The following is a 56,346-nucleotide window of genomic DNA, read 5'->3' as shown; positions in this document are numbered from 1 at the left end:
ATCCGGTGCCGCCGGAATTCGTCACGGCGCAGATCGATGCCGTATTCGAGGACCTCGCCGTCAAGGCGGTCAAGATCGGGATGGTGGCCCAGGCGGGCATCGTCGAGGCCATCGCCGCCAGCCTCACGCGCTGGCGGCCGGCCCATGTCGTGCTCGATCCGGTCATGGTTGCGACCTCGGGCGACCGGCTGCTTCCCGAGGACGCCATCGCCGCGCTGCGCGGGCTACTGATCCCGCAAGCCACGTTGATCACGCCGAACCTGCCTGAAGCGGCCGCGCTGCTGGACGAGGCCGTCGCCGCCGACGCCGCCGCGATCGAGGCCCAGGGCCGGCGCCTGCTTGCGCTCGGCTGCCCGGCCGTCTTGATCAAGGGTGGCCACGGGCAGGGGCCTGAGAGCACCGATCATCTCGTCACGGCGCAAGGGAGCGTGGCGCTGACGGCGCCGCGCCTGGCGACCAGGAACACCCATGGCACCGGCTGCTCGCTGTCCTCGGCGATCGCAGCAGGGCTTGCGAAGGGCGAAGATCTCGTCACGGCCGTGCGCAACGCGAAGACCTTCATCAACGCCGCGATTGCCGCCGCGGATCGCTTTACCGTCGGGCACGGGCACGGACCGGTGCACCATTTCCATCGGTTCTATTGATGTCCCGCTCGTGACAGGCGGACAGATCCATGGCATGTCGCCCACCCAGACCAATCGGCCATCTCCCTCCAGCAGAGAAAGACGTCACGCGATGCGGTGCTCCCTGATCCCGATGGCAGGCGCGATCGTCGCGGCGTTGTCTGCCCCGGCGATGGCCCAGCGCGCCTACTCCCCGGAGGAGGAGCGCAACAAGGCTGTTGTGCTCGACTTCTACGAGCAGGGCCTCAACCGCAAGGATTTTGCCGCGGCCTCGAAATATCTCGGCACCTACATTCAGCACAATCCGAACGCCGAGGACGGCCCGGAGGGATTCTGCAAATTCATCGAGTTCCTGAAGGCGAAGTATCCGCAATCCCACAGCGAGATCACCAAGGTGCTGGTCGACGGCGATTTCGTCATCCTGCGTGTTCACGCCATTCGCGAGCCCGGGACCCGCGGCAATGCGATCGTCGACATCTTCCGTTTGAAGGACGGTAAGATCGAAGAGCACTGGGATTCGGTGCAGCCGATTCCGGAGCAGTCGGCCAATCAGAACGGCATGTTCTGACGCGGCGCGTTCCCCGCAAGGGGAATGCAACCGGCCGGCGCGAGGCCGGCTGGCGCGCAAGGCTTAGACGACCTGGTCGGGAAGGCACCGAAGCAGCCGGTCCTGAACGTAAACCGCCGACCATTGTTTGGGTGCCAGCCGCCGTGGAGAGGCGCGTCGCTCGGCGCGTATTCGCTCGCTCGCGGCCTGTCTTCATTGCCTCCCGCTTGATGACAAAAAGTTTAGGCCCTGCCTCTCCCAGATGCCATTGCGTCGCAAACGGCGCCTTCCTATGTTTGGAACGAAACAGTATCGTTCTATTTTTGAAGAGGTGCAGGCCATGGCCAATCAAGCATCCACGACTACAAAGGTGTCGGACGGCGACCCGTCGTTCCGGGGCGGGGCGGATCAAAACGTCTCGGCACGCGAGCGGGCGCTGCACCAATGGCGCGGCGATCGCACCGCCGACGAGGCGACGGCGGAGCAGGCGCGCGCACCGCATCCGGAACAGCCTGAAGCTCCGTCCGCCGATCAGCAAAACGCCGGGACGGAGAAGCCGCGCCGCGGCCTGTTCCGGCGGCATCCGCTCGGCTCCGCGCTCGGCCTCGTCCTGCTGCTGGCGGCCAGCACGGCAGGTTACCTCTATTATGACGCGGCGGGGCATTTCGAGACCACCGACGACGCCTTCATTGCGGCCCGGCAATTCTCGATCGCGCCGAAAGTCTCCGGCTACATCACCGCGGTTCCCGTCACTGACAACCAGCATGTCAACGCCGGCGACGTGATCGCGCGGATCGATGATCGCGACTACAAAATCGCGCTGGCGCAGGCCGAGGCCCAGGTGAAGGCAGGGCAGGCAGCGATCCGCAACATCGACGCCCAGATCGACGTGCAGCAGGCGCAGATCACGGCCGGACAGGCGCAGGTCGAGCAGGCGCAGGCCGGTCTCACTTTCGCCGAGCAGCAGGCGCAGCGCTACCAGGACCTGGCGCGCACCGGCTCGGGCACCGTCCAGAGCGAGCAGCAGTATAATTCGCAGCTGCGCCAGCAGCGCGCGGCGCTGGCCAGCGCCCAGGCCAATCTCCAGGTCGCGCAGCGCCAGCTCGAATCGCTCAAGGCCCAGCGCGAAAGCGCCGATGCCAATCTCGCGCAAGCCGAGGCGCAGCGCGACCAGGCCAAGCTCAATCTGTCCTACACGACGGTGACCGCGGCGCAGCCCGGCCGCATCGTCAACCTGAGCGGAGCGGAGGGCCAGTTCGCAGCCCAAGGCACCGCGCTGACCATGTTCGTCCCTGACGAGGTCTGGGTCGCCGCGAACTTCAAGGAAACCCAGCTCGATCACATGCGGCCCGGGCGGCCCGTGACCCTGCAGATCGACGCCTATCCTGAGCGCGAGATCCGCGGCCATGTCGCCAGCGTCCAGCCCGGCTCGGGCACCGCCTTCTCGCTGCTGCCGGCGCAGAATGCCACCGGCAACTACGTGAAGATCGTGCAGCGTGTGCCGGTCAAGATCGTGATGGACGATCCGCCTGCGGATGTCGCGCTCGGCCCGGGCATGTCGGTGGTGCCGACGGTGCGGATCGATCCGAACCCTTCCCTCTATGAGCGCCTGAGGGCTGCGCTATGAGCAACGCACCCGCCATCACAGCCGCACCGCAGCCAGCCACGAATCCGTGGCTGATTGCGGTGCTGGTCGCGCTTGCGACCTTCATGGAGGTGCTCGACACCACCATCGCCAATGTCGCGCTGCCCTATATCGCCGGCGGCATGGGCGTGAGCCAGGATGAATCCTCCTGGGTGGTGACGACCTATCTGGTCTCCAACGCGATCATCCTCACCGCCTCCAGCTTCCTGGCCAGGCGGTTCGGCCGCAAGACCTTCTTCCTGATGTGCCTCGGCCTGTTCACCTTGAGCTCGGTGCTGTGCGGCTTTGCCTGGAATCTGGAGTCGCTGCTGTTCTTCCGCATCCTGCAGGGGCTCGGCGGCGGCGGCATGGTGCCGGTCTCGCAATCGATCCTGGCCGACTCCTTTCCACCGGCCAAGCGCGGCCAGGCCTTTGCACTGTTCGGCGTCGCCGTCGTGGTCGCCCCGGTGGTCGGGCCGACGCTGGGCGGCTATCTCTCCGACAACTTCTCCTGGCACTGGTGCTTCCTGATCAATGGTCCGGTCGGCCTGATGGCGATGCTCCTGATCGGGCTGATTCTGCACGAGCCGGCCTCCACCGTGGCGGAGCGGCAGAAGCTGCTCGCGCAGGGACACCGCTTCGACCTGATAGGCTTCATTCTGGTGGCCACGTTCCTGGGCTCGCTCGAGCTGATGCTGGACCGCGGCCTGGAGGACGACTGGTTCGACTCCCGCTTCATCGTGATCACGGCCGCGATCTGCACTGTAGCCTTCGTGCTGATGATCCCATGGGAAATGAGCCGCAAGAACCCGATGATCTACGTGCGGATGGTGGGCACGCGCCAGTTCGGTGCGAGCTTCCTGGTGATGCTGGCGACCGGCGCGATCCTGCTCGGAACCACGCAGATGCTGCCGCAGATGGTGCAGCAGGATTTCGGTTACACCGCGACCTGGGCTGGCCTCGTGCTGTCGCCCGGCGGCCTCGTCACCATGCTGATGATGTTCGTGGTCGGCCGGCTGTCTGGACGCGTGCAGCCGAAATACATGATCATGGCGGGGGCGACGGTGGTGGCGCTCGCGATGTTCGATCTGACGCGGCTCTACGCCAATGTCGGCTTCTGGTTCTTCGCGGAGTCACGCATGCTGCTCGGCGTCGGCCTGCCGCTGATCTTCCTCTCGATCACCGCCGCCTCCTACAACGGCATTCCACCCGACAAGACCGACCAGGCCTCCGCCTTGATCAACGCGGCCCGCAACACCGGCGGCTCGATCGGCGTCTCGCTTGCCGCCAATGTGCTTGCCCATCGCGAGCAGTTCCACCAGAGCCGGCTGGTCGAGACGGCCATTCCCTCGAACCCCGCCTATCAGGACACGCTGCATCAGGTGACCAATTATTTCAGCGCCCATGGCAGCTCGCTGTTGCAGGCGCAACAGCAGGCGATCGCCTGGATCGGGCAGACGGTGCAGGCACAGGCCTCGCTGCTTGCCTATATCGATGTCTACTGGACGCTGATGCTGATCTCGCTTGCGGCGATCCCGCTGGCGCTCGCCTTGCGCAAGGTCAAGCTCGGCGGCGGACCGGCGATGGCGCATTGAGGCAGGCCTTAAGCGGCGCGAGCGGTTGCTTGCGCCGCTGAGGTCTCGTTGAAGGCAGCCGTTAGACCTGCTCGTCCGCGATGCCGTTGCACAATAGCCCGATCCGGTCGATGTCGACCTCGACGACGTCGCCGGGCTTCATCCAGAGCGGTGGCGTGCGGCGCGAACCCACGCCGCCCGGCGTGCCGGTCGCGATCACGTCGCCGGGTTCGAGCCGTGTGAAGGATGAGCAGTATTCGATCTGGCGCGGGATATCGAAGATCATCTGGCTGATCGTCGCTTCCTGCACGATCTCGCCGTTGAGCCGCGTCTGCAGCCTGAGTGGACCGAGATCATCGATTTCGTCTGATGTCACGAGCCACGGACCGAAAGCTCCGGTCGCTGGAAAATTCTTGCCCGGCGTGAATTGATGGGTGTGGCGCTGGAAGTCGCGCACGCTGCCTTCATTGTAACAGGCATAGCCCGCGATGTGCTGCCAGGCCTCGCTGCGCGGAATGTAGCGGCCGGGCTTGCCGATCACGATCGCGAGCTCGCCCTCGAAGTCGAGGTCCGTGGAGACGCGCGGACGGATGATGTTCGTGAGGTGTCCGGTCTGGCTGTTGGCAAACCGCCCGAACACCGTCGGGTTCTCGACCTCGGAGCGGCCTGTCTCCTTGCGGTGCGTCTCGTAGTTGAGCCCGATGCAGAGGATCTTGTCGGGATTGGGAATGACGGGCAGAAAGCTGATCTTGGCGAGCGGATGCCGCGGCGCTCCGGTCGCGGCAGCGGCCGCCTCGGTCAGTGCATCGGCCGCGATCGCCGATTTGAGGTCGGGGAAGCGGTCGCGCAGGACGGCGCCGAGATCGGCGATATCGTTGCCGTCGACCAGTCCCCAGGACGCGGTGTTGTCGATCGTGAAGCTTGCAAATTTCATCTGATGTCCTCGAGCGGGAAGCGCTGGTCAGGTCGATATCGCCGGCACCGCGGAGGCGGAGGCCGGTTCTTGCGCGGACTTCGCGAAGCGCGCGATAGTGCGCTCCGGGAAGATCATGGCGAAGGCTGCGATGGCGCCGGCGATCAGCACGCCGGCCGTAAACGTCATCGCGTGGGCATAGCCCAGCGGGGCATTGGCGCCGGCTTCTCCGACGATCCATCCGGTCAGTGCGTTGGAGATCAGCGCGGACGCTGCGTTACCGGAATAGATCACGACGATCAGACGGCCGCGCTGGGCCGCTGGAGCGACGGCTCCGAGCGCGACAGGCCCGAAGATCGTGGTGAGGCTCGGTGCCGCGAAGGCGATTGCAACGCAGGCGAGCTGCAGCGGGCCTGAGGTCACGATGCTGAGCAGCAGCGCGCCGCCGGCGGCGAGCAGAGCAAGACCCGAGGCGTGGCCGAGGCAGGCGCGCAGGCTGAAACCTCGGCGCTGCAGAAATTGCGTCAGCCAGGAGCCGCCGAGCAGCAGTGGCGACTGGAACAGGTAGATGCCGGAGATGATCCAACCGACATCGACCTGCTTGTAGCCGAGCCCGAGCTGAAGATAGGGCGGCAGCCAGGTCGCGGACATGCCGACGATCCAATAGGATGCGGTCGACATGATGATGACGCCGATCACAGTGGGATCGCCCCACAGCACCCGCGCCGGAAGCGTGTTCTCCTTCGCTGCCGCGCCGTCGGACGCATGCGCCGCAGAATAGGGGCCTTCGCCGCCGATCATGAACCAGCCGAACATCCAGGCGATGCCGAGTAGACCGCAGAACAGAAAGCCGCTGCGCCAGCCATAGTTGAGGATGATGTAAGTCAGGATCGGGCCGCCGGCGAGAAGTCCGACACTGATGCCCTGCAGCACGACTGCGCTCGGCACGCTGCGCTTGTCGGCCGGAAACCAGTTGTAGCAGGCGTGAAGCGCGGTCGGCAGGCCGGGTCCTTCGCCGGCGCCAAGGATGATGCGACAGATGACGAGCACCGCGACCGAGCTGGAGAAGAAGATCGGGATCTGCGTCGCCGACCAGATGCCCGCCATGATGAGCAGCAGCCATTTCACCGGAAAGCGGCCGACCACGAACATGCCGACCGCCATGCCTGACAGCGAGAACAACAGGAAGAAGCTGCTGCCGATCAGTCCGAAATCCTTCGGGCTGAGCGCCAGCTCCTTCATCATCGGCACGGCCGACAGGCCGAACACCAGCTTGTCGAAGAAGTTGAGCGTCTGGAACAGGAACAGCATGATCAGGACCGCGATGGCGCGGGCTCCGATCGTCCTGCTCGTCTCGGCCGATGAAGTTGCCGATGAAGTTGGCATGGCGTTTTCCCCGTGAATGTTGTTGTTGTCGTTATTGCAGTCGTTCATTCAGTTCCGACAGCAGCGCCGCGAGCTCTGTCTCGTCGCGGGCGACGCCGTAGACGTAGTGGTCGGGCCGCACCAGCGCGGCGCGGCAGCCGTGCCGTGCGAACCAAGCCGCGACCACCCCGCTTTCCTCGTGCCAGCCGTCGCCGCCGATACGGATCACGCTGAGTCCGGCGCCGATCACGCCCGACGTGCGCGGGCTATTTCCGTCGAGGATGAGCCGCCATCCCGTGCCGGCGATTGTGTCGAGCAGCACGCGTTCGCCGCCGCGCAGAATCCACGGCTGCGGAAACAGCGTGCCGTTGGCGTCGCTCGGCCTGGTGGTGAGCAGGCCCTGTGTGAGCGGCGGCACGATCTCCTGGCGGGTGATGGTCCGCGGTGCGCCGCCGCCTTCAGCGAGGATGCGCGCATCGCGGGCTGCGGCCGCTTCCGGGTCCTGCTCGCAGATCACGCGGCCGATCGCCTTGATGCGGGTGGTGAGCTCCCGGACGTGTGTGCTGCGCTCGACTTCATAGCTATCGAGCAGTGGCGCGCTGGATTGCCCCCGCAACACCCGCGCGAGTTTCCAGGTGAGATTGCCGGCATCGCGCAGCCCCTGGCACATGCCCTGGCCGATGAAAGGCGGCTGCTGATGGGCGGCGTCACCGGCGAGGAAAACGCGCCCGCACCGCCAGCGGCTCGCCACGAGCGCGTGGAAGCGGTAGCTCGCCGCGCGCCACAGCCTGCCATCGTCCGGCGTGAGCCAGGGGGCAAGCAGCCGCCACACCTGCTGCGGCTCTTCCATCGCGCGCGGATCTTCCGACGGCCGCAGCATGATCTCGAAGCGGCGATGGTTGCCCGGGCCGATGATGTAGGTGGTCGGACGCGCGGGACTGCAGAACTGCGCTGCGGTGGCGGGCAGTTCGGTCGCGCTGGTCTCATTGACGAGGAGGTCGACTACGAGCCAGGGCTCGTCGAAGTCGAGATCGTCGAAGGCGATGCCGAGCCGTTGACGGACGGTGCTCGAAGCGCCGTCGCAGGCGATGACATAGTCGGCGCTGACTTCCCGCGTGCTGCCGTCCTCGCCCGCGACGACGAGGGTCACCGTCATGGCATCCTGCCGGAGGTCGAGCAGCGTCGTGCCGAGCTCGACCGTGACGGACGGATAGGTGCGGACATGGTCGCGCAGCACCTGTTCCACCGGCGGCTGCGTGAACACCATGCTCGGCGTGTAGCCGAGCGGGTAGGGCTCGCTCACCATGTCGATCCGGCGGATCAGCTGTCCTTTGGCACCGAAATGCTCGGAGGCGGGAAATGGGGCGACGTAGCGGCTGACCTGGTCTGCGATCCCGAGATTGTCGAACAGCCGCATGATCTCGTGGTCGAGCGCGATCGCGCGCGGCTTGTCGTAGATCTCGCGCGCACGGTCGATGGCCAGCGTCGCGATGCCATGCGCCCCGAGCAGGCCGGCCGCGACCGCGCCGGTCGGACCGAAGCCGATGACCACGACCTCGAAATGATTTGTGTCGGATGTACCGGACATGGATCTCGTGACCTGCTTCTGAAAGATGCCCTGTGATCGGTCAGGCGTAACGGACCGCGAGCTGCGCGGCTTTCACGTGATCGGCCTTGGGCGGCGCGATACCCCATTGGTCGGTGCGTCCGGGCGGCCAGACCCAGTGATCGGGACCGCGCACGATATAGCTGTCGTCGACCTGCAGCACCTCGGCGGTGTATTCGATGACGGTGCCCACGGGATCGATGAAGTAGGCGAACACGTTGTCGCCGGGGCCGTGGCGTCCGACACCCCAGGCGATCGGGTAGCCGGCATCGATCATCCGCCCGGCGCCGCGCATCACCCCTTCCCAGGTCGGCATCAGGAAGGCGACGTGGTTCAGGCCGTTGACCTTGGCGCTGGCGATCACGACGGCATGGTGGTCGCTGTTGCAGCGGACGAAGGCCATCGCTGCGGAGCGGTCCGTCAGCCGGAAGCCGAGCGCCTTCTCGTAGAATGCCGCGGAACGGTCGACATCCGTGCTGTTGAGGTTGACGTGGGCGAGGCGCTCGGGGAGCTCCGGCCGCGGCGGTTTCGGCGCATGACGGACATCGCCATGAACGAAACGCAGCACGCCGCCTTCGGGGCCGCGGAGGCTCATGATCACGCCGCCGTCGGGCGCGGCGTTCGGTGTGGGCGCGGAGAGCGGCGTGGCACCCTCTCGGATGGCATCGCGTGAAATAGTGTCGAAATCGTCGTCGTCGGTCAGGCGGAAGGTCACCGCCTTCAATTCGGTGCGCTCGCTTCGGTGCAGCGCCACCACGTGATGATCGCTGCCGGTCGCGCGCAGATAGACTACGCCCTCGGCGTCATCGACGCGCTCCAGTCCCCAGGTGCTGCAATAGAACGCTTCCGAACGGGCGAGATCGGGTGTGCCGAGGTCGACACTGCGCAGGGCCGTGACCGGAAACCGGGGCATGAACGCATCCTCCAGCCGCTCGCGGTCCCGCGGACGGGACGAGACAGCACATCGTTTTGAGGCGGTTCAGACCGCCCGATAAGCTCCTCTTTATTACAAAAAAGATCGCAATCAAACAAAATTTATAAATTTATGGAATTTGGCAGGTGGTCTATATTTAGTCTCAGAGATTCACAGGGGAATTGAACGTGGACGCACTCACGGAGCTCGAGGGGCAGGGCCCATCGACCCAAGCCAGCCATGTCTATGATCGGCTCCGCGAGGACCTGCTGTCGGGCCGGCTTGCGCCGTCGCGCAAGCTGCAGATGCGCTTCCTGACGGAGACCTATCAGACCGGACAGACGCCGCTGCGCGAGGCGCTCAACCGCCTGACGGCCGACGGGCTCGTCGAGGTGCGCGAGCAGCGCGGCTTCTATGTCAAGGATATCAGTCGCGCCGAACTCGCCGAGCTGACCAAGACGCGGTGCTGGGTCGAGGCGCTGGCGTTGCGCGAGTCGATGGCGGCAGCGACGCCACAATGGGAGGAGCAGCTGGTGCTGGCGCAGCATCGGCTGAGCCGCGCGCCGCGTTCACTGAACGCCACCACCTTCGAAGACAATCCGGAGTGGGAGCGGCTCCACCGGATCTATCATCGGGTCCTGATTGCAAACTGCGGCTCGCAATCGTTGATCGGGTTCTGCGGACAGCTTGCCGACCAGCTCTATCGCTACCGCCGGCTCTCGATCCGCAAGGCATTTCCGTCGCGGGCGGTGGGTGACGAGCACGCGACGATCGTCGCTGCTGTGCTGAACGCCGATGTCGAGCTCGCGGTGAAGCTGTTGACCGCGCACTATCAGCGGACCGCCGACGTGATCCTGCAGGATGAGACGATCTTTCCCGAGTTGCGGCGCCCGCCCGCCGTGCAGGAGTAGCGCCTGTCGGCTCAGGTCGTCGCGTCCAGGAAGAAATCCACTCGCTTCTCGACGTGATCGGGCACTTCCTTCTTCAACGCGCGAAGTTCCTCGCCGAGCAGACAGCGGATGAACATCGGGAACAGGATCATATCGATGAATATCCGCGCGGTATCCTCGATCCGGTCGGGGCTGAACCGGCCCTCACCGGCGAGGTCCTCGGCCTGCGCGAGCTCGCCTATGATCTTGGTCAGGTTGCACGTCGCCCGCTTGCGCGCCTTGTCGCTGATCTCGCGCGTCAGCTCCGGAAAACGCGGGCTTTCGGCGATCGCAGTGCGCATCAGGCCGACTGTCTCCTCGGCGAAGGCGCGTTCGATCAGGGCAATTCCGACGCTGATCAGCTTGGCGCGGAAGCTGCGGCCCTCGGGGACGAGGTTGTCGTACTGCGTATTCCGCGCCGCCTGCCGGCCGATCACAGCCGCAAACAACGCCGCCTTGTTGGGAAACCGCGCGTAGATCGTCGGCTTGCCAGCCCGCGCCTGCTGGGCGATCTCGTCGACGCTGGCGCCTTCGAAGCCTTCCGCGAGAAAGATTTTCTTCGCCGCGTCCAGGATGCGCTCTTCGACTTCGCCGGCCCGCTCCAGGGGAGGCCTGCCGACCTTGCCGCGCGCGATCTTGGAAGCAACCATTCGAACTACCATGTCTTGTCAACGAGAACGCGAAGTCTGCACTTGCCTCTGTTTGGCACAGGGGCCGCGAGTCTTCAATCAGTACAACCGGTAGAAGTGTTTGTTGGTCGTTGCTTATTCCCCGGAATATCAGCTTGCATCCGGTGTTCACCGATTCCAGACTGCGGCGAACGATAAGGGGGAAACATGCGTCGGACGCTCGAATATCTGGCCTTGGTCGGTCTTGTCGCTGTGATGCTGTCGCAGCAAGCGCACGCCGAAACGATCGTGCTGCGATCTGAGCTCAAGGCCTCGAACGAAGTTCCTCCGAACGCCAGCACGGCGACCGGAACGGCCGAGGCGAAGTTCGACACGGTGAGCAAGACCCTCACCTGGGAGGTCAACTATTCCGGCCTGAGCGGCCCGGCGCTCGGGGCGCATTTCCACGGACCGAGCGAGGCCGGCAAGAATGCCGGTATCGCCCTGCCGTTCAAATCCGTCACGAGTCCGATCACCGGATCGGCCGTTCTCACCGATGGGCAGGCTGCCGATCTGCTCGCTGGCAAATGGTACGCCAACATTCACACCGCGGCCAATCCCGGCGGTGAGATCCGCGGTCAAATGATCAAGGAATGATCGCGCTCGCGGCTGCACGTCTTAGGCGGCCAGTTCCGGCGATGCCTTCGGGGCCTCGCCGGAGCATGCGCGGCGCAGTTCCAGGAAGTCCTTGAAGCGCCCCATCGGCAGCGGCGGCGAGACCAGGTAGCCCTGGCCCTCTTCGACGCCGCAAGCGATCAGTGCATCGACCTGCTCCTGGTGCTCGATGCCTTCGGCGACGACGCCCATGTCGAGCTCGCCGGCCAGTGCCACCAGCATCTGGACCACCACGACAGCTGATTGGTCGCGCGTGATCGCGTCGACGAAAAATTTGTCGATCTTGATGATGCGGGCGCCGAGCCGCTGGATCGCTGAGAGGCCGCTGTGGCCGATCCCAACGTCGTCCAGCGCGACGCGGAAGCCGAACTCGCTGAGTTCCTTGACGACCGCCGTCGCCTTGTTCAGGTCTGCGAGCTCTTCACGTTCGGTGACCTCGAGCACCACCTGCCGCGTCGAAACCGCGGCGGCCGCGACGACTTGGCGCAGCCGGTCGACGAAGCCGTCACTCAGCAACTGGCGCGGCGTGATGTTGACCGACAGCTTGAACCGTTTGTCCCGCTTCAACTCCGGCTGGAGCTCGCGCAACGCCAAAGCGAGAATCTGCCAGGTGAGCTTCTCGATTCGCCCGCTGCTTTCGGCCAGCGGAATGAAGCTCATCGGCGGCACGGTCCTGCCATCCGCTTTTTCCCATCGCGCGAGAATCTCGCTGCCGACGATGTCTCCGGTCTTCAAGTTGAAAGTCGGTTGTAGATACGGCTTGAACTCGTGCGCTGAAAGCCCGCGATCGAGCTCGGTGACCGGGTCGAGCGGCCGGCTGAGATAGCTCGCGAGCAGAAGGCCGAACAGGATGCCGAGCACGCCGGCCGCAACCATGGTCGGCAGATAGGCGCCGCCCTGCCGGGTGCTCAAGGCTGAAGGGTTCACGTGGATGATGGCGCGCAGCGGGTAACGGTCGGAGACGCTGGTGAATGAGATGGCGTCGGACAGTTCGCTCTGCCCGCCGTTCGGCCGGTAGCCCGCGATGGGCTGCCCGTCGAGCAAAGCGAGCGTCACGTCGCTCTGTGCGCGCAGCCGGATCGGCATGATGTCGAGCTGATTGGCGTCGATCCGGAGGATGCCCGCGAGCGACTGTTGCGCGTTGACGTCGCGCAGCACGCCGAGCGCCGCGCCGGTGAATTGTTCGACCCGAAACAGTCGCAGCACGCGGTCGGCGGACTCGAGCATATCATCGCGCTTGGCCCAGCCATTGTCGAACTCGAGCGTTTCGGAATAGGCCGAGCAGATCACCGAACCGTCGCGGTCAACCGCACGGATGTCCTTTACGGCGCTGCCTTGATACACCTGCAAACGCAGTTTCTGCAGCGCGCCGGCGCTGCAATCCATCACGCCTCTCTCGGCCATCTGGGTCAGCATCGCCCCCGCATAGTCGATGGCGGCTTCGCTGCGGCGGAGCGCCACCTTGCTGAGATCGCTCAGTTGCCGTGAGATCTGGTCGCGGGTCAGGGCGGTCAGCGCCAGATCTGTACAGATCAGAAAGGCGGCGAGCGAAGTCGCCACCGCCGCGATACGGATCACGTATTTTCGCTGCGAGCTCATGAACCCGGCAGTCCTCCCCGCAAAATTGCGGGCATCGTGCGGTGCAATCTTTCAAGATTCCGTATATCTGTTCTGCACAATCGGAACGGCTCGGTCTCCCGGACGGTTAACGAAGTCACAAGCTGTGCGGCATGGACACCACGGCCTTGTTCGCCGGCACCGTCACCTCTCACGCAGCGATCTCATGCTCGATCTCGGGGCTGCGTTTGCGTCGCAATTCCGCCGGTGCGCGACGAGGACGCGCATTCGCCGAGATGGCTGCCAAAGGGGGAGCAAATGTTGGCGAAGGGAACGCCAAACCGATTGATCTCTGTCAGCGACCTGTCAGGTGGTATTTGGCATTATGCGATGTTGGCTGGGATGACCATGCGCCGTTATTGTTTCTCATTCCTCGTGCGCGTCACGCTAGCTGCGCTGCTCGTGCTTGCGAGCTTAGCGGCCACGGCGGCGCGCGAGGATGATCGGGAGCGCCGCGACGCAGTGCGCCGAGCCGTCGAGTCCGGCGATGCCTTGCCGTTGTCGCAAATCCTGCCGAAGCTGCGCGGCCGGGTGGCCGGCGACATCACCGGCGTCGATGTCGAGCGCGAGCACGGTCGATGGCACTATGAATTCCGGGTGATCGCCCGCGACGGTCGCGTGCTCGACGTGCATGTCGATGCGCACAGCGGCGAGATCGAGCGGATCGAGGAAAAGTAATGCGCGTGCTGCTGGTCGAGGACGATCCGCGGCTGGCGTCGGATGTGGCGCGGACGCTGCAGGCTGCCGGCTACCTGGTCGAAACCGTCGCTGACGGCGAGGAGGCCTGGTTCCGCGGCGATACCGAAGATTATGGCGCGGTCATCCTTGATCTCGGCCTGCCCGGAATGGATGGGCTTGCGGTGCTCAAGCGCTGGCGCAGCGTCGGCCGGCAGATGCCGGTGCTGATCCTGACCGCGCGGGCGAGCTGGGCCGAGCGCGTCGACGGCATCGATGCCGGCGCCGACGATTATCTGCCAAAACCGTTCCGCAACGAAGAGCTGCTCGCGCGACTGCGCGCGATCGTGCGCCGCTCCTCCGGTCACGCCTCGTCCGTGCTGACCTCGGGCGATCTGGAGCTGGACGAGCGCCAGATGAGGGTCACTCTGCGCGGTGTTCCGGTGGCGCTGTCGCAGCTCGAATACCGCTTGGTCGCTTATCTGCTGCGGCATAATGGCCGCGTCGTGCCCCAGCATGAACTCGAGGAGAATGTCTATGGGCTCGGGCATGAGCACGACTCCAACGCGTTGGAAGTGTTGGTCCGCCGGGTCCGCAAGAAGCTCGGCACCGACATCATCGAGACCCGGCGTGGCTTCGGCTACATGATCCAGGGGTCATCGGAATGAGATGGGGCTCGCTGCGGCTGCGGCTGGTGGCGGCGGGCACCGTGGCCATTCTGCTGGCGCTTGGCGTCGCCGGCGCCGGCCTGGTCGTGCTGTTCCAGCGCCATGTCGCGCGCACGCTGGCCGCCGATCTCGACGTTCATCTGCGGCAATTGCTGAGTGGTCTCGAGGTGTCGCGTGATGGCCAGATCATCGTCGCCCGGCCGCCGGCGGATCCCCGCTTTAGCGAGCCGCTGTCCGGCCTCTATTGGCAGGTGAGCGATGATCGCGGCCAGCTGTTGCGCTCGCGGTCGCTCTGGGACACCACCCTGGATCTGCCGCTGGATGAGCCCGGGCCGAGCGAGGTGCACCAGCATGAGATCGCCGGGCCCGGCGAGGCCCGTGTGCTGGTGGCCGAGCGCAGCGTCGTGATGAATCCCGACAGCCGCATCCGGGTTCGTGCCGCGATCGCCTCGGATCTGGCGCGCGCGACCGACGCGGTCCGTGCCTTCGCCAAGGACCTGTCGATCGCGCTTGCCGTGCTCGCGCTGGTGCTGGCGCTGGCGACCTCCGTTCAGGTGGGCCTCGGCCTTCGTCCCTTGGCCTCGCTCCAACGCGGCATTGCCGAGATCCGCGCCGGGAAACGGCGGCATCTTCCGGTCGCGGTGCCGACGGAGGTCGCGCCGCTGGTCGAGGAAGTCAACGCGCTGCTCGATGCGCAGGAGCGGGAAATCGTGCGCTCGCGCAGCCGCGCCGCCGATCTCGCCCATGGCTTCAAGACGCCACTCGCGGCGCTGGCTGCCGATGCCGCGCGCCTGAAAGAGCTCGGCGAGATGAAGCTCGCGGAGAATGTCGAAGCGGTGGCCGACGCGATGAGCCGCCAGGTCGATCGTGAGCTCGCGCTGGCCCGCCTGCGTGGGACGGCGCGGACGGGCGGCAGTTCCACGACCCAGTTGAAGCCGCTGCTCGCCTCGCTGGTCACGACACTGGCGCGGACGCCGGCCGGCGCACGTATCGCCTTTGATAATCGTGTGCATGACGACGTGATGATTGCGATCGACCGCACCGATCTCGCCGAGGTGCTCGGCAACCTGCTCGAGAATGCCGCGCGTCATGCCGAGAGCACGGTGCGGATCACGGCGGCGGCGAACCCATTGGCCGTCATCGTCGAGGATGACGGGAGGGGAATCCCGGAGCAGCAGATCGCCGGGGTGCTGGAGCGCGGTGGCCGGCTCGATCAGCAGGCGCCGGGAAGCGGACTCGGGCTCGCGATCGTGCAGGACGTGCTCGAAGCCTATGGATGGCAGCTTCGGATCGGCCGCTCCGAACTCGGCGGCGCCCGCGTGCAGATCGCGCCTGCCGCCATGCGCAGCTCGCGTCCCGCCGGGCAAGCCAAGGCAGCCCAGCAACCCCCGTCATCCTGACAATCCTCATCCTGACAATTCGCTGACATCGCCCGTCAGCCGGGCGGCGCAGGGCGCGGGCTATCACGCAAATGCATCGAGTCGTGCACTCTTGAGCTACGTCATGATGGGCACGGGCTGATGCATCATGATCGGTCGCAAGGAGGCTTGGCCATGCGCATGCGAAACTCCTCCAAGAGCTATGGCGCAGTCGCGATTGCGTTGCATTGGATCGTCGTCCTGGTGGTGCTGGGGGCTTGGTTCACCGGCCGGCTCGGTGATGCATTGCCGCGCGACTCGCACGAGCTCGGCCTGTTCTTTCACATTTCCTTGGGCCTCGCGCTCTTCAGCATCGCGCTGGCGCGTTTTGGCTGGCGCATTGCCGATCCGCCGCCGGCGCCCGAGCCGAGCAAATTCGGCGGCAAAGTGGGCTCCAAACTGGGAACTTGGGCCGGTCGCGCCAGCGAGCTCGTTCACCTCGCCATCTATGCGCTGATGTTCGCGATTCCCGTGTTCGGCATCATGACGCAATTGGCGCGGGGCTATCCGCTGCCGGTGTTCGGCGTGTTGGACATTCCATCGCCCTGGACCGGCGATCGCGCCTTCACGCATGACATGAAGGAACTGCATGAGCTGCTCGCCAACCTCCTGATGGTCCTGATCGGATTGCACGCGGGCGCGGCGCTGGTGCATCATTACGTGCTGCACGATCGTACCTTGCTTCGGATGGTGCCGGGGGCGCAGTCCTGATCTGCGTTCCTCAGGCAGGTGACCTCGTCGGCCAATTGTGAGTTGGAGGTTCGCATGCCTGCGACGCCGCATATCGAAAAGCACTTCACCGCCTCCGAGACCGTGCGCGATGTCGTGATCGGCATGGCCGACGGATTGACGGTCCCGTTTGCGCTCGCGGCCGGCCTCTCGGCCGCGGTGGCCAGCACCGACGTGATCGTGACCGCCGGCCTCGCCGAGGTCGTCGCCGGCGCGATCGCGATGGGGCTCGGCGGCTATCTTGCGGCTCGCACCGATGCTGAACATTACGCTGCGGAAGAGCAGCGTGAGTATGACGAGGTCGATCAGCTCCGCAGCCGAGAGATTGCGGAGGTCGCGACGATCTTCCGGGACTATGGCCTGGAGGGCGAGACCTTGACGTCAGTGGTCAACGCCATCGCCGCCGACCGCAGGCGCTGGGTCGATTTCATGATGCGCTTCGAGCTGGGTCTCGAACGTCCGGATCCGAAGCGCGCGCCGATCAGCGCCGTGACCATCGGCGGTTCCTATGTCGTCGGCGGATTGATACCGTTGATCCCTTATATGCTGGTCCACGACATCGCCACCGCGCTGCCGATTTCAGTGGTCTCGACCGGCTTTGCCTTGCTGGTGTTCGGCGCGATCAAGGGCCACTTCACCGGGGTCAGCAAGATCAAGTCCTCGCTGCAGACGCTGCTGGTCGGCGGCCTCGCCGCGGGCGCGGCTTTCTGGCTCGCACATCTGTTCGGGTGAGCGGCCGCTGAGGCGATTTGATGCAGACGGCGCAGCGGGTTCAAGCAGCCTCGTTGGCCCGCGCCTTGCTGGCATTCTCTGCTGCACGCGAGGCTGGAAGCAGCAGCAGCGCGGCCAGCGCCGACAGGCTGAGGCCAGCGGTGATGATCAGGACCCAGGGGCCGAGCACGTCGATCAACAGCCCGAAGGCGAGCGGCGCCAGCGCCTGACTGATGCGCGATGGTGCGCCGAGCAGCCCGAGTCGATAGGCGTAGTTGTCAGGACCGAAAATCGCGAGCGGCAGGGTGCCGCGCGCGATCGTCAGGATGCCGTTGCCGGCGCCGTGCAGCAGCGCAAAGGCTGCGGCCGCGCCGCCGCCGAACAGGCCAATGGCGCAGGCGCCGATCGGATGGGTGATACAGGCGAGCCGCGCCGAGGCCAGTGGATGAAAGCGGGCGAGGAAGCCGGCTTCGAGCACGCGCGCGGCCACTTGGGCCGGGCCGATCATCATGCCCGCGACAATCGCCTGCGACGGTGTTGCTCCGAACGCCTCGACGATCCGGGGCAGGTGCGCCGCCATCGCCGCGGTCACCGTCCAGGCGGCGGCTACCGCAAACGACAGCAGCAGCATCGGGCGGTCGAATGGAATATGCGGCTTGATCGCGAGCTGGTCCGCCGCAACCGGCTGCGTCGCGCGCGGCAGCGACAGGTCCAGCGGCAGGCCGATCACGAGCTGTGCCAGCGCCCAGGCATAGCAGGTGTCGCGCCAGCCGATCGTCTCCAGCCCTAACGAGCTCAGCGGCCAGCCGATCGTGCTGGCGAAGCCCGCGAACAGCGTGATGCCGGTGATCGCGCCGCGCGCGTCGCGGCCATAGATGCGCCCGAGCGCGCCGAACGCTGCATCGTACAGCCCGAGCCCCATGCCGATCCCGAGCAGGAGCCAGGCGAGCGCCATCGTCCACAGCGAATGCGACGCGCCGAGCAAAGCGAGGCCGGCGGCGAGCACGAGATTGGAGGCGCAGAGTACCTGCCGCCCGCCGACGCGGTCGATCTGCCGGCCGATCCGTGGGCCGAGCAGGCCGGAGATCACCAGCGATGCGGAGAAGGCCGCGAAGAACCAGTTGCGGGACAGGCCGAGATCATGCGCGATCGGATCGGCGAGGATGGCGGGCAGGTAGTAGCTCGAGGCCCAGGCCAGCGTCTGGGCTGTTCCCAGCGCGATCACCACGCCCAGTCGTCTGGCCTGCATTCGTCGAGATCTCCGTCATGAACATCCGCAGCCGGATTTACCGGCCGCCTTCGCCGTCGCGTCGTCAGCACAGCAGCTGTCTACGCGCGCAGGCACCGGGCCGCCACAGCAGCCGGGCAGGGCAGCAATGCTCTCCACACCCCCGCGCGTGCAGACGCCGGTCTCCGGCAGCACGAGTTCGACCCTGGCAGCGGCGTCCTTGTCGCCGGCGATGTCGGCCGCGATCGAGCGCACCTGCTCATAGCCCGTCGTCATCAGGAAGGTCGGCGCGCGGCCGTAGCTTTTCATGCCCGCGAGATAGAAGCCGGGCTCGTCGACTTGCGCGAGTTCGCGGGCACCATGCGGGCGTACCGTGCCGCAGGAATGCTCGTTGGGATCGATCAGCGGCGCCAGCATGACGGGCGCTTCGATCGCCGGATCGAGCCGCAGCCGCAGCTCGCGGAGGGCGGACAGATCCGGCCGGAAGCCGGTCGCGACGATCAGCTCATCGGCGATCACGTGGCGACGCGCCGAAGCGGCGCCGGCGCTGATATGCAGGCGACCGCTTGCATCGGCGATCTGCGTCACGCCGAAATCGGTCTCCACCTGGATTTGTCCGGACCGGACCAGTGCGGCAAATGCCATGCCGAGCTCGCCGCGTGCGGCGAGCTCGTCGTTGCTGCCGCCGCCGAAGGCCTTTGCTGGATCATGGCCGCGCAACAGCCAGATCGGCTGCGTGCCCGGCGCGTCCTTTGCCAGTTCGACCAGATCGACCAAGGTGCCGATTGCGGAGTGACCGGCGCCGAGCACCGCGATCGTCTTGCCGGCATAGCGGCTGCGCTGACTGCCGCGTACGTCCGGCATCGCATAGGCGATGCGGTCGGCGTGGGCCTGTTCGCTGAGCGCGGGCAGACCATTGCCGCCGGCAGGGTTGGGAGTGAACCAGGTGCCGGAGACGTCGATCACGGCATCGGCCTGCAGCGTCTCCTCGCCCTTGCCGTTGCGATATCTGACCTCGAACGGGGCCTGCGCGCGACCTCTGGATTTTACCTTGTCGAACCCGACCCGGCTGATCGCGGTGACGCGGCTGTCGGTGCGGATGACGCCGGACAGCTCGGTCTTGGTCGCAAGCGGCTGGAGATAGTCTTCGATCAGTTCGCGCCCGGTCGGATACACGTCCGGATCGGGTGAATTCCAGCCGGCGGCGGCGAGCAGCCGCCCCGCCGCCTTGTCGACGTTAAATTGCCATGGCGAGAACAGCTGCACATGCTGCCATTGGCGCACTGCGTGCGCTGCCGCCGGTCCGGCTTCCAGCACGATCGGCGTCATGCCGCGCGCGAGCACATGCGCCGCCGCCGCAAGCCCGACAGGCCCCGCGCCGATGATCGCGACCGTCTTATCTGCCGGCATCATATTATACTATCCTTCTAGGATGATCGAATTAAAGAGCGAAAAGGTCATGCTGCGCTCTTGGCGTTTCCACATCCGGCTTCGTCCGCGCAGCATTCGGCCACCAGGAAGTCCACAAGGCCCTGCATCGTCCCGTACTCGGCATGGCACACCAGCGTGGTGCCCTCGCGCTGCTGCGAGATCAGCCCGACGGAGACCAGGGTCTTAATGTGATGCGACAGGGTCGAGGCGGGGATCTTGAGCCGCTCCTGCAGCCGCCCGACCGGCATGCCGGCATGACCGGCGCGCACCAGCGCCCGGTAGATCTTCAGCCGGGTGGTGTTGCCAAGGGCTTCCAGGCGGGCGGCGACGTCGTCGAGCTTCATGGTTGGATGATGGGCTCGCAAACCGCCGCTGTCAAACGGTATTTCTAAAAAGATCGAAATAACGCCTCGTTGCGCCTGCACGTTCATGCGGACCGATCAGCTTTGGAGATTTTGCGCGCGTTCTAGACCGGCCGTGCTGATCCCGTTCGGAGTGGGCGATCGGATCGATCAGTCTCGGCGATGGAATAGTTTCGGATGCCGGGCGTTTTGTCCCTTGAGGCACGAAGCGAACATTCAGGAGGAGTGACCATGTCCGTTCAATATCGCCCACCGATGCTCAAGACTCGCCGCCAGTTCATGAGCGGCGTCGGCGCGATCGGGCTCGCCCTGGTTGCGGCGCCGGCCCTGGCCGACGAGATCGTCGACCTCGACCTGCCTGGCGGCGAGGGCGAGCGCAGCCTGACCACCGCCTTTCCGCAAAAAGGCAGGATGATCCTGCAGCGTACGCGGCCGCCGCTGCTCGAAACTCCATTCGAGGTGTTCGATCAGGGCGTGCTGACGCCGAACGACAGCTTCTTCGTCCGCTGGCACTGGGCCAACATTCCCACCGCGATCGACGCGGCGGCGTTTCGTCTCGAGGTTCGCGGCGAGGTCAACACCATCCTGAGCCTGTCACTGGATGACCTGCTGGCGATGCCATCCCATGAGATCGTGGCGGTGAACCAGTGCTCCGGCAATTCGCGCGGTCTGTTCCAGCCGCGTGTCGCCGGTGCACAGTGGGCGCACGGCGCGATGGGCAATGCCCGATGGACCGGGGTCCGGCTGAAGGACGTGCTCGACCGTGCCGGCGTCAAGGCAGGCGCGGTGGCGGTCCGCTTCAACGGGCTCGATGAGCAGGTCGTCCCCGAGGCGCCCGATTTCATGAAGTCGCTCGGCGTCGATCACGCCCGGGACGGGGACGTGATGATCGCCTATGCGATGAATGGCGAGCAGCTGCCGCTGCTCAACGGCTTTCCGCTGCGGCTCATCGTGCCCGGCTGGTACTCGACCTATTGGGTCAAGATGCTGAACGATATCGAGGTGCTGGCCCAGCCGGACGACGGCTTTTGGATGACCAAGGCCTATCTGATTCCGGACACGCCATTCGCGGCCGTGAAGCCCGGTGAGAGCGGCTACAAGTCCGTTCCGATCAATCGCATGCTGCCGCGCTCGTTCGTCACCAACCGCCGCGACGGTGATCAGGTGACAGCGGGTGCACCGCTCGAATTGCGAGGGATCGCGTTCGGCGGCGACGCCGGCGTGCGCAGCGTCGAGATCTCGGCGGACGATGGCGCATCATGGCAGTCCGCAACGCTCGGCAAGGACGAAGGCAAATACAGTTTTCGCCGCTGGACGGCATCACTCACCCCGGGGAGGGGGCCGCATCGGATCATGGCCCGCTGCACCAGCGAGAAGGGCGACGTGCAGCCCACGGAGACCTACTGGAACGGCTCGGGCTTCATGCGCAACGTGATCGAAACCATCCGCATCGACGCCGTCTGAGGAGCAAACCATGTCGAAGTCTTTCATCATCACCATGGCCGTGCCCGCCGCAATCCTGGGTATGGTGTCGTCAACCGATGCGGCCGCGCCGGGGATCGCATTCAAGTCGGTGACGGTCGACCTGCCGTTCGGAGACGCCACATTCCCGGGCGGCGCGAGCGCAGATGCTATCAACAACAACTGCCTGGCCTGCCATTCGGCCGACATGGTGCTGCGACAGCCGCCGATGTCGCGCACCGCCTGGGCTGCCGTGGTCGACAAGATGCGGAGCGCCTACAAGGCCCCGGTGGCGGGCGCCGATGTCGCGTCGATCGTCGACTATCTCGTGCACACGAAAGGGACCGGGCACGACTAGTTGACATCGAATAATATATCTATAATTCTGGATATATGGAAAACGAGGAAGCCGTCCTGGCATTGGCCGCGCTGGCGCAGCCCACGCGCCTGCAGGCCTTTCGCACCCTGGTGCAGCATGAACCCGACGGGCTGCCGGCGGGCGAGCTGGCACGCCTGCTCGAGGTGCCGCAGAACACGTTGTCGGCGCATCTTTCGGTGCTTGCACGCGCCGATCTCGTCACCTCGGAGCGACGCAGCCGCTCGATCGTCTATCGCGCCAATCTCGCAGAATTCCAGAAGGTCGCGCTGTTCCTGCTGCAGGACTGCTGCGGCGGGCGGCCGGAGATCTGCGCGCCCGTGATCGAGAGCCTGCAGCCTTGCTGCCCGCCGAAGCGAAAGGAGAGAAGCCGTGCCTGAGCATGTCTACAATGTCCTGTTTCTCTGCACCGGCAACTCGGCCCGCTCGATCCTTGCGGAATCGATCCTGATGAAGGATGGGGCCGACCGCTTCCGAGCGTTTTCTGCGGGGAGTGCGCCGAAAGGGGCGGTGCACCCCTTAGCACTGCACACTCTCAAGAGTCTGGATTACCCGACCGATGGCTTGCGCTCGAAGAGCTGGCTGGAGTTCGCCGCTCCTGATGCGCCGGTGATGGATTTCGTCTTTACCGTCTGTGACAATGCAGCGGGCGAGGACTGTCCCGTCTGGCCCGGTCAACCGATGACGGCACATTGGGGAATTGAGGATCCCGCCGAGACCCGCGGTACCGAATTGGAAAAGCAGGCGGCCTTTGTGACCGCGTTTCGCTATCTCAAGAACCGGATCGGGACTTTCGTGAGTCTACCGCTGAGGAGCATCGACAGGCTCGCGCTCGGAACCAAGCTGCGCGAGATCGGACGTTCTGAACGCGCGACTTCTGCCCGAAACGACGTGGCCTGAAGCATGAGCATCTTCGAACGCTACCTCACACTTTGGGTCGCACTCTGCATCGTGGCAGGTGTCGCGCTGGGACACGTCATGCCCGGCTTTTTTGGGGCTGTTGCAGCTGCCGAGATTGCCAAGGTCAATCTGCCGGTTGCGGTGTTGATCTGGCTCATGATCGTGCCGATGCTGCTCAAGATCGATTTCGGGGCGCTGGGCCAGGTGCGCGAACATTGGCGGGGCGTCGGTGTTACGCTGTTTATCAACTGGGCGGTCAAGCCATTCTCGATGGCGCTGCTCGGTTCCTTCTTCATTGGCCACGTCTTCGCGCCATTGCTCCCGTCCGGGCAGATCTCCTCCTACATCGCCGGCCTGATCCTGCTTGCGGCAGCGCCCTGCACCGCGATGGTGTTCGTGTGGTCCAATCTGTGCGAGGGCGAGCCTCATTATACGCTGAGCCAGGTTGCGCTGAATGACGTCATCATGGTGTTTCTGTTCGCACCGCTGGTGGGCCTTCTGCTCGGCGTTGCGTCGATCACCGTTCCTTGGGACACGCTGCTGCTCTCGGTGGTTCTGTACATTGTGGTGCCCGTCGCGGTGGCGCAGGTCTGGCGGGGCGCGCTGCTACGTAGGGGCCGCGGCGCCTTCGATGGCGTCATGCGGATGCTGCAACCGCTGTCGCTTGTTGCCTTGCTGGCGACGTTGGTGCTCCTGTTTGGGTTCCAAGGTGAGCAGATCGTCAGGCAGCCGGCCGTCATCGCGATCCTCGCCGTGCCGATCCTCATTCAGGTTTACCTCAACGCAGGCCTCGCATATTGGCTGAGCCGTCGCTTTGGTGTCGCGTGGTGCGTCGCGGCGCCGGCCGCGCTGATCGGTGCGAGCAATTTCTTCGAGCTCGCGGTTGCCGCTGCGATCAGCCTGTTCGGTCTCGACTCCGGCGCGGCGCTTGCAACCGTCGTCGGCGTTCTGGTCGAGGTGCCGGTGATGCTTTCGGTCGTTCGCATCGTCAAGGCGACCAGGGGTTGGTACGAAGCCGGAGCGGCTGAGACGAGACCGGCAATGGAGGCACGGCAATGAACGTGACCATCTACCACAACCCCGATTGCGGCACCTCCCGCAACACGCTGGCGATGATAAGGCAGAGCGGGGTCGAGCCGCTCATCATCGAATATCTGAAGACGCCGCCGACGGCGGAGCGGCTGCGCGAACTGATCGCGGCGATGGGCATTCCGGTCCGCGCGCTGCTGCGCGAGAAGGGCACGCCGTTCAAGGAACTCGGCCTCGACGATCCCAAATGGACCGACGACGAACTGATCGCGTTCATGATGCAGCACCCGATCCTGATCAACCGTCCGATCGTGGTGACGCCGAAAGGCGTGCGGCTCTGCCGGCCGTCGGAGCAGGTGATCGATCTCCTGGACCATCCGGTCGGCAGATTCGTGAAAGAGGACGGCGAGGTCGTCGACGCGCGCTGAGGCGGCCGATCGGGCTATCGGTTTAGTTTATAGCAGTGGCCGCCGCCTCTATGTTTGACGCGCTCGCGACATGCATCCAGCGTCGAAAATGAGCAGTCAGGTTGCCCCGCGGCTTTCGCTCCCCGGAGCTGGGCGCAGAACACTGTTGCAGCATCGGCCGAGTCCCGAGGATAGAGAACGAAGCTCATCGTCAGAAGCATCATGGCGCCGAGCGCGATTGTTGAACGCGTCATGTCAATCCTCCCTGTGAGCTTTCGGCAGCAAGCCTGTAGGCCATGATCTCGTATCCGGCGTTCGCTGCGGGCCTCCCATTGGTAAAAACCCGCCATTCTCGATCGCAAGAGTCCGTGGTTTGGGATTGATGCTCTGAGCGCGGCCGCGCATATGCGGATCCCCGATGGTCTGTCCGGAGCGGATGGACGAGCTTGCCGTGCCCGGGATCAAGCTCGCTTGGACTTGCAGGCCTTCAAGAGCAAGGTCGTCTGCCTGCGTATGATCTGCTTGAGCGTCGTCAGCCGATCGCCCGTGATCTCGTCATAGCCGAGCAGAGCCTTGAAATGCTCCCGGGCGAAATGGAACGCGAACAGCTGGCCGGTGATGGTCATTGACGTCATTCGGATTTCGTTTTCCGACATGGCGCCGTTCGACAGGCGCGCGATGATCTTGCCGCAGCGCTCCTGCAGTCGGGGTCCCGTTGCCTTCGAGAGGTCTTTCTTGGTGAGGGTGGATTTGGTCGGCATGATCCGGCGCGTGATGAACAGCGCGCGGCTCGATGCGTCAGCAGATCCGAACAGAAAATCCGTGAGACCGTCGAGGGCCGAGCAATAGGCATCGATGATCTTGTCATCGCTTGCATCGGCTTCCAGCAGCCCGTCCAGGATCTCCAGCGCGGGGCCGACGGCCTTCATTGCAGCGATCTGGATGTCCTCGATGCAGGCGGCATAGAGGCCTTCCTTGCTCTCGAAGTAATATTGCAGGGAGGGCGCCGGCACGCCGGCCTGCGCCGCGATGTCCCGCGTCGAGACGCCGTCGAAGCCGCGTTCGCCGAACAGCGCCAGCGCGGTCCGGATGATCCGCGCCCGCGTCTCCTCGCCCCGCGCGTAACCGCTGTCCGTCTTGCGCCGTCTCAAGCCCGTCATTGCCAATGTCTCCTTGGCCTCCGTCATAGCACGGCCGTAAATTTATTCCAGTTGACATAAATATTCCAATTGGCATAAATATTCCAACTGGAATAAATTTTCTCCGGAAAGGCCTGGTCATGAGCGTCGCGGTCGTGAACAAAGTCAGTGGCGACACCGTCGGCGGTGCCGAGACCGGCGCGGCGGCGGTTTCGCGCAAGCGCAGCCGGACGCGTGTCCTGCTGGGGGCGATTGCTTTCCTGGCCGTGGCATGCGGCGGCGTCTACGGCCGCTATTGGTATCTGGTCGGGCGCTTCATCGAGAGCACCAACAACGCCTATCTGCGGGCCGACCAGGTCGCGATGGCGCCACGCGTCTCCGGACAGGTCTCCGAGATCTATGTGAGTGACAATGAGGAGGTCGCGGCAGGGCAGGCGCTGCTGAAGATCGATCCGCGACGTTACGAGATGACCGAGCGGCAGGCCAAAGCGACCGTCGAGGCGCGCGAGGCTGACGTGGCCAAGGCCGAAGCCGACCTGCGGCAGCAGGACGCCGTGATCGCGCAAGGCGAGGCGGATGTGAAAACCGCCGAGGCCAATTCCGACCTGGCGGAAAAGGAGTTCGAACGCGCGGCGGTGCTGGCCACCCGCGGATTCGCGACGCAGCAGAAGAACGAGCAGACCGAGAGCGCGCTCGCCCAGGCGCGCTCCACCGTCAACCTGAAGCAGGCTGTGCTCGACGCGGCGCGCCAGCAGATCGCGACATTGAAGGCGCAGCTGGCGCAGGCCAGGGCGCAGCTGGCCGCGGCAAAGGAAAATCTCAGCCAGGCCGAGATCGACCTGAACGACACCGTGCTGCGCAGCCCGATCGCCGGCCGGGTCGGTGATCGCACCGTGCAACTCGGCCAGTTTGCGCAGCCGGGCACGCGGCTGCTGACGATCGTACCGACGGACCGGATGTATCTGGTGGCCAATTTCAAGGAGACGCAGCTCGCGCATATGCGGCCCGGCCAGCCGGCCGAGATCCGCGTCGACGCCTATCCCGATCTGGCCTTGACCGGAACGGTCGACAGTTTCTCGCCCGGCACCGGCGCGCAGTTCGCGCTGCTGCCGCCCGAGAATGCCACCGGCAACTTCACCAAGATCGTCCAGCGCGTGCCGGTCCGCATTCGCGTCAATGCGCCTGAGAAGGCCGCGCCGGCCTTCGTCCCCGGCCTGTCGGTCGAGGTCTCCGTCAACACCAGGCCGGGGGACGCCGTCCATACTGCGCGAGCCGGAACATGAGCGCCGCGAGCGACACCGTGCCGCTCCGAACCGGCGCGGCGGGATCGACACCGGCAGGCGACACCGCAAGCGCCGTCGACTGGATCGCGGTGGTGGCCGGCGCGCTGGGCGCCCTGATGGCGACCCTCGACACCTCCATCACCAACACGGCGCTCCCGCAAATCCAGGGCGAGGTCGGCGCCAGCGGCACCGAGGGCACCTGGATCGGCACCGGCTATCTGGTCGCCGAGGTCGTCATGATCCCGCTGACGGCCTGGCTCACGCGGCTATTGGGCTTGCGCCGGCTGCTGTTGATCACGACGATCGCGTTCGTGCTGTTCTCGATGCTTTGCGGGGTGTCCGACGGACTGCTGCAGATGATCATCGGCCGCGCCGGCCAGGGCTTTTTCGGCGGCGCTCTCATCCCGACGGCGCAGGTCATCATCCGCACCCGGCTGCCGCCGCGCCAGATGGCCGTTGGCATGAGCATCTTCGGTGTGATCGTGCTGCTCGGCCCCGTGATCGGACCTGTGATCGGCGGCTATCTCGCCGAGGAGGCGAGCTGGCGCTGGTGCTTCTTCCTCAATCTGCCGGTCGGCATCGCGCTGGTGACGCTTCTGGTTCTTGGACTTCCGGAGGAGAAGGCCGAGCTCGATCTTCTGGCCAAGGCGGATTGGCTCGGGATCGCCGGCATGGCGGTCGCTTTCGCTTGCCTCACGGTCGTGCTCGAGGAAGGGCAGCGGGAGCGCTGGTTCGAGTCCTCCGTGATCGTCGATCTCTGCCTGGTGTCGCTGCTCGGCTTCGTCGCGATGGCCGTCGCGCAGACAACGAGTCCGGACCCGGTCATCAAGCTTGCGCTGTTGCGCAACGGCGCATTCGCCAGCGCCACCTTCATCACCCTCGTGGTCGGCGCCGCCGTCTACGGCACGACATTCGTGGTGCCGCAGTTTCTCAGCAGCATCGCCGGCTACAATCCGCGACAGGCGGGCGGCATCATGGCGCTCGCGGCGATCCCCGTCTTTGTCCTCATTCCCGTGCTGCCACGCATCATCGGCCGTTTCGATACCCGCCTGATGGTGGCGCTGGGCCTGCTGTGCTTCGCTGCAAGCTGCTTTGTCGACATCCATCTCAGTCCCGACAGCGCTGGCGGCGATTTTACGCTGTCGCAGCTGATGCGCGGGGTCGGCCAGATCCTGGCCGCGATGCCGCTCAATCAGGCCTCGATGGCGGCGATCGGCCGGGAGAATGCCGCAGACGGCGCCGGCATCTACAGCATGGCCCGCAATCTCGGTGGCTCGATCGGTCTGGCTCTGTGCGGTGTTTTCATCGATCACCGGAGCGCGGTGCATTCCGATACGATCCGCGAGGCGGTGACGGCGAACTCACTGATGGGGCAGGCCCGGCTCGCCGCCGATGGGCTGAGCCAGGGCATCGATCAGGCGACGGCGCGGCTGCGGGCGATCGCGCAGCTCTCCAGCCTGATCGAGAAGCAGGCGCTGGTGATGACCTACAGCGACTGCTTCTGGCTGCTGGGCATTCTTCTGCTCGCGATCATCCCGATCGTGCTGCTGCTGCGATCGCCGAAGCCGGGCGCCGCGATGGCGGCAGGGCATTAGAGCGTGATGCGGAGAAGTGGAAACCGTTTTCCGAAATCATCATGCTCAAACGAGAGATGAGATCATGATCCGATTCCCTCTCGTCGGATCATGATCGAGGACACGCGCGGCAGGTCGTCCCGGCGAGTCACTCGCTTGCCGCCGATGAGCGTGGCGGTATACTCGGGCCATGGCTGTCAGCTCGCCCGATCTGAAAGCATTCCTGCTCGCCACACCTTTTTTCGGCGGCCTTTCCGATGCGAGCCTCGATCTCCTGGCCTCGATGCTGGTCGAGCGCCGGTTCGACGCTGGCAGCACGGTCGTGGCAGAAGGCGAGCCGGGCCGTTCGATGTTCGTCGTTCACACTGGCACGCTCGTGGTCGACAAACGCAGGGATTCCGGCGCCTTCATTCATATGGCGAAGCTTGAGCCGGGCGATTTCTTTGGCGAGATGACGCTGATCGAAATGCAGAACCGATCGGCCACCGTCATCGCCGAGAGTCCGACCGTGCTGTACGAGCTCACGGCCCGATGTCTGTATGCGTACTACAAGGCCGACATCCACGCCTATGTGATCATCATGCAGAACATCAACCGCGAGCTTTGCCGGCGACTTCGCCGCGCCAACGATCGGATTGCCGAGCTGCTGCGTGCGAGCTGAAGTGCCTCGGCACGGTGGCTCAGTAGAACCCGGCCAGGGCTCATCCAGTTGCCGGTCTGGTAGTCGGTATGCTCATAGATCTGGCAGCGTGATGCGGCGAAAACGGCGTCCGCTTTGCCTTTAGCGACCAAGTTCGTACGGCAGCGCAATCCGTCGCGATCGGAAATTAGCGGAAAGGCTCCCATCGAGCAAATCGATCCGCTTTTCCTCACAGAGCAGAAGTAACGGCGACGCCTCACTCGGGATCCACGGCCAAGACCAAAAGGTGACAGACGACCATTCAGATTGTTGTCTTGCCGCAGTCTTCCGAAAGAGGATATCTTGTTACGTGACGCATGCGACCCTTGCTTCGGTCGCGCGGCCCTTGCTCTTCCGGCCCAGCCTGCGTCTCATCCCCCACATTCCGATGTAACCTCACCGAGAAAGACGGGAGACGATCACATGGCTATTGCCCAATGCCTTTGCGGCGCTCTTTCACTGAAGTTGCGAGAAACGTCAAAGCTGATTGTCGCGTGTCACTGTCTCGCCTGCCAGCGACGAACCGGTTCGCCATTCGGCCTCGGCGTCTTCCATGCGATTGACACCGTCGAGATCTCGGGGACGGCTACGGAGTTCATTCACGTCGGCGATAGCGGCCGTAAGGTACGATGCTATTTTTGTCCAACATGCGGCTCGACGGTCTATTGGAAGCCCGACGTCTCGCCGTCTCTCATCGGCGTCGCGGTTGACGCGCTCGGCGACCCCAGCTTTCCGGCTCCCGCCTTTTCGGTATTCGAGCGGTCGAAGCATCATTGGGTCCATGTTGATGAGGCAGTCGAGCATTTCCAGAAAAGCGGGCTGCAAAAAGGTGCCTAAGCGTCGTGAAGGCCGGCCTTCCTTCAGAAGCCGACGCTCGGTCCGAACACGCCGATCGGCTGCATCGCGTCGAAAGCGGCTAATGGTCCCGGATTTGCAGACCTCCGGTCATGCTCCGAGAGCGGACATCCTCAGCGCCGTCCGTAAGGGCCGGAATGGGCCAATGGCGACATTGCATGCTCGGTGTGATAATGAAATGGGTCACCAGCCACGGCGACAGGTAAGGGAAGGAAGTTATGAGTTGGCTCAAATATGTGTGGGCTGCACTTGTTGGCTTCGCGGCGATGACAATATTCACCGTCTCGACCGCCTTTTTGATCGTGTGGCTTACCACTTCTCGATATGTTGCGCATGCCTGTGCTCATATGCCGATTAGCCCGAACGATTGTGGCGGATGGACCGCATTGGGGTATGCAATCACGGTTCTTGCAGGGTGTGCTCTTGTCGGATTGTTCATAGGGACTACCGTGGGAACGATGGTCGGCATTAGCTTTTACCGACGGCAACAGGACTTGAACCCGAACACCGTGAATTGAGCCGCACGCCTCTAGGGTATGAACATTGAGGTTAGAAAGCCCGCTACGGGTCTATAAGCCGACATTACACGTTTCGACTGATCACCGGGCTCGCTGGCCGCGGCTAATCAGCACCAGTCCAACAACGACCAAGGGATCGCGACGGCGTGATACCAGCGGAGCCGCAAATCCCCGTTCGCGATCTATAGCTGTTTCAGGAATTCCAGCAGCGCATTGCTTACATCTTTGGCGCGCTCTTGCTGAGTCCAGTGACCGCAACCTTTCAAGACTATTGTCTCGCGAAGCAAGGGCACGAATTGTTTCAGGCTAGGGACGAGATGGCTCCAACTCGGCGATCTGTAAACGCCGTCTCGATCGCCAACGACATAGAGTGCCGGGACCGGAACCTTTGCGCCAGACCATGGTGCGAGCAACTCCCAATTGCGATCAATGTTGCGATACCAATTCAAACCTCCTCCAAAGCCGGTGCGCTTGTACTCTTCAACGAAAAATTCGATGTCACTGTCCGTGAGCCACGTCGGCAATGATTGGGTTGTAGGCTTCCCATCAAGCCATCCGCCCTCACTAGGAAGCATCGTGAGCGACGCAGGATCTTCAACCGGCGCATCGCCAGATAGGGCGAACAATGTCGTCTTGATTGCGTTGTGGACGTCTTTTTCGAGTTCTGCCTCGGCAACGCCCGGCGTCTGGAAATACAGTTGATAGAAGCGCTGCTTTTCGGTCCTCGGCATGACGGTGCTTGGTCGGTCGGGACCACGCACCTGATACGGCACGCTCAAGCCAACGACGGCCCTAAATCGATCCGGTCTGAACAGAGCGCAGCGCCAGGCGACCGGCGCTCCCCAATCATGTCCGACAACGACTGCTTGATCCGTGCCGATCGCGTCGAGCAATCCGACCATGTCTCCGGTCAAATGCAATAGAGTGTATTGATCGATCGCATCAGGTTTGTCCGTCTGCCCGTAACCACGCATGTCGGGCGCGATGGCGCGATATCCGGCTGCAGCGAGCGCTTCCAATTGGTGCCGCCACGAATACCAGCACTCCGGAAAGCCATGGCAAAGAAGCACGGTGGGGCCGCTCCCTGCTTCGGCCAGGTGCATTCGAATGCCATTTGTCTCGATAAATCGAAACGATATCGCCATTGCCAACCTCCGTAAGATCCGGCCACATTGTGAGCTCCAGCCACGCCCGAGGTGGCTTCGCCGACACCCAGTCGAACGGCGGACCGCCAAAACGACGTGCTCTAAGAATTTATTTTCGAGCCCGCACCGCGCCTCCGGCAGCATCGGCGCCAGGTCGGCTTCGGGTCAAAGGCTGCCCTCAGCAGGCAACATGCCTTGGTCGGGTCATCTCTCGGAAGCGGACATCACGCCGCTCCGAGCTGAGGTCAGCCACGGGCCACTTCCGGACATCCCAATAGCTCGCATTTCTAGGCGAATTGTTACATATTATCAATCTAAGGTGGGTAAGCATTTCAGCAGGCGAATAGATCGCGGAAACCCAGAACAGCATTCACGAGATCAATCCTTTAAGCGAGCTCGATGATGAGGCGACTATGTTGCGCATCAGTTCAGTTAAAGCGTTTATTATCTCGAACATAATCCACTTGGTCTTGTCTATGGTGATTGGCGCCGGAGCGGCATTCTTGCTCCTTGCGCTTCGAATGCCCGTTCTTCTTCCGACCGCAAAAGGTGTGATGCCGTTCGGTAGCACCGCGATCCTGATGGCTTGCCTGTTGGTTATTCCGTCTTCGCTGATTGCGGGCTTTGTTGCAGGTCGCATCGCTGAATACAAACCTGTCCTTCATGGCGCGCTTTCATCCTGTATCTTTGTCATTCGAGAAGCGTATGGGCTGCTTCATTCCGCCTTGGCCGGTTGGCCGCCACGCACAGTCGGCTGGACCTTGGTCAGCGTCATGTCGATTTTCGCGGCTCTGCTTCTTGGCGCACTCGGCGGTCATGGCGCGGCTCAATTGAGCAGTGAGGCAAACCGGTACAATGTCGCTCCCGTCTCGCGAAATCGCTTCGTGGAACGCGGCCTCTTACCGAAACTCTTGCTGTCTCTGGCCGTGACTGCTTGTGTGTGCGCATTCATCCTCTTCTCCCCGACAATATTCTGTCACGGACAGGGAGCGGGCGGAAATTGCGGCGAGGCTTACATGCTATCCATACCCGCCGCTATGCTGGCGTTGCCAATCGTATTTGCGGGTACGCTGTTCCTAGCTTAAGCCGCCTCCTCGCTCCGGGTCATCAGCGCCATTTCCGGCCCCCACTAGACATGGCGGCAACTACGCTGACAGCCGACGTCAAGCCGGGCGTCGGGATCGGCAGCAAGGGCCGGAAGCCGACGTTCAGAAGATGCAAACCAACTTTTGTAAGGAGCTGTCAACTAGCTTTGTTCTATTTTTGGTGTGACGCGCGATTGACACTCTGGTGTTTGAAGCAAGCAAATCGATTGCAGTCCCTCGGAAAAATTGCGCGGGTCGGTTACATGAACTGTCTCGATCAACAAATCTCAAAAACGTTGATCGTAAGTCAGGAACTAAAACGATATGGAAAGCGTGCTGAGGTCCCTAGGGAAAAGCGTACTGGCCGTTCTCGCAGCCGCGCTCATTTGTGCATTCTTTATCCTGAGCCCGCTGATTTCCTGCGATGGAGGGAGACAACATTGCAGCGAAAGGGTTCTAGACGCCGTTCCGAACACAGTGGTAGCGTCACCAATAATACTGATTTTGGTCGCACTATTCTTCTTCCCATCCAGATGGAAAGACCTGCTTGCAACCTTGGCCGTAGTGGCCGTTGGGATATTGGCCTTGGCTGGGCTCATCGTAATGAGCAAGCCTCGTGCCAATGATCCTGAGGCCGAAGATCGCTATGCCGCTTTCCGTTATACGTATTGTCTTGAGGGCGCCGCACGCACTGTGTCGCAGAAATCTAACGACCCGCCGGAAGCCATCGCGCAAACCTCGTTCGCCAGATGCGAGCGCTGGCGAAAGGAACTTCTCGATTTAGTTCACAAACACGATGACACTATCTACCCCGAAGTGATGAGGGATGCGGAGCAGAAGTTTCGCAGCAAGCTGCCGCAGATCATTGGCAATGCACGCGGGTAAGGCGCATCCTCAGGGAGGTGCCAACGTGAAAAGCAGCACGGGCGACGTGGCTTCCGCTACTATCTCGCCCAAGTGGCTTCGGAATGACCGCTTCGGGTCACAAGCGGTCTTTTAGTCCTCCGGCAGCTCACTTCCGGTCGTCCCCCGAGAGCGGACATCCTCGGCGCCGTGCGGATGGGCCGGAATGGGCCAAATGGAAACATGCCGAATAAGGACGCGAAATCAGCCTCAAGATTTAAGCAGCACCCTGAGCAGGTCATTGAGGAGTTGTCCTTAGTGCTCATGCTCGCCAAAGAGGCCTCTTCAACAGAGGAGTTTCTGAGATTGAAAGCGATCTCATAGCTCGGGTGGACACCCTGCTTCAGGACAATATCTATAAAGATCATCCCGATCTGGATGGCATAAAGCGCCAACTGTTGGCGCCGGCTGCCTTAGATCGGCGGCTGAATTGCTCTAGTCGGGAGGCTCGACGGCTCGCACCCTTGCCGGGACGGATGGCGCCCAATTTGCTAATAATCGAGCCGCACCCACCAGCAATTATCGGTCGACCCTGCCGACGGTTCTTTCTTCTCGCCTGGCGGGCTAAGATTCCATTTTGACACCAGATCAATACAAAACAGGGTAAGTCCGCCACTCGTCCACTCGTAAACCGTTTTGATTCGATACAGCGTGCCGCTTGGTCCCAAGCGGCTACAGGCATTGTTGAACTTGACGGTCCCAGTCGCGGAATTGTCCGGAAGGGGATGGTGGTCGACAAAGCGTAGCGCTGCCGAGAGGCCGTCCATGGCGCGCGTACGTTCTAGCTCCTTGGTGTTCTCCAGATCGAAGCAGGCGAGCGTTTGGACCGGCAACCCGATGATGTCGCCAACTTGGGGCTGCTTGGCCGCGTTGGCTGGGGTGATGGCAGCTATGGCAAAAGCTGCAATTGGCAGAGATGATGACTTCATGTCTGTACCCTTTCCGAATTTGAGCTCTTGGCTTTCGGTAGCGTCTCTGACCCGACGCACACAGGCTCATTTGAGGCTTTTTTCTCTCACCTTGCGAACTAGCGGGTCATTCGCCCGTCCTTGATGACCGCCTCGGGTCACAAGCGATCGCTTAGTCCTCCGGCCGCTCACCTCCAGTCATCCCCGAGCGCGGACATCCGCTACACGGACCAGGAGGTCTATAATGGGCCGATTCCGTTGAAAACGGAATCGGCCGAAACCGGAAGTCGTGCACGTTCTGCAATCTCTTGTTCCGGGGAACACACGCACCTTCATAAGTGCGCCTCTCGAGGCAGTTCTTGGCCCAACGTGAAACATCCACCGCGAGACCCGTTACCCTCATCACGTCGCTTATTGCAGCGCCGATATCGTTCATCCGCAAACAGCTTGCGGCGCAGCGACGGAACAGCATTGCGCCTGAGCAATTGGCGGAACGAAACGGCTCATCAGTCTTTCTCTGCCTTTGGGGAGAGCCTACAGGGGAGAACCCTACGATGTCGGGGAGATGCCCATGACTTCTCAGGCCATAGAAGGCGCATGTGCGTTCGCTTGGCGCAACTACTTGCTGCTCCACAGCGGTATCAGCGAGAACGATAGCCGGCGTTCCGCCATCTACCGATACATCACCAATCTTTGTGATGCCGGCGAATACGACTTCGATCTCTTGCAAATAGCGGCAGTCGCTTACCTGAAAAGCCTGGACGAATTGCATGACGACCGAGCTGCGAGGCTCGCGGCGGATCGCGCTTTGGCCGAGCACTTAGAAACGCGCGGTGCATCGCGCGACGCTTAGCTTTGCCCAGGACACCACAGAAGGAGTGAACAGCATGGCAGACAAGACCTCCAGCGCTAACCTCTTCGCGCGCGACCAACAAGGGCGCGTAATCCCGGCGATAGCAATCGGCATGCATGCCCTGAAGCCAATTATGCGCGTTCAGGTCTCCATGCTGAGGATGTGGGCCGATGGTATCGAGAGGTTCGCGGGCAACTATGAAAAGGGAGTGGAAGAAACTGCGACAACTGTCGAGCAACGGTCAGACAAGGAACGCGCCGCATAATTGACGCGAATAGGCGGGAGGAGTTCGGGGCTCGACTGAGGATAAGATGTCCTCAGATTTGGCGCAGCAGGATCTGCTCGTCCCCAAGATGTCGTCATTGGCGTCATTTCGATATCCCCGCCGCTCCGTGATTTGCCCGCCGGGCACTTTGCGCAAAAACCTGTCCAGCCCTCTCGCGAAAAATATTCCTGTTTCGTATTTTCGGAAATCGTGCATACTCCATTCATCCCGCTTCTCTCAGGAGGGGCGTATCGCGATCGTCACGAACGTTGAAGCGGGATGCGATGGGCTCATCGGGTTGCAGCATGATCTGATCATGCGGACGAACGATCCGGTGTGCACGGTGAAATCGTGTGGTCCTGGCCTCCCGGTGCTGAGGCCTGCGCAGCGCGTCAGCGTTGTCGCGACGCGATGATGCTTCGCATCACGCGGACGGGGGCAAGAAAGCCGGTCCCCGGGGAGATCACGTATAAGCCGTAAAGCCGTCGCGCAGGGAATGCCGGGCTGTCTCGGCTGTACCTGTGGTGACTGCCGCCTGCTTTTTCTTCTGCAGGCGGGCCATGGGCGCGGCCAGCGTCCGGCATTCCCTGCGCCCTCTGCCTGTCGAGAGGGCAAATTCGACGAAAGGCCTCGGGCCCACGGCGCCGCGAGAGCGATCACGCACGTCTTTATGGTGCTTTTGCCCGCGGCGGGAACCAATGGTCGGAGCGGCGGTTAGGTACATAGCAGGAGGAACCCCTATGCGCCGTCCCAAAATCCAGCCGATCCGCAACAAGCTCGATCTCACCGACCGCGTCCAGGTCCGCATTGTCACACGGCGGCTCGGGCTGTCGCAGGCGGAATTGACCGAGATCGTCGGCCGGATCGGCAATTCGATCGCAGCCATTTCCAAGGAAGTGCATTCGCAGCGCGCCTGCAGGCTGGCCGCGGCTGCGGAGGTGCCGCCAGCGGCGGTCATCGCCTCGGTCACCGAGACCAGCGCCGATGTCGGCGCGATGCCGGAGACGTTACCCTAACGGCGATCCGGATTGGGCAGGGGGCAACATGGATCAACTCACCAGGCAGGGCGACGCTCTGACGCAGGCTGCATTCAATTTGCGCAAATCCCCGATCAGCGAAGGCAGGCCGTTTCCGCTCGGCGCAACCTGGGACGGACTCGGCGTCAACTTCGCGCTGTTCTCCGCGCATGCCACCAAGGTCGAGCTCTGCCTGTTCGATGACAACGGCGAGACCGAGCTCGAGCGGATCGAGCTGCCGGAATATACCGACGAGGTCTGGCACGGCTATTTGCCGACCGCGCGTCCCGGCACGGTCTATGCCTATCGCGTTCACGGTCCCTATGAGCCTGACGCAGGCCACCGGTTCAATCCGAACAAGCTCGTCATCGATCCCTATGCCAAGCAGCTGGTCGGGTCCTTGCGCTGGGGGCCCGAGCTGTTCGGCTACCAGCTCGATCATCCCGACAAGGATCTGTCCTTTGACGAGCGCGACAGCGCGGCGCTGATGCTGAAATGCCGCGTGATCGATCCCGCCTTCACCTGGGGAGCGTCGCGGAAGCCCGAGATTCCCTGGGAACGCACCATCACCTACGAGATGCATGTGAAGGGCTTCACCCGGCTGCATCCGATGGTGCCGGACGCCGATCGCGGCACCTTCGCAGGCCTCGCCCATCACGACGTCCCGGCCTATTTGCGCTCGCTCGGCATCACGTCGGCCGAGCTGTTGCCGATCCATGCCTTTATCGATGACAGCTACCTGGTGGAGAAGGGCCGGCGCAACTACTGGGGCTACAACACGATCGGCTTTTTCGCGCCGGAGCCGCGCTACCTCAAGACGCTCTTCGCCACCGAATTCAAGACGCTCGTCAACCAGTTCCATGCCAATGGCATCGAGGTGATCCTCGACGTGGTCTACAACCACACCGCCGAAGGCAACGAGCTCGGGCCGACGCTGTCGTTCAAGGGCATCGACAACGCGAGCTACTATCGGCTCCTGCCCGACAACATGCGCTACTACATCAACGACACCGGTACCGGCAACACGGTGAACCTGTCGCATCAGCGCGTGCTGCAGCTGGTCGCGGATTCCTTACGCTATTGGGCCACCGAGATGCGGGTCGACGGCTTCCGCTTCGACCTCGCCACCATCCTGGCGCGCGAGCCCTATGGTTTCGACGAGGGCGGCAGCTTCCTCGATGCCTGCCGGCAGGATCCGGTGCTCTCCAGCGTCAAGCTGATTGCCGAGCCCTGGGACATCGGTCCCGGCGGCTATCAGGTCGGTCAGTTTCCGCCCGGCTGGGCGGAGTGGAACGACAAGTTCCGCGACACTGCGCGCGCCTTCTGGAAAGGCGATCCCGGCGCCCTGGCCGACTTCGCCAAGCGCATCTCCGGTTCAGGCGATCTCTTCAACAAGCGCGGCCGCCGGCCGTGGGCGAGCGTCAACTTCATCACCGCCCATGACGGCTTCAACCTCAACGATCTCGTCTCCTATAACGACAAGCACAATGAGGCCAACGGCGAGGACAATCGCGACGGCCACGACAACAACCACTCCTGGAATTGCGGCGCCGAGGGTCCGACCGACGATCCCGAGATCATCGAATTGCGCGAACGGCAGAAGCGCAACCTGCTCGCGACGCTGCTCTTGTCTCACGGCACGCCGATGCTGCTCGCCGGCGACGAGTTCGGCCACACCCAGCACGGCAACAACAATGCCTATGCCCAGGACAACGAGACCACCTGGCTCGACTGGATGGCGATCACGCCGCAGGGAAGGAGCTTGCGCGAGTTCACCCGCAAGCTGATCGCGATGCGCAAGGCGTTTCCGATCCTCTATCGCAGCCGCTTCCTGGTCGGCTCGCTCAACGAGGAGCTGGGCGTGAAGGACGTCACCTGGCTGTCGCCTGCGGGCGAGGAGATGGCGGTCGAGCAGTGGACCGACGGCAATGCGCGCTGCTTCGGCATGCTGCTCGATGGCCGCGCGCAGGAGACCGGCGTCAAGCGCCGCGGCTCCGATGCTACGCTCCTGCTGATCTACAACGCCCATTATGACGTGGTGAACTTCACCTTGCCGGAGGTGCCGGAGGGGCGCAACTGGCTCGGCCTGATCGACACCAACCAGCCCGAGGCGACGCTGCCGTCATTCCCGTTCGGGCATGTCTACGAGGTGACAGGCCGCTCGCTGCTGGCGCTTGGCCTGTCGTCCGAACAGGTGCCGATGCGCAGCCTGCGCCACGGCCTCGGCGCGCTGCTCGATATTGCCGAGGCGCCGCTGCCGGGCTGAATGCAGCGCTTCTCAGAACGGATAATGGCGCGGGCCGGTCTGCACCGTGATCCAGCGCAGTTCGGTGAATTCGTCGATGGCCGCCTTGCCGCCGAAGCGGCCATAGCCCGAGGCCTTGACGCCGCCGAACGGCACCTGCGGCTCGTCATGCACGGTCGGCGCATTGATATGGCAGATGCCGGCCTCGATCCGCTTGGCGACGCCGAGCGCGCGCGCGATATCGCGGCCGAACACGGCGGAGGAGAGGCCATATTCGGTGTCGTTGGCGACGCGCACGGCCTCCTCGACGCCGCTGACGCGTACCACCGTGACCACGGGGCCAAAGCTCTCCTCACCATAGATACGCATCGCCGGCGTGACGCGATCGACGATTGTTGCCGGCATGATCGTGCCGCTGCCGCGACCGCCGGCGGCGAGCACCGCGCCCTTGGCAAGCGCGTCTTCGATCAGCGCGCCGACCCGGTCGCAGGCCGCGCCCGACACCAGCGAGCCCAGCACGACGTTGCCCTGGCGGGGATCGCCGTAGGGCAGGCTGTTGGCCTTGGCCGCGAACTTCGCGACGAACGCATCCGCCACCTTGTCGTCGACCACGATGCGCTCGGTCGACATGCAGATCTGGCCCTGGTTCATGAAGGCGCCGAAGGCCGCCGCATCGACCGCCGCATCGAGATCGGCGTCGTCGAGAATGACGAGCGGGGCCTTGCCCCCGAGCTCGAGCAAACAGCGCTTCAGATGCTTGGCGCAGGCGAGCGCAATCAGCCGGCCGACGCGGGTCGAGCCGGTGAAGTTGACCCGGCGCACCGCGGGGTGCGCGATCAGCGCCTCGACCACGGCTTGCGCATCCTCCGGGGCATTGGTGACGACATTGACCACCCCGTCGCCAAGGCCGGCTTCCGCCAGGCAGCTGCCGATCAGGCGGTGCACGCCAGGGCTCATCTCGGACGCCTTGAGCACGACGGTGTTGCCGCAGGCGAGCGGCATCGCCACTGCGCGGACACCGAGAATGACCGGCGCGTTCCAGGGCGCGATGCCGAGCACCACGCCGACCGGCTGCCGGAAGGCAAGCGCGAGATTGTCGGGCACATCGGTCGGGATCACCTCACCCGCGATCTGCGTCGTCATCGCAGCCGCTTCGCGCAGCATGGCCTCGGCGAGATGCACGTTGAAGCCGGCCCAGCCGGCGGTCGCCCCGGTCTCGGCCACCATGAGTGCGGTGAATTCGGCGGCATTGCGCGCCAGCGCATCGGCTGCGGCGCTGAGCCGCCTCCGGCGCTCGCCGGGCGCAAGCTGAGACCAGGCCGGGAAGGCGGCGGCGGCCGCGTCGGCCGCGCGCAACGCGTCCTCGACCGAGGCCGCCGCAACGATGCTCGCGGTCTCGCCGCTGATCGGATTGAGACGCTGATAGGTGCGCTGGTTGGCTGCCGCCTGGTCCTTGCCGCCGATCAAAAGGTTGATCGCATTCATAGGTCGCTCCATCGTCTCAGAGGATTTGGATATCGGGGACGGCGCGCGCGCCTTGCCGAGATAGGCGCGCTGGATATCGGGATTGTTCTTCATGTCGGCCGCATCGCCGTGCCCGGCGTTGCGCCCGGATTCGATCAGATAGACCCGGTCGGCGATGTCGAGGCTCGCGCGGGCATTCTGCTCGACCAGGAGAATGGCGACACCATCGGCACGGATGCGTTGCAGCGCGCGAAACACCTCGCGGCTCAGCAGCGGCGACAGCCCCAGCGACGGCTCGTCGAGCAGCAGCAGCGCCGGATTGGACATCAGCGCCCGGCCGATCGCCACCATCTGCTGCTCGCCGCCGCTCATTGTCCGCACCGCCTGGCCCAGGCGCTCGGCGAGCCGCGGAAACAGTTGCAGCACATGGGCGAGCTGCTCGGCTTCGCGTTCGCGGGCACGCGGAGGATAGGCACCGAGCTGCAGGTTCTCGGCGACCGTCAGCTCGCCGAACACGCCACGCCCTTCCGGCACCAGTGCTATGCCGCGCTCGACGATCAGGTGCGGCAGGAGGCCGGCAATATCTTTGCCTTCGAACCGGATGATCGACCCTGTCGCCGGCCTGATCAGTCCGGTGATGGCCTGCAGCAAGGTCGACTTGCCGGCGCCGTTGGCGCCGAGAATAGCGATGATCTCGCCGCGCCCGACCTGAAGCGCGATATCGGCGAGCGCCCGATGCTTGCCGTAGGAATGCGACAGACGCGAGACCTCAAGCATCGGCCTCTCCGAGATAGGCCGTGATGACAGTGCGATCGGCGAGCACCACCTCGGGCGTGCCGCTGGCGATCACCTTTCCCGCGCTCATCACCAGGCAGCGATTGCAGAGCGCGCGGATCGCATCCATCACATGCTCCACCATGACGATGGTCAGTCCGCGATCGCGCAAGCGCGCGATCAGCGCGATGCCGGTCTCGAGCTCGCTCGGATTGAGCCCGGCCAGCCATTCGTCGAGCAGGAGGATGCGGGGCTCGAGCGCCAGCGCCCGCGCAAGCTCCAGCCGCTTCTGATCGATATAGGTCAGCTCGCCTGCGGGCGTATCCGACCGCCGGCCAAGCCCGACCAGCTCCAGCAGGTCGTGGATCTCCGTCTCGCTGCCTGCGCTTGCGCCGGCACGGAACAGCGCCGCCGCGGCGACGTTTTCGGCGATCGACAGTTCCGGCATCACGCGCACGAGCTGAAAGGTGCGGGCGAGGCCGAGCCGCGCGATTTTATGCGCCGGAAGGCCGCTGATAACGGCGTCGCCAAGCCGGATCGTGCCGGTGGTGGGAATGAGCGCGCCCGAGAGCATGTTGAGCAGGGTGGTCTTGCCCGATCCGTTCGGACCGATGATGCCGAGGATCTCGCCCTGTGCAACGGTGAGGCTGACGCCCTCGACCGCACGCAAGCCGCCGAAGGATTTGCTCACGCGTTCGACCGAAAGCAGCGGGCTTTCGGCGATGGCGGGCATCGCCACGGGCTTGGCATGCGGGCGCGCCAACAGTGGTGCGATCAGTCCGATCACGCCTTGCGGCAGCGCCATCACGATGGCGACGAAGACCAGGCCGAGCACGATGCTGAAATGGTTCGGCAGCGCCGCCGTCAGCACCTCGAACAGCAGCACCAGCGGCACGACACCGAGCAGCGGGCCGAGCAGATGAGTGGCGCCGCCGAGCAGCGCCATGATGACGACCTGGAACGAGATCATCGGGTTGAAGGCGATCGCCGGATCGATATAGGTCCAGCGCGGCGCCATCATCGCGCCGGCGACCGACATGAATACTGCGCTCGCCACGAACACGCCGAGCTTCACCAGCGTCGCGTTGATGCCGGCATGGCGCGCCGCGGTCTCGTCGGCGCCGATCGCGCGCAGCGCCAATCCGTAGCGCGAGCGGTTCAGCGCATAACCCGCGAGCAGCACGACCACGGCGAGCCCGAGGAGCTGCCAATACAGTACCTCCTGGGTGATGTCGCTGAACAGATAGCGGCCGACCGACTTATGGACGTTGACCTCGTACCAGATCACGAGCTGCCGGATCAGCTCGGCGAGGCCGAAGGAAAAGATCACGAAATAGATGCCGGAGAGCCGCAAGGTCGACAACCCCGTGATCGCGGCGACCACGCCGCCCGCGCCGGCCGCGACCAAGAGCTGCAGCGGCCAGGACAGGGTCTCCGCCGTGATCGCGGCGCTGTAGGCGCCGATGCCGAAGAATGCGGCGGTGGCGAGCGAAATGTAGCGGGTGGGGCCGGAGAACATCGCCCAGGCGGTGGCCAGCACCGTGAAATAGAGAATGCTGATTCCGAGCGCGAGATAATAGCCGTTGGCGTAGAGCGGGACGGCAACGATCGCGGCGCCGAGGAGCAGGGCGATGATCATGAGGATGGCGTTGCGGACGGTCACGACGTGGCCTTTCCGAACAGGCCGGTCGGCCGCACCAGCAGCACCGCGAGAAACAGCGTATAGGTCGCAGCCAGGGTTAGGCCGGGATCGACCAGCCGCGCCACCGCGGTCTCGACGATGCCGAGCAGCAGGCCTGCGATCAGCGCGCCCATGACATTGCCGACGCCGCCCATGATCACCACCACCAGCGCCTTCATGGTGAAGACGACGCCCATCGCGGCGTTGAAGGTCAGGAACATGCTGACCAGCACGCCGCCAGCGGCGACGAGTCCGCCGCCAAAGGCGAAGGCGAACCCTGCCAGCGCGGCGACATCGATGCCGACCAGGCTCGCGGCTCTGGCATCGACCGCGACCGCGCGCACCGCCGTGCCGAGCCGCGTGCGCGTCAGCGCGAGATAGACGGCGGTGCCGATCACCGCCGCGAAGGCCAGCGCGACCAGCCGGTTCACCGCCAGGGTCGAGCCGAGAATGACGACCGGGATCGAGAGATAGCTGTAGCTGTAATACTGCCCGCCGAACGCGACCAGCATCAGTCCCTGGATCACGAACAGCACGCCGAAGGTGACGAGGATGCTGTCGACCTCCTGGGCGCCCGCATCCTTGTTGCGGCGGACCAGCCGGACCAGCAGCAGCCGGTAGAGCAGCCAGTTCAGCACCGCTGCAATCGGCACGGCGAGCAGCAGGGCGAGCAGCGGGCTCAGCGACAGCCCGGTGTAGAGCGACAACGCCGCAAAGCTCGCCGCCACCAGCGCCTCGCCATAGGAGAGGTTCATGATGCGCGCGACGCCATATTGCAGCGTCAGCCCGAGCGCGATGAGCACATACATGCCGCCAAGCACGAGGCCAGGCAGGAGAATGTCGAACAGCAACATGGCGGCGCCTTATGGCCCGACAAAGCAGGCGGCCGATGCGGCCGCCTGCCGGGCTCACCTCGCTACTTCCACTCGGGCTTCGGCACGACGGCCGGGCGTGCGCCCGCCAGCGTCGCCGGCGCGAGCCCATAGAACTCGCCGTTCTGCCATTGGCCGACCGCCCAGACCTCCTGCAACAGCCCGTCCTTCAGCTTCACCTTGCCGATGATCGTCTCGAACGTGCCGTCGCGGATTTCCTTGGCAATCGCGGTGCGGTCGACCTTGCCGACCTTCTCGATCGCCTGCTGCAGCACCTCGAGGCTCGCATAGGTGATCGGGCTGGCCCAGCGATCCGGCTCCTGGCCGGTCGCGGCCTTGTGGCGGGCGAGATAGTCCTTCAGCGGCGGCGACTCCGCATTCCAGCCGCCGATCCCGAGCACGCCGTCGGCGTTGCCGCCGAACTTGGCCTTGAACAGCGGAAACGCGGTGCCGACGCCGACATAGAACACCTTCGGATTGAATTTCTAAAAGACTGCGCCTGCTCGGTCAGCGCCAGCGTATCCGGCGGATAGCTGAAGGCGATGAAGGTGTCGGCATTGGAGGCGATCGCATCCTTGAGCAGCGGCTGGATGTCCTGCGAGCCGAGCGGGTAGGTCTTGTCATAGGCGACGGTCAGACCGGCCTTCTTGAAAGCCTCGCGGCCGGCGGCGGCGAGCTCGATGCCGAACTGGTCGGCCACGCTGACCATGGCGACGGTGCCGCCGATCTTGCCCTCGCTTTTCAGTTTGCCGAGCAGATCGGCCAGCCCTTGCGAGATCTGCGCCGAGGTGCCGAGCCAGAAGCTGGCATTGGCCCAGCGCTTGGCGAGCTCAGGCGCCTTGTCGGTCACCGAGGTGACCGCGAGATGCGGGTAGCCGAGCCGGTTCAAGGTCGGGCCGACCGCGAGATTGAGGCCGGTGCCCCACGGCGGCAGAATGAAATCGACCTTGTCCTGATTGGCGAGGCGTTCAATCGCCTTCACCGCCTCTTCCGACGAGCTGCGGTCGTCATACTCGACGACCTCGATCGGCAGCCGCTTGTCGCCGAGCTTGATTCCGCCCGCCGCGTTCACGTCCTTCACCCAGAGCTGATAGTTGGGCAAGGTCGTGATCCCCGCGCCGCCGGCATACGGTCCGGTTTTCGAGATCGCATAGCCGATGCGGATCTTGTCCTGCGCGGCGGCAGGGGACGCAAAGGCCCCCAGTGCCGCGGCCAATACTGTCAGGCTGGCGATGCGCAGCCATGTCCGACGCTGTGTCGAAACCATGTCGAGCCTCCTCCCTGGGGCGCGCCGGATTGTTCGGCGGCGTGCCGATGTGACGTTTCCTCTTGGCCCGGGCTTTTTGTCCGCGATTGTTGTTTGCGGCTGTCCGGGCTTGACCAAGGAAGCACTGTCGGGTTCCTTGGCGCAATGGACGGATCCGGCGAAAAGATGCACTCATCTGGCGCCCGGTCCCGGCGTCCCGCGCTGGCGGGGAGCCGGAGCGCCGGGCCCGTGCCTGCACCCGATGCAGCTCATCCCGTCGGTGCCGAGGTGGTCGGCTCGCATTTCGTCGCGCGGCAATGGGCCCTGAATTCGCTGGCGGTACGACCCTGCATCCACCTGATATCGCTGACCTCCGGCGCGGCGGCGGCACATGGGGACGGCGAGGTCACCGCATGGTCCGGGCCGTCGCTGGTCTGGTTGCCGGCTGGAAGCGCCGACCAGCTCGAAATCGCGGCCGGCGCGCGCGCGCATCTGTTGCGGCTGCGCGCGGATAGTTGGCACCGCTATTTGCCGCCTTCGGCGGAAGCAGCCTATCTGGACCTCGCCGGCGTGACCGGCATGCTCGCCTTTCCGGTCGAAGCGGATCTGGCCGCGGCACTTGCGCGCTCGATCGCGTCGATCGCGGCCGAGCTGGCTGCGCCGGCGCGCGGCGCCAGCGCCTCGATCCTGTCAGCGGAGCTCTCGCTTTGCGTGCTGCGCTTCTGGCGGCTGTTTGCCGAGACGGCCGATGGCGCCGCACCGGGCAACAGCGCCGACATCCTCGGCCGCTTTCGCAGGCTGGTGGAGGAGCGTTACCAACAGCAATTGCGTGTCGCCGATTATGCGCAGCTGCTCGGCGTCACCTCGGACCGGCTGCATTCGCTGTGCAGCCGCGCCTTGCAGCGCTCGCCGAGCGCGCTGATCCAGCAGCGCATCCTGCAGGAGGCGGCGCGACGGCTCGAGAGCAGCAGTGCGACCGTCAAGCAGATCGCCTTTGCGCTCGGCTTCAAGGACACCGCCTATTTCAGCCGCTTCTTCACCAAGCACACCGGCGAGGCGCCGGGCGCGTGGCGCCGCAACATGGCGGCGCGGGCGCGCAGCGGACGGCTGCGGCCGTCGCTCGATTTCGCCGACTGGCCGTGAGGTCTCATCGCGTGCGGGCTCCGCGCTCCGCTTTTATGCGTTCGCCTCTTTCAGGGCAGTCAATACGCCGGCGGCATCGATGATGCCATGACCGAGCTGGCCATTCCAGGCTGGGCCCTCCACCTTGCGAGCGCGGTCGATCATGAATTGGCGCAATTGGGCGGGTGAGGCCGCGGTTTGATCGTATCCGCTGCGGATGGCGGCGATAATGCCTGCGGTCATTCCGCATGCGGCCGACGTTCCCGTGTTCGCAATGTAAGGTGAGCCCTCGTTGCTCACGAACGCGCCGTCGACGTTGCCGGCGAAGGCATCAGCGCCGACCTCGTCGAAATAGCTGGGCGCGCACAGGTCGGGCTTCTGAATTGAGAGCAGACGTTGGCCCGGCCCCTGCGATGAACTGCCTATCCACCGTGCGTCGGTTCTGACGGCTCCGACCGTCAGAACGTCCGGATGCGAATTGGCGCCGAAGATGCTTGTGCCCGGTCCCACATCCGACTTCCCGCAGCGGCGATCGGGGCAGAACTGGCCGCAATTGCCGGCAGCGAATACGGTGTCGGCGGTTGCTGCGATCGTTCCTATCATCGTGTTGAGCGGATGATCGGGCCGCTCGGTGTAGTCACCGAGCGGATGCTCGCTGGAACGATCGAAAATCGACCATCCGTTCACGAGCACCCAGGGCCCCTTCCATTGCGGAGCGGGAAGCTGGCGCAGGTGCCGGATGAGCGCATCGAGGCGCTGGAACACGTGAAGCGCGGTGCTGATGAATCCCGTGATGTCGCGAATGCGCGCCGGAAGCAGTGGAACGTCGTAGAACGTGGCATCTGGCGCAGCGTCGGCAATGTTGCGAACCATCATCGGTCCATGACCACGCTTGGTCGTGCCGGGTTCGATATCGCCATTGGCAAGGCCGCCGCCGAAGTTCTTGACGTTCGCCGCGTCGAACCCCTGGTCGATGAGGACCACGTTGACGCCTTGTCCGGTCAAACCTTGCGCTCTGAGCACGTCGGCGCCCGTCATTCGTCTGGCATGATCCCGGTTGCCGAACAAAAGCTGATCGGCATTGACGGGACAGAAATACTCGGAGTGGGACAGTGCGATATCGGCGCCGACAGCCTTGAACGGCTGGAGCTTGCCTCGCTCCGCCGCAAGCTTGTTCGCGTTCTCGACGGAGCGCCGGAACTGCTCGACGTCTGTGCGGTCGGCCAGCCCCATGGCGACGATCTCTTCGCCCGGAGGGCGGAAGGGCTCCGGAATTCGTTCGGCGAGGCGGATCTGCCAGTCGTCAGACGGGAGGTTCAGCACCTGCCATTGTCCGCTGTCGCCGCCCAGCAGTTCGCGCAGCTGCGTCTCGATTGTGATGCGCCGCGGGGACTTGGGGTTGGACGCATCTCTGTCCGCGACGACGGACTCGTCGCCTTGCACGACGATCAATTGCCGGATCATTGGATGGGCTCCTGAAAAAATAATCCACCTCGGTTGCGCCGAGCTTGCCTTGCCATCCGAGCAAGCCCGGCGCAGGACGTCTCAGCTCCATTCCAGCTCCGCGGCTGCAATGAGCTTGGCCGCACTTGGGCATCCAGCCAGAAGGGGTGCTGCAGTCTCCCCGAGATGCTTGCCGGCCTTGCTGTCCGACGGATAGTGGAGCCCGAGCACTTCGCGGTTGCGTGCGATCCTCTGTGCAAGACGCCGCAGCGGTGTGCTCTCGGGATCCGCGGGATCGATCGGCGTGGATGCCGGCTGCGGCATTATCGGGGTAAGCACGGTTGCCAGCATATACGCCTCGGTGGCGTGTCCGCTCGGGTATGAAGCGTGCCCCGGGACCGCGATCGGCGGCATCAATGCCAGCGAGAGTTGAGACGGCCGTGGCCGCGGAGGAATGGCCGTTCCTGAGCCGGCTTGCAGGCCGGGATTGAACTTGTAGTGCATGGCCAAGAACTGCGCGACGTGCAGCGCACATTGGATCAGGCGGTAGGTGGCAGGACGCGATGATTTGTTGAACATCAGCATGCCGCTGAAGTAAGCGTCGATCTTGCTGACCTGAGCGAGCGCCTCAGCCATGACGCCAGGCCGGTAGTCGATGAGCTCCTGCAGCTCATCAAGTTCGGCCTTCAGTCCAGCGCCCGTCGGAATGGGCGCGACGGCCTGCAGGTCGATCGCGTCCCAGCCCGGCTGTTTGACAAACTCGCCGAGCACGACGATCGAGAAATGATACGAGTCCCAAGCGCTGTCGGGGAAGCTCTTGCTCGTTGTGAAAGGGAAGCCGGCCGACACATCGAAGGGCGGCCATCGCGTGCCCCTGAACCAGTCCTCCTCGGGGCGCTTCTCGAGGGCAGGCGAGATGCCGATGGGCCGGATCAATGGTGAAGTGCTGGCCGTGAACGTTCCGGACGGTGCCGCGCCATCGGCCCCATCTGCTCCGTCTGCACCATCTGCTCCGTCGGCGAGACCGAAACCACTCATGGCAATCCTCCTCTTGACTAATGTCCTGCGTCCCCCGGCCGGCATGCTTCCGGGGGTCATTCCGGAAGGCCGGCCAACCTCAAATGGGTCATGTAATGCGCGCGAAGCTCCGGGTGCCGGAACGGCTGCCGAGTTCGCTCGTAAAATTCCAACCGGAAATCGGGCTCGAGCTTCATCATCCTGTCGGCGACTTCGTGAGCTTCATCGAGACGTCCCAGAGCCGCCAGGCCTGCGATCAATATCCTGTGGTTTGCCGTGTAGAGAGCGTTCTCGCTGGCCGACATCCGGCCCCACTTCACCGCGCTCTCATAATCACCTTTGGCGTAGTAGGCGAGATTGAGAAACATGTAGTAGTTGAATAGGCTCTGATCGAAAGGCGACAGCCGCAAGGCATGCTCGGCTCTGCTGACGGCCTGCTCGCCATCCCCGATGTAACTCAACGTGGCGCTGGAGAGCAGCCACGCCAGCGAGTGGTTGGGACATGCCGAAAGCGCACGGTCGAAATAGATCAACGCGCCGTCATATTCGTGCAACAGAAACGACTTCAGGTGACCGAAGGTCGCCAGTGCCAGCGCGTTCTGACCATCGAGCTCGATTGCCCTCGAGGCGAACTCGATGGCACGGATCGCATCCTCGCTCGGGTTGGTGGACCAGCCCTGACCGACATAGAGACTATGCCAGCGTGCCGCCCAGGCGACAGGCATGGCGAAGTTCGGATCTTCCGCCATCGCCCGGTTCAGAAAGTCGCGGGCCTGCAGAAAGATATGCTTGTCGAGGCTGTTGATGAGCTGAATCGCCCGCAGCGTGTAGTCATAGGCCGTGAAACTGTCGGGGCGCTTCCGGAGCGCCTCGCGCAGCTCCGTCTTGCGGACATTGGGAGCAATGCCGACGACGATCTTCCGAACGATCTCGTCCTGGAGATCAAATAGTTCGCCGGGAGCGACTTCGACCGCGTCGGCCCAAAGGATTTCTCCGCTTTGGGAATCGCACGCCTGCGTTGACACGCGCACCAGTCGGAGGGACCTGCGAACGGTGCCAAACACGACGTAGCGTGCGCCGAGCGCGCGCCCGACCTCGGCCGGATCGGGCGGATGATCGCGATATTTGATTGTCGAGGCGCGCGAGATGACGAAGAGTTCGCGCAGTCCGGCGAGAGACACAATGATGTCTTCGACGATCCCGTCGGCAAAATAGTCGTCGGCCGGATCGGCACCCAGATTCTGGAGCGGGAGCACGGCGATCGAGGGCAGGCGCTCGCGGTGAGCCGCGGTGGGTGCCACTGCGACCGGAACACCGGTCGTCAGGGCATAGGCCCGCACCGGCTTTTCGACATTCTTGAGCTGAAGATAGCCGATGTCGCGTGCGAGCTTCCCCACCGTGCCGCGCACGACCTCGTAGACCGATTCGGAGAGCAGGACGCCGCCTGGCTCGGCGTGCTCCTGGAGGCGCGCTGCGACATTGACGCCGTGCCCGAAGATGTCGAACTCGGTTGCGATAATGTCGCCGAGATTGATGGCAATCCGCAGTGCGATGGTCGGGGTCTGCTCGCCCTCGTCGACCTGAGCCGACGGCACCGTGCGTTGAACATCCTGCGCCCATTCGACCGCGTCGAGGACGCTGGAAAACTCGGCAAGCAGGCCGTCACCGGTGAACTTGACGATCCGGCCACGGTAATCCGTGGTGCGCGGCCGAACGATCTCATTCAGGATCTTCATCCAGCGATCGTGTGTGCGACTTTCATCGCGCGCCATCAGCAGCGTGTAGCCCACGATGTCGAGAAACGCGACGGCCGCAAGCCGCCGACCGGTTCGAGCGGCGTCACCGCGCGCCCGAAACAGAACTTCAGAGGGCGCACTTGCCTCGTGTTGTGCTGACCCGAGAAGCGGCATCGTTGCCCCGGTCATTCGAGCATACCGACAGCTTGCCGAGTGACAGTCTTCATCCAGCCGGGTAACATGTTACGCTTTACCATGACCTCGCATGTGTCCGCCTCTTGGCATATCGCAAGAGGGGGCAGGAGTTGCTTGACCGGCCCGGCATCCCGTCGACATCTGCTAGGTGAGTATTGAGCGACGTCGACATAGTTCATAATAATTAGTTCACAAAAGGGTCGGCGAAGCCGGGCTCCGCACCGGTAGCTGGAACCAGTGGAACGAGCTAGGTGGCTCGCGTCAAGCCCCTCACTTCACAAGTGGGACATCACCTGCTGTTGAAGCATGCATTTCGTGTCGGCCGTCCGAGCTAAGCTCGTCCTGCCGGAGGATCGGTCCATCCTAGGTCGCTTCCTCGCCGCCCGGAAGGAACGTGGCGCTACATCTGCAATACAATCCGCTACGGCTGTAATAGTAGCAATTGTAACAATCGGGGCAGGGTAGGGCAGATGCCGGCATGCGCTCTGCCGCGCGCCGCCAAATGTGACGTCATGACGCACCGCCGCCCTCAAGCTCGGCGGCGACCTGGCTGTGGTTCAGCAGCGCCACCAGCGTGGTGCCGCCTACGATGTTGCCGTAATCGGAGGGGTCCTCACGTTCACGCGCCGCGCGCGTAATTGGGGAGCCTGGCCTCGAGAATGGAAAGCATGGCGTCGCGCGCGGGATCGCGCGAGCCGCGCAGCCAGGCGGCGGCCAGCGGCAGCCGTCCGACGCTGCTGCCGCGCTTCAGCCTGAGCGGTACGAAGCGCACGCCCGATATCGCCAGCCGTGAGGTCCAGCGCGGTACGATCGCAACTCCGAGCCGGGCCGCGACCAGGTGGACGATGGTCTGCTTCTCGTCGGCGAGCTGGGCCACCTCAGGCGTCAGCCCGGCCTGCTCGAACAGCTTCATGGTCAGGTCGTGGCTGTGCGGCCGCGAACGGCGGTCCGGCACGATCAACGGCTGGTCGGCGATCTCGCCCAACGAAATGAACTTGCGTGCGGCCAGCGCGTGCCGCTGCGGCAGCGCGACGACAGCGGTCTCGTCCACCAGGGGGCGAAATTCGAGCCGCTTGTCGGTCCGCTCCGGCGGCCGCACGAAGGCGAGATCGAGCGCGCCGGAGAGGATCTTGGGCAGCAGCCGGATCGTCTTCTCTTCGGAAAGCTGCACCGCGATCTCGGGATGTCGGGCGCGGAAGTCGTGCAGGAGGGGCGGCAGCAGGCCGGCCGCGGCGCTGTCGATCGCGCCGACCCGCAGGCGGCGAACCGTGCCGGCCCGGGCGCGGCGGCGGAAGCTCTGCTCGACCGTTTCGACCCGGGACAGGATCGCGCGGGCGTCCCGCAGCAGCGCCGTGCCTTGCTCCGTCAGCGACACCGCACGGGTCGTCCGGGCGAACAGCTGGGTCGCCAGATCCTCCTCCAGCAGCTTGATGTGGCGGCCGAGGGCGGACGGCAGCATCTGCAGGCGTTGCGCCGCCTTGCCGAAATGCAGCTCCTCGGCAGCGGCGATGAAGCAGCGAAGCTGGTGCAGGTCCATGGGCGAAATCCGGCGAGATGATCTCCGGATTATATCAATTTTTTGTATAAACAAGCGGCGATTGAACCATGCCTGCGCCGCCGCTTAGTTTCCGCTCTGACAAAAAGAAGATCGCGTCGGGAGGAGATGATGGGAAGCGAGCTCGAGACCCGTGTGCTGCGCAAGATCACCTGGCGCATCATTCCTTTCATCATGCTCCTGTACTTCGTGGCTTTCATCGACCGCGTCAATATCGGCTTTGCGGCGCTGACCATGAACAAGGATATCGGCCTCTCGCCGACGGTGTTCGGCTTCGGCGCCGGCATCTTCTTCTGGGGCTATTTCCTGTTCGAGGTGCCGTCCAACCTGGCGCTCGACCGGTTCGGGGCGCGGCTCTGGATCGCGCGCGTCATGATCTCCTGGGGCATCGTGTCGGGCGCCATGGCCTTCGTGCAGGGGCCGGCGAGCTTCTATGCGCTGCGTTTCCTGCTCGGCGTTGCGGAGGCCGGCTTCTTTCCCGGTATCATCCTCTATCTGTCCCACTGGTTTCCGGCACGGCAGCGCGCCGCGGTCACGGCGCTGTTCATGGCGGCTGCGCCACTGTCGACCGTGCTGGGATCGCCGATCTCGGGCGCATTGCTGGAGATGCACGGGCTGCTTGGTCTTGCCGGCTGGCAGTGGTTGTTCCTGATCGAGGCCTTGCCCGCCGTGCTACTCGGCTTCATCGTGCTCGGCTACATGACGGACCGGCCGGAGCAGGCGCGATGGCTCACTGACGAGGAGCGGAGCTGGCTGGTGCGGACGATGAATGCGGAGGTGACAAGCAGGGCGGGGATCGCGAGCCACTCGGTGTGGCGCGGCCTTGCCGACATCCGCGTGCTGGCGTTGTCGCTGGTCTATTTCGGCACCTCCGCCGGGCTCTATACGCTCGGCGTCTGGGCGCCGCAGATCATCAAGCAGTTCGGCCTGTCCTCGCTCGAGGTCGGCTTCCTCAACGCGGTGCCGCCGAGCGTCGCTGTCGTGGTCATGATCCTGTGGGCGCGGCATTCCGATCGCACCGGGGAGCGCACCTGGCACGTCGTGCTGGCCTGCCTGCTGGCGGCGCTGGGGCTGTGGCTTGCCGGCCTTGCCGCCAGCGTGACGGCCGTGCTCGCCGCGCTCACGCTGGTGAACATCGGGATCTCCTCGTCGAAGCCGCCGCTGTGGAGCATGCCGACGATGTTCCTGTCGGGGCCTGCCGCGGCGGCCGGCATCGCCACCATCAACTCGATCGGCAATCTCGGCGGGTTCGCGGGGCCGGCCATGATCGGCTGGATCAAGGACCGGACCGGCAGCTTCAACGGCGGGCTCTATTTCGTTGCCGGCCTGCTGCTGCTCTCCGCGGTCCTGACCCTGTTGCTGTCCCGCTCACACCATGCGAAGGCCGAGCCGGCCACGCAGATCCACTGATCTTTCGTCAACGGAGATCTTCCATGCGCAACTATAACATCGCAGCCATTCCCGCCGACGGCATCGGGCCGGAAGTGATTTCGGCCGGCGTCCGCGTGCTCGAGGCGCTCGCCAAGCGAGCCGGCGATATCGGCTTCACCGTCAAGACCTTCGATTGGGGATCGGACTACTACAAGAAGCACGGCGTGATGATGCCGGCCGACGGCCTCACTGAGCTGAAAAAGTTCGACGCGATCTATTTCGGCGCGGTCGGCGCGCCCGACGTGCCCGACCATATCACGCTGTGGGGCCTGCGGCTGCCGATCTGCCAGGGTTTTGACCAATACGCCAATGTGCGGCCGACCAAGATCCTGCCCGGCGTCGCCTCGCCGTTGCGCAATGTCGGCGTCGGCGATCTCGACTGGGTGATCGTGCGCGAGAATTCGGAGGGCGAATATGCCGGCATGGGTGGGCGCGCCCACAAGGGCCTGCCGGAGGAGGTCGGCACCGAGGTCGCGGTGTTCACCCGGGTCGGCGTCGCCAGGATCATGCGTTACGCCTTCCAGCTCGCGCAGTCGCGGCCGCGGAAATTCCTCACCGTCGTCACCAAGTCCAACGCGCAGCGACACGGCATGGTGATGTGGGACGAGATCGCGGCCGAGGTGGCGGCCGAATTCCCCGATGTCGCCTGGGACAAGATGCTGGTCGACGCCATGACCGTGCGCATGACCCTGAACCCGAAGAGCCTCGACACCATCGTCGCCACCAACCTCCACGCTGATATCCTGTCCGATCTCGCCGGCGCGCTGGCCGGCAGCCTCGGCGTGGCGCCGACCGGCAACATCGATCCGCAGCGTCGCTTTCCCTCGATGTTCGAGCCGATCCATGGCTCGGCCTTCGACATCACCGGCAGGGGTATCGCCAATCCGGTGGCGACGTTCTGGACCGGCGCGCAGATGCTGGAGCATCTCGGCGAGAAGGACACCGCCGCGCGGCTGATGTCGGCCGTCGAGAAGGTCTGCGCGGCCGGCATCCTCACGCCCGACGTCGGCGGCAAGGCCACCACAAAAGAGGTCACCGACGCCGTGATCGACGCGATCCACGGCTCCAACGTCTGAGTCTTCTTCTGCGAGGGGCAATTATAGGTTGTAAGAATCGCGGAATGGGAGAGGTGAGCCTCCTCGCGCCAGGACGGAGGCGTGCTCCAGTCTACGTCAATGTTCCGCCGTGGCTGGCAGTTGCACTCTCGGGTGATCCGGCTATATGGGGCGGGCGCCGAGCGATGGCGTCACGGAACCGAGGCAGCCGCGGGCGCGTCCGTATCGGTCCACGCAGCGTCATGAGAATTGGCTTGAGCGGCCGGGCTTGCCTTGCCGCGTCGGGCGGCTATTCGTGGTGTGCGCGAGTCGGCGCTGTCACAACGCTGACCAATGTCAACGATATCAGGGCCATCTCGCTCGGCTCCGGATAGAAAGGACACATCACCATGCGTCGTCATCGTCGAGCCAAGATCGTTGCCACCGTCGGCCCCGCCAGCAATTCGCCGGAGATGCTGAAGGCACTCTTTATGGCCGGCGTGGATACGTTCCGCCTCAATTTCAGCCATGGTACGCAGGCCGATCACGCCAAGGTCCACGCCGCGATCCGCGCGCTGGAGCAGGAGGTCAAGCGTCCGATCGGCATCCTGATGGACCTGCAGGGGCCGAAGATCCGCGTCGGCACCTTGCGCGACAAGAAGATCACGGTGGAAGCGGGTGAGGCCATCCGCTTCGTGCTCAAGGGGAGCGAGGGCGACAAGATGTCGATCCCGCTGCACCACCCGGAGATCTTCGCCGCGGTCGCGCCTGGTCACGATCTGCTGATCGACGACGGCCGGGTCCGCGTGCGCGTGACCGGGCTGGGCGACGATTTCATCGACGCCAAGGTGGTGGTCGGTGGCGCGATCTCCAACAACAAGGGCGTCAATCTGCCGGGGACCGTCCTCGACCTGTCGCCGCTGACGGAGAAGGACCGCTCCGATCTCGATTTTGGCCTCAAGCTCGGCGTCGACTGGGTGGCGCTGTCCTTCGTGCAGAAGCCGTCCGACGTGATCGAGGCGCGCAGCCTGATCGGCAACCGTGCGGGCGTGATGGCCAAGATCGAGAAGCCGGCAGCGCTGGAGCGGATCGACGACATCATCCAGCTCTGCGATGCGATCATGGTGGCGCGCGGCGATCTCGGTGTCGAGATCCCGCACGAGGACGTGCCGGGCAAGCAGAAGGAGCTGGTGCGCGCCTGCCGCCTCGCGGTGAAGCCGGTGATCGTGGCGACGCAGATGCTGGATTCGATGGTGGCGGCGCCGACGCCGACCCGTGCCGAGGTGTCCGACGTCGCCACCGCGATCTATGACGGTGCCGACGCGGTGATGCTGTCGGCGGAATCGGCCTCGGGGCAATATCCGCGCGAGGCGGTCGCGATGATGGACAGCATCATCAAGGCCACCGAAGGCCACAAGATGTACCGCTCGATCATCGAGGCGACGCAGCCCGGCGAGGAGCAGACCCCGCCGCACGCGGTGGCGACCGCCGCCGCCGATCTGGCCTCCGCGATCCATGCCAAGACCATCGTGGCCTACACCTCGAGCGGCACCTCGGCCTCGCGCGTCGCGCGCAAGCGGCCGAGCCTGCCGATCCTGGCGATCACGCCGAACGAGGACGTGTCCCGCCGCATGTGCCTGCTGTGGGGCGCGCACAGCGTGCTCTCTGAGGACATCAAGAACTACGAGGAGATGGTCGAACGCGCGACTCATTTCGCCCTGGACCAGGAGTTCGCGCAAGGCGGCGACCTCCTGGTTGTGGTCGCCGGCATCCCGTTCGCGCAGGCCGGCACCACCAACAATCTGCGTGTCGTCGCCGTGCCGCGATAAAGGCGTCGGTCGTTACCCCGGTGTTCATCTCCCGCCGCCGTCCTTCGAGACGCCCGCTGCGGCGGGCTCCTCAGGACGAGGACTTATTTT

Annotated in this window: 52 protein-coding genes and 1 pseudogene (1 of these 53 only partly in view); 31 read left to right on the top strand and 22 right to left on the bottom strand. The window is 64.2% G+C overall.

Going from position 1 to position 56,346, the window contains the following annotated elements; genetic code table 11:
* The 4 genes from thiD to BRAS3843_RS07005 all read left to right on the top strand — a co-directional run.
* Positions 1-644, top strand: partial view of a bifunctional hydroxymethylpyrimidine kinase/phosphomethylpyrimidine kinase gene (gene thiD / locus BRAS3843_RS07020; protein WP_008968090.1) — the 3' portion only. It extends 157 nt beyond the left edge of the window; the window shows 644 of its 801 coding nt (coding positions 158-801); the start codon falls outside the window, past its left edge; the stop codon is at positions 642-644.
* A gap of 91 nt (positions 645-735) precedes the next feature.
* A complete protein-coding gene (locus BRAS3843_RS07015; protein WP_008968089.1) occupies positions 736-1,191 on the top strand; it encodes an ester cyclase in 456 nt (151 codons plus the stop codon).
* A gap of 319 nt (positions 1,192-1,510) precedes the next feature.
* Positions 1,511-2,797 (top strand): HlyD family secretion protein, encoded by a 1,287-nt coding sequence (locus BRAS3843_RS07010; protein ID WP_008968088.1) that lies wholly within the window; start codon positions 1,511-1,513, stop codon positions 2,795-2,797.
* Positions 2,794-4,389 carry a DHA2 family efflux MFS transporter permease subunit gene (locus tag BRAS3843_RS07005; RefSeq protein ID WP_008968087.1) on the top strand — a complete coding sequence of 532 codons (1,596 nt, stop codon included), beginning with the start codon at positions 2,794-2,796 and terminating at the stop codon, positions 4,387-4,389. The genes BRAS3843_RS07010 and BRAS3843_RS07005 overlap by 4 nt, the downstream gene beginning before the upstream one ends.
* Positions 4,390-4,450: 61 nt before the next feature.
* On the opposite strand, the gene BRAS3843_RS07000 is transcribed toward BRAS3843_RS07005, so the two are convergent.
* From BRAS3843_RS07000 to BRAS3843_RS06985, 4 genes are read right to left on the bottom strand one after another with little or no spacing between them, the layout of a single operon-like run.
* Entirely contained in the window at positions 4,451-5,302 is an 852-nt protein-coding gene (locus tag BRAS3843_RS07000) for a fumarylacetoacetate hydrolase family protein (protein ID WP_008968086.1), read from the bottom strand.
* 27 nt (positions 5,303-5,329) lie between these two features.
* Positions 5,330-6,667 carry an MFS transporter gene (locus BRAS3843_RS06995; protein WP_008968085.1) on the bottom strand — a complete coding sequence of 446 codons (1,338 nt, stop codon included), beginning with the start codon at positions 6,665-6,667 and terminating at the stop codon, positions 5,330-5,332.
* 31 nt (positions 6,668-6,698) lie between these two features.
* Positions 6,699-8,234, bottom strand: a complete 1,536-nt coding sequence (locus BRAS3843_RS06990) for a bifunctional 3-(3-hydroxy-phenyl)propionate/3-hydroxycinnamic acid hydroxylase (protein WP_008968084.1) — start codon at positions 8,232-8,234, stop codon at positions 6,699-6,701.
* A 40-nt stretch (positions 8,235-8,274) separates the two neighbouring features.
* On the bottom strand, positions 8,275-9,165 hold the full coding sequence (locus BRAS3843_RS06985) for a VOC family protein (RefSeq protein ID WP_008968083.1): 891 nt from the start codon (positions 9,163-9,165) through the stop codon (positions 8,275-8,277).
* Positions 9,166-9,353: 188 nt separating this feature from the next.
* Here BRAS3843_RS06985 and BRAS3843_RS06980 point away from each other — a divergent pair, with 188 nt between their 5' ends.
* Complete coding sequence (locus tag BRAS3843_RS06980; protein WP_008968082.1) at positions 9,354-10,076, top strand: GntR family transcriptional regulator; 723 nt, start codon at positions 9,354-9,356, stop codon at positions 10,074-10,076.
* Positions 10,077-10,087: 11 nt separating this feature from the next.
* Here the strand turns inward: BRAS3843_RS06980 and BRAS3843_RS06975 are convergent, their stop codons facing one another.
* Complete coding sequence (locus BRAS3843_RS06975; protein WP_008968081.1) at positions 10,088-10,744, bottom strand: TetR/AcrR family transcriptional regulator; 657 nt, start codon at positions 10,742-10,744, stop codon at positions 10,088-10,090.
* A 186-nt stretch (positions 10,745-10,930) separates the two neighbouring features.
* Here BRAS3843_RS06975 and BRAS3843_RS06970 point away from each other — a divergent pair, with 186 nt between their 5' ends.
* Complete coding sequence (locus BRAS3843_RS06970; RefSeq protein ID WP_008968080.1) at positions 10,931-11,359, top strand: CHRD domain-containing protein; 429 nt, start codon at positions 10,931-10,933, stop codon at positions 11,357-11,359.
* A 21-nt stretch (positions 11,360-11,380) separates the two neighbouring features.
* Here BRAS3843_RS06970 and BRAS3843_RS06965 read toward each other — a convergent pair whose 3' ends face one another.
* Positions 11,381-12,976, bottom strand: coding sequence for an EAL domain-containing protein (locus BRAS3843_RS06965; protein WP_008968079.1), 1,596 nt, complete (start codon positions 12,974-12,976; stop codon positions 11,381-11,383).
* Between the two features lie 225 nt (positions 12,977-13,201).
* Here BRAS3843_RS06965 and BRAS3843_RS42060 point away from each other — a divergent pair, with 225 nt between their 5' ends.
* From BRAS3843_RS42060 to BRAS3843_RS06940, 5 genes are all read left to right on the top strand, one after another.
* Entirely contained in the window at positions 13,202-13,672 is a 471-nt protein-coding gene (locus tag BRAS3843_RS42060) for a PepSY domain-containing protein (protein ID WP_244425140.1), read from the top strand.
* On the top strand, positions 13,672-14,337 hold the full coding sequence (locus tag BRAS3843_RS06955; protein ID WP_008968077.1) for a response regulator transcription factor: 666 nt from the start codon (positions 13,672-13,674) through the stop codon (positions 14,335-14,337). The genes BRAS3843_RS42060 and BRAS3843_RS06955 overlap by 1 nt, the downstream gene beginning before the upstream one ends.
* The gene (locus BRAS3843_RS06950) at positions 14,334-15,737 is read left to right on the top strand and encodes a sensor histidine kinase (RefSeq protein ID WP_008968076.1); all 1,404 of its coding nucleotides are present in this window, start codon (positions 14,334-14,336) and stop codon (positions 15,735-15,737) included. Before BRAS3843_RS06955 ends, BRAS3843_RS06950 begins: the two co-directional genes overlap by 4 nt.
* A gap of 153 nt (positions 15,738-15,890) precedes the next feature.
* Positions 15,891-16,466: a cytochrome b gene (locus BRAS3843_RS06945; protein WP_008968075.1), complete on the top strand. Its 576-nt coding sequence runs from the start codon at positions 15,891-15,893 to the stop codon at positions 16,464-16,466.
* 54 nt (positions 16,467-16,520) lie between these two features.
* Positions 16,521-17,216 carry a VIT1/CCC1 transporter family protein gene (locus BRAS3843_RS06940; protein WP_008968074.1) on the top strand — a complete coding sequence of 232 codons (696 nt, stop codon included), beginning with the start codon at positions 16,521-16,523 and terminating at the stop codon, positions 17,214-17,216.
* Positions 17,217-17,256: 40 nt separating this feature from the next.
* On the opposite strand, the gene BRAS3843_RS06935 is transcribed toward BRAS3843_RS06940, so the two are convergent.
* Genes BRAS3843_RS06935 through BRAS3843_RS06925 form a run of 3 tightly spaced genes read right to left on the bottom strand, consistent with a single transcriptional unit; the run spans position 17,257 to position 20,198 of the window.
* Positions 17,257-18,444 carry an MFS transporter gene (locus BRAS3843_RS06935; protein ID WP_008968073.1) on the bottom strand — a complete coding sequence of 396 codons (1,188 nt, stop codon included), beginning with the start codon at positions 18,442-18,444 and terminating at the stop codon, positions 17,257-17,259.
* Positions 18,445-18,459: 15 nt separating this feature from the next.
* Positions 18,460-19,833: an NAD(P)-binding domain-containing protein gene (locus BRAS3843_RS06930; protein ID WP_035981005.1), complete on the bottom strand. Its 1,374-nt coding sequence runs from the start codon at positions 19,831-19,833 to the stop codon at positions 18,460-18,462.
* A 47-nt stretch (positions 19,834-19,880) separates the two neighbouring features.
* Positions 19,881-20,198, bottom strand: coding sequence for a metalloregulator ArsR/SmtB family transcription factor (locus BRAS3843_RS06925; protein WP_008968071.1), 318 nt, complete (start codon positions 20,196-20,198; stop codon positions 19,881-19,883).
* Positions 20,199-20,447: 249 nt separating this feature from the next.
* Here BRAS3843_RS06925 and BRAS3843_RS06920 point away from each other — a divergent pair, with 249 nt between their 5' ends.
* From BRAS3843_RS06920 to arsC, 6 genes are read left to right on the top strand one after another with little or no spacing between them, the layout of a single operon-like run.
* Positions 20,448-21,680: a molybdopterin-dependent oxidoreductase gene (locus tag BRAS3843_RS06920; protein ID WP_008968070.1), complete on the top strand. Its 1,233-nt coding sequence runs from the start codon at positions 20,448-20,450 to the stop codon at positions 21,678-21,680.
* 10 nt (positions 21,681-21,690) lie between these two features.
* A complete protein-coding gene (locus BRAS3843_RS06915; protein WP_008968069.1) occupies positions 21,691-22,035 on the top strand; it encodes a hypothetical protein in 345 nt (114 codons plus the stop codon).
* A gap of 35 nt (positions 22,036-22,070) precedes the next feature.
* Positions 22,071-22,433: a metalloregulator ArsR/SmtB family transcription factor gene (locus BRAS3843_RS06910; RefSeq protein WP_035980990.1), complete on the top strand. Its 363-nt coding sequence runs from the start codon at positions 22,071-22,073 to the stop codon at positions 22,431-22,433.
* Positions 22,426-22,953 (top strand): arsenate reductase ArsC, encoded by a 528-nt coding sequence (locus BRAS3843_RS06905; RefSeq protein ID WP_008968067.1) that lies wholly within the window; start codon positions 22,426-22,428, stop codon positions 22,951-22,953. Before BRAS3843_RS06910 ends, BRAS3843_RS06905 begins: the two co-directional genes overlap by 8 nt.
* A gap of 3 nt (positions 22,954-22,956) precedes the next feature.
* A complete protein-coding gene (gene arsB / locus BRAS3843_RS06900) occupies positions 22,957-24,012 on the top strand; it encodes an ACR3 family arsenite efflux transporter (RefSeq protein ID WP_008968066.1) in 1,056 nt (351 codons plus the stop codon).
* Positions 24,009-24,410, top strand: coding sequence for an arsenate reductase (glutaredoxin) (gene arsC / locus BRAS3843_RS06895; protein WP_008968065.1), 402 nt, complete (start codon positions 24,009-24,011; stop codon positions 24,408-24,410). The genes arsB and arsC overlap by 4 nt, the downstream gene beginning before the upstream one ends.
* A gap of 440 nt (positions 24,411-24,850) precedes the next feature.
* Here arsC and BRAS3843_RS06890 read toward each other — a convergent pair whose 3' ends face one another.
* Complete coding sequence (locus BRAS3843_RS06890; RefSeq protein WP_008968062.1) at positions 24,851-25,549, bottom strand: CerR family C-terminal domain-containing protein; 699 nt, start codon at positions 25,547-25,549, stop codon at positions 24,851-24,853.
* Positions 25,550-25,668: 119 nt separating this feature from the next.
* On the opposite strand from BRAS3843_RS06890, the gene BRAS3843_RS06885 reads away from it, so the two are divergent.
* The 4 genes from BRAS3843_RS06885 (at position 25,669) to BRAS3843_RS06870 (ending at position 29,901) form a co-directional block, all read left to right on the top strand.
* Positions 25,669-26,811 carry an HlyD family secretion protein gene (locus BRAS3843_RS06885; RefSeq protein WP_008968061.1) on the top strand — a complete coding sequence of 381 codons (1,143 nt, stop codon included), beginning with the start codon at positions 25,669-25,671 and terminating at the stop codon, positions 26,809-26,811.
* A complete protein-coding gene (locus BRAS3843_RS06880; RefSeq protein ID WP_008968060.1) occupies positions 26,808-28,406 on the top strand; it encodes a DHA2 family efflux MFS transporter permease subunit in 1,599 nt (532 codons plus the stop codon). The genes BRAS3843_RS06885 and BRAS3843_RS06880 overlap by 4 nt, the downstream gene beginning before the upstream one ends.
* Before the next feature lie 169 nt (positions 28,407-28,575).
* Positions 28,576-29,046: a cyclic nucleotide-binding domain-containing protein gene (locus BRAS3843_RS06875; protein ID WP_008968059.1), complete on the top strand. Its 471-nt coding sequence runs from the start codon at positions 28,576-28,578 to the stop codon at positions 29,044-29,046.
* 441 nt (positions 29,047-29,487) lie between these two features.
* The gene (locus BRAS3843_RS06870; RefSeq protein WP_035980989.1) at positions 29,488-29,901 is read left to right on the top strand and encodes a GFA family protein; all 414 of its coding nucleotides are present in this window, start codon (positions 29,488-29,490) and stop codon (positions 29,899-29,901) included.
* 718 nt (positions 29,902-30,619) lie between these two features.
* On the opposite strand, the gene BRAS3843_RS06865 is transcribed toward BRAS3843_RS06870, so the two are convergent.
* Positions 30,620-31,582 carry an alpha/beta hydrolase gene (locus BRAS3843_RS06865; RefSeq protein ID WP_008968056.1) on the bottom strand — a complete coding sequence of 321 codons (963 nt, stop codon included), beginning with the start codon at positions 31,580-31,582 and terminating at the stop codon, positions 30,620-30,622.
* 413 nt (positions 31,583-31,995) lie between these two features.
* Here BRAS3843_RS06865 and BRAS3843_RS06860 point away from each other — a divergent pair, with 413 nt between their 5' ends.
* Complete coding sequence (locus BRAS3843_RS06860) at positions 31,996-32,667, top strand: hypothetical protein (protein ID WP_008968053.1); 672 nt, start codon at positions 31,996-31,998, stop codon at positions 32,665-32,667.
* Positions 32,668-32,991: 324 nt separating this feature from the next.
* Positions 32,992-33,552, top strand: coding sequence for a hypothetical protein (locus tag BRAS3843_RS06855; protein ID WP_008968052.1), 561 nt, complete (start codon positions 32,992-32,994; stop codon positions 33,550-33,552).
* 509 nt (positions 33,553-34,061) lie between these two features.
* Here the strand turns inward: BRAS3843_RS06855 and BRAS3843_RS41360 are convergent.
* Complete coding sequence (locus BRAS3843_RS41360; protein ID WP_008968050.1) at positions 34,062-34,499, bottom strand: hypothetical protein; 438 nt, start codon at positions 34,497-34,499, stop codon at positions 34,062-34,064.
* Between the two features lie 550 nt (positions 34,500-35,049).
* Between BRAS3843_RS41360 and BRAS3843_RS06845 the strand changes: the two genes are divergently transcribed.
* From BRAS3843_RS06845 to glgX, 4 genes are all read left to right on the top strand, one after another.
* Positions 35,050-35,331, top strand: coding sequence for a hypothetical protein (locus BRAS3843_RS06845; RefSeq protein WP_035981000.1), 282 nt, complete (start codon positions 35,050-35,052; stop codon positions 35,329-35,331).
* 34 nt (positions 35,332-35,365) lie between these two features.
* Positions 35,366-35,596, top strand: coding sequence for a hypothetical protein (locus BRAS3843_RS06840; protein ID WP_008968048.1), 231 nt, complete (start codon positions 35,366-35,368; stop codon positions 35,594-35,596).
* Between the two features lie 740 nt (positions 35,597-36,336).
* Complete coding sequence (locus BRAS3843_RS06830) at positions 36,337-36,612, top strand: DUF3606 domain-containing protein (RefSeq protein ID WP_008968047.1); 276 nt, start codon at positions 36,337-36,339, stop codon at positions 36,610-36,612.
* Positions 36,613-36,640: 28 nt separating this feature from the next.
* Positions 36,641-38,878, top strand: coding sequence for a glycogen debranching protein GlgX (glgX, locus tag BRAS3843_RS06825; RefSeq protein WP_008968046.1), 2,238 nt, complete (start codon positions 36,641-36,643; stop codon positions 38,876-38,878).
* A gap of 12 nt (positions 38,879-38,890) precedes the next feature.
* On the opposite strand, the gene BRAS3843_RS06820 is transcribed toward glgX, so the two are convergent.
* The 6 genes and pseudogenes from BRAS3843_RS06820 to BRAS3843_RS06805 all read right to left on the bottom strand — a co-directional run bounded on the left by BRAS3843_RS06820 (position 38,891) and on the right by BRAS3843_RS06805 (position 44,915).
* Entirely contained in the window at positions 38,891-40,342 is a 1,452-nt protein-coding gene (locus tag BRAS3843_RS06820) for an aldehyde dehydrogenase (protein WP_035980999.1), read from the bottom strand.
* Between the two features lie 279 nt (positions 40,343-40,621).
* A pseudogene (locus tag BRAS3843_RS42055) lies at positions 40,622-41,098 on the bottom strand (ATP-binding cassette domain-containing protein); the annotation flags it as partial.
* Positions 41,091-42,758, bottom strand: a complete 1,668-nt coding sequence (locus BRAS3843_RS06815; protein ID WP_008968044.1) for a branched-chain amino acid ABC transporter ATP-binding protein/permease — start codon at positions 42,756-42,758, stop codon at positions 41,091-41,093. The gene BRAS3843_RS06815 and the pseudogene BRAS3843_RS42055, both read right to left, overlap by 8 nt.
* Positions 42,755-43,630 carry a branched-chain amino acid ABC transporter permease gene (locus BRAS3843_RS06810; protein ID WP_008968043.1) on the bottom strand — a complete coding sequence of 292 codons (876 nt, stop codon included), beginning with the start codon at positions 43,628-43,630 and terminating at the stop codon, positions 42,755-42,757. The genes BRAS3843_RS06815 and BRAS3843_RS06810 overlap by 4 nt, the downstream gene beginning before the upstream one ends.
* Before the next feature lie 62 nt (positions 43,631-43,692).
* Positions 43,693-44,118: an ABC transporter substrate-binding protein gene (locus tag BRAS3843_RS42560; RefSeq protein WP_008968042.1), complete on the bottom strand. Its 426-nt coding sequence runs from the start codon at positions 44,116-44,118 to the stop codon at positions 43,693-43,695.
* The gene (locus BRAS3843_RS06805; protein WP_008968041.1) at positions 44,007-44,915 is read right to left on the bottom strand and encodes an ABC transporter substrate-binding protein; all 909 of its coding nucleotides are present in this window, start codon (positions 44,913-44,915) and stop codon (positions 44,007-44,009) included. Before BRAS3843_RS06805 ends, BRAS3843_RS42560 begins: the two co-directional genes overlap by 112 nt.
* A 228-nt stretch (positions 44,916-45,143) precedes the next feature.
* Here BRAS3843_RS06805 and BRAS3843_RS06800 point away from each other — a divergent pair, with 228 nt between their 5' ends.
* Positions 45,144-46,037 carry a helix-turn-helix domain-containing protein gene (locus BRAS3843_RS06800; RefSeq protein WP_035980996.1) on the top strand — a complete coding sequence of 298 codons (894 nt, stop codon included), beginning with the start codon at positions 45,144-45,146 and terminating at the stop codon, positions 46,035-46,037.
* A gap of 33 nt (positions 46,038-46,070) precedes the next feature.
* Here BRAS3843_RS06800 and BRAS3843_RS06795 read toward each other — a convergent pair whose 3' ends face one another.
* The 4 genes from BRAS3843_RS06795 to BRAS3843_RS06780 all read right to left on the bottom strand — a co-directional run bounded on the left by BRAS3843_RS06795 (position 46,071) and on the right by BRAS3843_RS06780 (position 51,944).
* The gene (locus BRAS3843_RS06795) at positions 46,071-47,480 is read right to left on the bottom strand and encodes a S8/S53 family peptidase (RefSeq protein ID WP_008968039.1); all 1,410 of its coding nucleotides are present in this window, start codon (positions 47,478-47,480) and stop codon (positions 46,071-46,073) included.
* Between the two features lie 81 nt (positions 47,481-47,561).
* Complete coding sequence (locus BRAS3843_RS38815; RefSeq protein WP_008968038.1) at positions 47,562-48,497, bottom strand: hypothetical protein; 936 nt, start codon at positions 48,495-48,497, stop codon at positions 47,562-47,564.
* 56 nt (positions 48,498-48,553) lie between these two features.
* Positions 48,554-50,386, bottom strand: a complete 1,833-nt coding sequence (locus tag BRAS3843_RS06785; protein WP_008968037.1) for an adenylate/guanylate cyclase domain-containing protein — start codon at positions 50,384-50,386, stop codon at positions 48,554-48,556.
* A gap of 640 nt (positions 50,387-51,026) precedes the next feature.
* Positions 51,027-51,944, bottom strand: a complete 918-nt coding sequence (locus tag BRAS3843_RS06780; protein WP_008968036.1) for a LysR family transcriptional regulator — start codon at positions 51,942-51,944, stop codon at positions 51,027-51,029.
* 129 nt (positions 51,945-52,073) lie between these two features.
* Here BRAS3843_RS06780 and BRAS3843_RS06775 point away from each other — a divergent pair, with 129 nt between their 5' ends.
* The 3 genes from BRAS3843_RS06775 (at position 52,074) to pyk (ending at position 56,256) form a co-directional block, all read left to right on the top strand.
* The gene (locus BRAS3843_RS06775) at positions 52,074-53,372 is read left to right on the top strand and encodes an MFS transporter (RefSeq protein WP_008968035.1); all 1,299 of its coding nucleotides are present in this window, start codon (positions 52,074-52,076) and stop codon (positions 53,370-53,372) included.
* Positions 53,373-53,395: 23 nt separating this feature from the next.
* Positions 53,396-54,469 (top strand): tartrate dehydrogenase, encoded by a 1,074-nt coding sequence (locus tag BRAS3843_RS06770; RefSeq protein WP_008968034.1) that lies wholly within the window; start codon positions 53,396-53,398, stop codon positions 54,467-54,469.
* Between the two features lie 368 nt (positions 54,470-54,837).
* Positions 54,838-56,256: a pyruvate kinase gene (gene pyk, locus BRAS3843_RS06765; RefSeq protein WP_008968033.1), complete on the top strand. Its 1,419-nt coding sequence runs from the start codon at positions 54,838-54,840 to the stop codon at positions 56,254-56,256.
* Positions 56,257-56,346 lie beyond the last annotated feature (90 nt).

This window comes from Bradyrhizobium sp. STM 3843 (assembly GCF_000239815.1).
Lineage (GTDB): Bacteria > Pseudomonadota > Alphaproteobacteria > Rhizobiales > Xanthobacteraceae > Bradyrhizobium.
Note: the sequence above shows the minus strand (reverse complement) of the source record. Positions and strands in the feature narration are given on the sequence as shown.

Coding starts and splice junctions, on each gene's coding strand:
- BRAS3843_RS06990 (WP_008968084.1), bottom strand. CDS start 8,234: ATGTCCGGTACATCCGACACAAATCATTTCGAGGTCGTGGTCATCGGC.
- BRAS3843_RS06795 (WP_008968039.1), bottom strand. CDS start 47,480: ATGATCCGGCAATTGATCGTCGTGCAAGGCGACGAGTCCGTCGTCGCG.
- BRAS3843_RS06885 (WP_008968061.1), top strand. CDS start 25,669: ATGAGCGTCGCGGTCGTGAACAAAGTCAGTGGCGACACCGTCGGCGGT.
- BRAS3843_RS06950 (WP_008968076.1), top strand. CDS start 14,334: ATGAGATGGGGCTCGCTGCGGCTGCGGCTGGTGGCGGCGGGCACCGTG.
- BRAS3843_RS06890 (WP_008968062.1), bottom strand. CDS start 25,549: ATGACGGGCTTGAGACGGCGCAAGACGGACAGCGGTTACGCGCGGGGC.
- BRAS3843_RS06780 (WP_008968036.1), bottom strand. CDS start 51,944: ATGGACCTGCACCAGCTTCGCTGCTTCATCGCCGCTGCCGAGGAGCTG.
- BRAS3843_RS06935 (WP_008968073.1), bottom strand. CDS start 18,444: ATGCAGGCCAGACGACTGGGCGTGGTGATCGCGCTGGGAACAGCCCAG.
- BRAS3843_RS06940 (WP_008968074.1), top strand. CDS start 16,521: ATGCCTGCGACGCCGCATATCGAAAAGCACTTCACCGCCTCCGAGACC.
- BRAS3843_RS06970 (WP_008968080.1), top strand. CDS start 10,931: ATGCGTCGGACGCTCGAATATCTGGCCTTGGTCGGTCTTGTCGCTGTG.
- BRAS3843_RS06810 (WP_008968043.1), bottom strand. CDS start 43,630: ATGTTGCTGTTCGACATTCTCCTGCCTGGCCTCGTGCTTGGCGGCATG.
- BRAS3843_RS06880 (WP_008968060.1), top strand. CDS start 26,808: ATGAGCGCCGCGAGCGACACCGTGCCGCTCCGAACCGGCGCGGCGGGA.
- BRAS3843_RS06920 (WP_008968070.1), top strand. CDS start 20,448: ATGTCCGTTCAATATCGCCCACCGATGCTCAAGACTCGCCGCCAGTTC.
- BRAS3843_RS06785 (WP_008968037.1), bottom strand. CDS start 50,386: ATGCCGCTTCTCGGGTCAGCACAACACGAGGCAAGTGCGCCCTCTGAA.
- BRAS3843_RS06865 (WP_008968056.1), bottom strand. CDS start 31,582: ATGGCGATATCGTTTCGATTTATCGAGACAAATGGCATTCGAATGCAC.
- pyk (WP_008968033.1), top strand. CDS start 54,838: ATGCGTCGTCATCGTCGAGCCAAGATCGTTGCCACCGTCGGCCCCGCC.
- BRAS3843_RS06995 (WP_008968085.1), bottom strand. CDS start 6,667: ATGCCAACTTCATCGGCAACTTCATCGGCCGAGACGAGCAGGACGATC.
- BRAS3843_RS07010 (WP_008968088.1), top strand. CDS start 1,511: ATGGCCAATCAAGCATCCACGACTACAAAGGTGTCGGACGGCGACCCG.
- BRAS3843_RS06855 (WP_008968052.1), top strand. CDS start 32,992: ATGGAAAGCGTGCTGAGGTCCCTAGGGAAAAGCGTACTGGCCGTTCTC.
- BRAS3843_RS06820 (WP_035980999.1), bottom strand. CDS start 40,342: ATGAATGCGATCAACCTTTTGATCGGCGGCAAGGACCAGGCGGCAGCC.
- BRAS3843_RS06945 (WP_008968075.1), top strand. CDS start 15,891: ATGCGCATGCGAAACTCCTCCAAGAGCTATGGCGCAGTCGCGATTGCG.
- BRAS3843_RS41360 (WP_008968050.1), bottom strand. CDS start 34,499: ATGAAGTCATCATCTCTGCCAATTGCAGCTTTTGCCATAGCTGCCATC.
- BRAS3843_RS06915 (WP_008968069.1), top strand. CDS start 21,691: ATGTCGAAGTCTTTCATCATCACCATGGCCGTGCCCGCCGCAATCCTG.
- BRAS3843_RS06775 (WP_008968035.1), top strand. CDS start 52,074: ATGGGAAGCGAGCTCGAGACCCGTGTGCTGCGCAAGATCACCTGGCGC.
- arsC (WP_008968065.1), top strand. CDS start 24,009: ATGAACGTGACCATCTACCACAACCCCGATTGCGGCACCTCCCGCAAC.
- BRAS3843_RS06930 (WP_035981005.1), bottom strand. CDS start 19,833: ATGCCGGCAGATAAGACGGTCGCGATCATCGGCGCGGGGCCTGTCGGG.
- BRAS3843_RS07015 (WP_008968089.1), top strand. CDS start 736: ATGCGGTGCTCCCTGATCCCGATGGCAGGCGCGATCGTCGCGGCGTTG.
- BRAS3843_RS07005 (WP_008968087.1), top strand. CDS start 2,794: ATGAGCAACGCACCCGCCATCACAGCCGCACCGCAGCCAGCCACGAAT.
- BRAS3843_RS06925 (WP_008968071.1), bottom strand. CDS start 20,198: ATGAAGCTCGACGACGTCGCCGCCCGCCTGGAAGCCCTTGGCAACACC.
- arsB (WP_008968066.1), top strand. CDS start 22,957: ATGAGCATCTTCGAACGCTACCTCACACTTTGGGTCGCACTCTGCATC.
- BRAS3843_RS06870 (WP_035980989.1), top strand. CDS start 29,488: ATGGCTATTGCCCAATGCCTTTGCGGCGCTCTTTCACTGAAGTTGCGA.
- BRAS3843_RS06985 (WP_008968083.1), bottom strand. CDS start 9,165: ATGCCCCGGTTTCCGGTCACGGCCCTGCGCAGTGTCGACCTCGGCACA.
- BRAS3843_RS06860 (WP_008968053.1), top strand. CDS start 31,996: ATGTTGCGCATCAGTTCAGTTAAAGCGTTTATTATCTCGAACATAATC.
- BRAS3843_RS38815 (WP_008968038.1), bottom strand. CDS start 48,497: ATGAGTGGTTTCGGTCTCGCCGACGGAGCAGATGGTGCAGACGGAGCA.
- glgX (WP_008968046.1), top strand. CDS start 36,641: ATGGATCAACTCACCAGGCAGGGCGACGCTCTGACGCAGGCTGCATTC.
- BRAS3843_RS06875 (WP_008968059.1), top strand. CDS start 28,576: ATGGCTGTCAGCTCGCCCGATCTGAAAGCATTCCTGCTCGCCACACCT.
- BRAS3843_RS06830 (WP_008968047.1), top strand. CDS start 36,337: ATGCGCCGTCCCAAAATCCAGCCGATCCGCAACAAGCTCGATCTCACC.
- BRAS3843_RS07000 (WP_008968086.1), bottom strand. CDS start 5,302: ATGAAATTTGCAAGCTTCACGATCGACAACACCGCGTCCTGGGGACTG.
- BRAS3843_RS06770 (WP_008968034.1), top strand. CDS start 53,396: ATGCGCAACTATAACATCGCAGCCATTCCCGCCGACGGCATCGGGCCG.
- BRAS3843_RS06840 (WP_008968048.1), top strand. CDS start 35,366: ATGGCAGACAAGACCTCCAGCGCTAACCTCTTCGCGCGCGACCAACAA.
- BRAS3843_RS06955 (WP_008968077.1), top strand. CDS start 13,672: ATGCGCGTGCTGCTGGTCGAGGACGATCCGCGGCTGGCGTCGGATGTG.
- BRAS3843_RS06965 (WP_008968079.1), bottom strand. CDS start 12,976: ATGAGCTCGCAGCGAAAATACGTGATCCGTATCGCGGCGGTGGCGACT.
- BRAS3843_RS06845 (WP_035981000.1), top strand. CDS start 35,050: ATGACTTCTCAGGCCATAGAAGGCGCATGTGCGTTCGCTTGGCGCAAC.
- BRAS3843_RS06910 (WP_035980990.1), top strand. CDS start 22,071: ATGGAAAACGAGGAAGCCGTCCTGGCATTGGCCGCGCTGGCGCAGCCC.
- BRAS3843_RS06975 (WP_008968081.1), bottom strand. CDS start 10,744: ATGGTTGCTTCCAAGATCGCGCGCGGCAAGGTCGGCAGGCCTCCCCTG.
- BRAS3843_RS06805 (WP_008968041.1), bottom strand. CDS start 44,915: ATGGTTTCGACACAGCGTCGGACATGGCTGCGCATCGCCAGCCTGACA.